Source organism: Gordonia sp. 852002-10350_SCH5691597 (assembly GCF_001665715.1).
In the GTDB taxonomy this organism is placed as follows: Bacteria; Actinomycetota; Actinomycetes; order Mycobacteriales; family Mycobacteriaceae; genus Gordonia; species Gordonia sputi.
The window spans coordinates 1-47,954 of record NZ_LZMO01000090.1 but is presented as its reverse complement, the minus strand read 5'-3'; the positions used below and the strand labels follow the sequence as shown (position 1 = coordinate 47,954).

The window sequence follows — 47,954 nt, the reverse complement described above, 5'->3', positions numbered from 1 at the left end:
CCTCGGCTGCTACCTGTTCATTGCCCTAGGAACTCTGTCAGGCGGATGGCGCATCGTCCGGACGATGGGCACCGGCAGTGACGATCCGGTCTGGGTGAGGTGGCCGGTCGAGACCAGGAGGCCCGCGACGATGCCCATCGTCTTCTGTGCGTCGTTGCCGCCGTGGGCAAGCGAGATGGCTCCCGACGATGCGAGCTGGAACCACCGGAAGAGTTTCTCCGTGCGCAGGACGGGTGCGCGGAAGAGCGCTGCGCGCAGGATGAGCATGAGCGCACCGCCGAGCAAAAGACCCGCGAGTGGCGAGATCACAATGAATGCCGCGGTCTTCTCGACACTCGACGCCTTGATCGCTTCGATGCCACCCTTGATCAGCGCGGCGCCGACGAGGCCGCCGATGAGGGCGTGCGACGACGACGTCGGGATTCCGAAGTGCCACGAGAGGAAGTTCCAGATGACCGCGGCGAGCAGTGCGGCGAAGACGACGGCAACGCTGTAGTACTGCGCCTTCACCGTCTCTCCGACGGTGTCCGCGACCGCGGTCCCGATCAGGAAGAAGGCGAGGAAGTTCCAGCCGGCCGCCCACACAACCGCGACCTTGGGCTTGAGGACGTGCGTCGCGACCACGGTGGCGATGGAGTTCGCCGAATCGTGGAATCCGTTCGTGAAGTCGAACAGCGCCGCAAGCGCGATGATGCCGACCACTGCAAGTGTTGTGAGGTCCACTCAATCCAGAGTGATAGCCGGTGGATGCCGGATGGGCTCTCCAGACGACTCGTGCGCAACTCTTCGGAGTGTGTTCATCCCACGGTCACCCCGTCGGGCGAAATGTCGGAGTCGCGTCAGACCAGCTTCCCGGGTTCGGGTCAGACGGCACGGGTTTGGACTGTTAGGCCAGTTCGCGTAGGATTGAACGTCGGTGCGCTTGTCGTGCCGGTATGCGCATGCCATCTACCCGGTGAGCGCGGCCGGAGACATCGCCGCCAGGCCCTCGCTCTCGGAGCGGGTGCCAACACACTAACGGATAAACACAGATTCAACCGGGCAGTGGGGTGAATCGTTCGTCCGGGCACTTGTTGCCCTGCGAGCGGATCGCGACGCCGCCGAGGATCGCGGAGGACATGGCGAAGAAAGACGGGGCCATCGAGGTCGAGGGACGGGTTATCGAACCCCTGCCCAATGCGATGTTTCGCATTGAGCTGGAGAACGGTCACAAGGTTCTCGCCCACATCAGCGGCAAGATGCGGCAGCACTACATCCGCATCCTGCCCGAGGATCGGGTCGTCGTGGAACTCTCGCCGTACGACCTCGGTCGCGGGCGCATCGTTTACCGCTACAAGTAAGACTTCCCGGCCGAGACCGGTCCGGGACAACCCTCGTGTGGTGCGGCCATTCGGTCGTGCCCACGGGCGACAACAGGAGAGATTGACGTGAAGGTTCAGCCGAGCGTCAAGCCGATCTGTGAAAAGTGCAAAGTGATCCGCCGTAACGGCCGGGTCATGGTGATCTGCGAGAACCTGCGCCACAAGCAGCGTCAGGGCTGATCACTCCCACGGTCGTACGACCGTGGAGCACCCCACCAGATCGCTTGGTGAAACACACAACTGAATACACACACCAGAGCTGAGCAGAACTTGTGAAGCCCTCCCAGCACCAGCGGCGACAGACGCGTCACCGCCTACCTCCGGACTGTGTCACGCGGACCACCGCTCGACACCGCGCAGCGAGTACGACTCGCTTCGTGCAGAGGCCGGAGCCCCTCAGAGCAAGCAGTACAGACGAGTAGGGGACGGACCGGGAGAAGACCTCTGAAAAGTAAAGGAAATCCGCCACATGGCACGTGTTGCTGGTGTCGATCTTCCCCGCGAGAAGCGGCTCGAGATCGCACTGACCTACATCTACGGAGTTGGGCGTACCACCTCCAAGGAGATCCTTGCGGGCACCGGGCTGAGCCCCGACCTGCGCGCCAAGGACCTCACCGACGCAGACGTCACAAAGCTGCGTGAGTACATCGAAGGCTCGGTGAAGGTCGAGGGTGACCTGCGCCGCGAGGTGCAGGCCGATATCCGTCGCAAGATCGAGATCGGCTGCTACCAGGGTCTGCGCCACCGTCGTGGCCTGCCCGTCCGTGGACAGCGCACCAAGACCAATGCCCGTACTCGTAAGGGCCCGAAGAAGACCATCGCCGGGAAGAAGAAGTAATGCCTCCGAAGTCACGTAGCGCAGGCCCCAAGAAGGGCGCACGCCGTCGCGATAAAAAGAACGTCCCGCACGGCAACGCACACATCAAGTCGACGTTCAACAACACCATCGTGTCGATCACCGACCCCAACGGCAATGTCATCAGCTGGGCATCGTCGGGTCACGTCGGCTTCAAGGGCTCGCGCAAGAGCACCCCGTTCGCGGCTCAGCTCGCGGCCGAGAACGCTGCGCGCAAGGCCCAGGAGCACGGCGTCAAGAAGGTCGACGTGTTCGTCAAGGGACCGGGTTCGGGTCGCGAGACCGCCATCCGGTCGCTGCAGGCAGCCGGCCTCGAAGTCGGCACCATTTCCGATGTCACCCCGCAGCCGCACAACGGTTGCCGTCCGCCCAAGCGGCGTCGGGTCTAGCGGGAAAGGGAGGAAGAGAAAACATGGCTCGTTATACCGGCCCCGCAACAAAGAAGTCCCGTCGTCTGCGCGTCGACCTCATCGGAGGCGACCAGGCGTTCGAGCGTCGCCCCTACCCGCCCGGCCAGCACGGCCGCTCGCGGATCAAGGAGAGCGAATACCTGCAGCAGCTGCAGGAGAAGCAGAAGGCACGCTTCACCTACGGAGTGATGGAAAAGCAGTTCCGTCGCTACTACGAGGAAGCCAATCGTCGTAACGGCAAGACCGGCGACGAGCTGCTGCGCATCCTCGAGACCCGTCTCGACAACGTTGTCTACCGCGCAGGTTTGGCACGTACCCGTCGTCAGGCACGTCAGCTGGTCACCCACGGTCACTTCACCGTCAACGGTGTGCGCGTGGATGTCCCCAGCTACCGCGTCAGCCAGTACGACATCATCGACGTGCGCCCGAAGTCGCTGGCAACCACCCCGTTCCAGATCGCCAAGGAGCTCGTCGGCGATCGTCCGGTTCCGGGCTGGCTGCAGGTGGTTCCTTCGACGCTGCGCATCCTCGTGCACAACGTGCCCGAGCGCGCTCAGATCGAGGTTCCGCTCACCGAGCAGCTCATCGTCGAGTTCTACTCGAAGTAGCAACGAGTTCACATCAAGTAAAACCAAGCAGCACAAGCTGTTTCGGTCCACTTCTAGGCCGTCATATAGCGGTCGGCCACAAGGAGAAATCAAGAAATGCTCATCTCACAGCGACCAACCCTCACCGAGGAGATCATCGCCGACGACCGGTCGAAGTTCGTTATCGAACCGCTCGAGCCGGGCTTTGGCTACACCCTCGGTAACTCGCTGCGTCGTACCCTGCTCAGCTCGATCCCGGGCGCTGCGATCACCAGCATCCGCATCGACGGAGTTCTGCACGAGTTCACCACCGTCCCCGGCGTGAAGGAAGATGTCACCGACATCATCCTGAACCTCAAGGGCCTCGTGGTGAGCTCCGAAGAGGACGAGCCGGTCACCATGTATGTGCGTAAGCAGGGTCCGGGCACCGTCACCGGTGCTGACATCGTGCCGCCCGCAGGCGTCACCGTGCACAACCCGGATCTGCACATCGCCACCCTGAACGACAAGGGCAAGCTCGAGATCGAGCTCGTCGTCGAGCGGGGCCGTGGTTACGTGCCTGCCGTGCAGAACAAGGCGTCGGGAGCCGAGATCGGCCGTATCCCGGTCGACTCGATCTACTCGCCGGTGCTGAAGGTCACCTACAAGGTGGAGGCCACCCGCGTCGAGCAGCGCACCGACTTCGACCGTTTGGTGCTCGACGTCGAGACCAAGAACTCGATCAGCGCTCGTGACGCCCTGGCGTCCGCGGGTAAGACCCTGGTCGAGCTGTTCGGTCTGGCTCGGGAGCTCAACGTCGAGGCTGAGGGAATCGAGATCGGGCCGTCGCCTGCGGAGGCTGACCACATCGCGTCGTTCAGCCTGCCGATCGAGGATCTGGATCTGACCGTCCGTTCGTACAACTGCCTCAAGCGCGAAGGTGTTCACACCGTCGGCGAGCTGGTTGCACGTACCGAGTCGGATCTGCTCGACATCCGCAACTTCGGTCAGAAGTCGATCGACGAGGTGAAGGTCAAGCTGCACACCCTGGGATTGTCGCTCAAGGACAGCCCGGCCAGCTTCGATCCGTCGCAGGTCGCCGGTTACGACCCGGCAACCGGAACGTGGTCGGACGACGCGTCATTCGACGCCGACTCCGGTGAGGATTTCGCGGAGACCGAGCAGCTCTAGTCGCTGCGACTGCCAAACCTGACTCGTCGAGCGATCGTCGGGTCCTCCTAGGAGAAGACAATGCCCAAGCCCACCAAGGGTGCCCGCCTCGGCGGGTCGGCCAGCCACCAGAAGGCGATGTTGGCGAATCTCGCCACGTCGCTCTTCGAGCACGGCCGCATCACCACCACCGAAGCAAAGGCCAAGCGCCTGCGCCCGTACGCGGAAAAGATCATCACCCACGCCAAGGCCGGCAAGCTGGCCAATCGTCGTGAGGTCATGAAGGACATCCGCGACAAGGACGTCGTCCACACGCTGTTCGCCGAGATCGGCCCGTTCTTCGCGGACCGTCCGGGCGGTTACACGCGCATCATCAAGACGCTCAACCGCAAGGGCGACAACGCCCCCATGGCAGTGATCGAGCTGGTGCGCGAGAACACCGCGTCGACCGAGGCCACCCGTGCCACCCGTGTCGCCGCGTCGAAGAAGGCCGCTGACGAGAAGGCCGCTGCTCCGGCAGCCGAGGCCGGCAACGTCGTCGAGGCCGTCGCCGACGAGGCAACCCCGGCACAGGTCGAGAACGCCGAGGCCGTTGCCGAGGCTGTCGACGATGAGTCGACGGCTGCCACCGCACCGGAGGCCGAAGCTGCCGACGCCGACGTCGACGGCGACAAGGCCGACGACAAGTAGGTCGGACGGCTGAACACGCCAGACATGAACGGACCCGCCACCACACCAGGTGGTGGGTCCGTTCGTTTGCGTTTCGACATCGGTTACGACGGAACCGATTTCGCGGGCTGGGCGCGACAGATCAGTCAGCGCACGGTATGTGAGGTCGTCGAGACGGCGTTGTCGACGGTGCTGCGGGTACCGGTCCGGCTGACCGTCGCAGGACGGACGGACGCGGGCGTTCACGCCACCGGGCAGGTTGCGCACGCCGACGTTCCCGTGTCCGCACTCGACACGCGCTCCATCGACGGCGACCCGGGGCGCCTCGTCGGACGACTCGCCAAGATGCTTCCCGACGATGTGCGCGTGAAGCAGGCCGCGTCGGTCAGTGACCACTTCGACGCACGGTTCTCGGCGCTGCGGCGTCACTACCGCTACCGACTCTCCGACGCGGTATTCGGCGCCGAACCGGTCCTCGCGCGCACCACCGCCGCATGGCGACGGCCGCTCGACGTGGAAGCGATGAACGCGGCGTCGTCGGCGTTGGTGGGCCTCAACGATTTTGCCGCCTTTTGTCGACGCCGCGAAGGCGCTACGACGATCCGCGATCTGCAACGGTTCTCGTGGTCACGTGACGCCGACGGCGTGCTGATCGGCGAGGTCAGCGCCGATGCGTTCTGCTGGTCGATGGTGCGTTCGCTTGTCGGTGCGGTGGCATCGGTGGGAGATGGTCGGCGCGATGTCGACTGGTGCCGAGCGCTTCTCGGCGAGCGCGAACGCAGCGCGAAGGTGCCCGTCGCCGAAGCGCGGGGCCTGTGTCTCGTCGGCGTCGATTATCCGGAGGCGCACGAGCTGGCCGCGCGCAATGCGATCACCCGCGACGTCCGGGTCGCGACAACCGAAGGCGCACAGGGATGTTGCGGCGACCAGTGATGAGAACGGCGGTATACGTCGATGGGTGAGCATCGTCCGGAGACGGTCGAGAAAGCAATCGCCGACTGCAGAGGGCTGCCGCCGCAGAGAAGATCGAGTGTGCCCGGTTGTCAGAGAACGAGGTGGCGTTGCGGGCAGACGGGGTGTCGAGCCTTGTGACGTTCGAGCCGGATGCCCACGCGTTTCGTCGCGAGGGACTCGGTGGAGTGCGCCGCCGATCGACTGGTGCCGGCGATCGATTTCCGGGCGCCGACAGGTTCCCGTTGAGCGACAGCGATTCCGCGGTGGGCTTCGGAATGAAGAGGTCGACGATCCTTGTCGGACGTGGACTCGAATTGTCGACCGCGCTGGTGAGAGAACCCGCGACCGGAAAATGGGAGTCGCAGCCCACGAACCGTGTGGGCTTTCTTGTCTACGACGAGTTGGTGTTGCACGGCTGGCATCAGCGGTGCAGCAAGCAGACGCTGGCACTGATTGCGTGTGTGGCTCTCGTGCTCACCGTGGTAATCGCCGTGCTTGCCGTGGCGTTTCTCGCCTGAGTCCGACCTGCTTGCTGCTCGTCTGATCGTCTGGCTGTCTGGGCCGTTACGCCGAATATGCGAGTGTCTGCGCGTAGTTGACGCGCGCGCCGAGGTCGGCAACGGCTGCCCGTGACATCACCGGGATCGCGGTGGTGTGGGCGACTGGTCCAGCAGACACGGTGATCTGCACGAACCCGATGGTGCGCTCCTCCTTCACCAGAAGAAACAGCAGGCCGAGTCCGCAGAACAGTACGGCCGTCACGATTCCCACGATGAGGGCCCACTGCGGGATCTCGTTGGTGGTGCGTGACATATCGACGAAGCTCCACCGCGACCCGGCCAGTGGTGCGTTGCCCGCGGGTGTGATGACCTGGCTGCGCGTGCAGTGGATGTCACCGATCGAGACGAGGATCGGATCGCTCGGCGGCGGTGCCGCAGCGTAGCTTCCCGGGGCAGGCGTCGGCGGCAACTCGACGTCTCTCCACGCGACCGGTTGATTCGGGCCCGCGAGGTTTCGACGGATCGGGGTTCGGCGCGTCCGGGTAGCTCACTGTGTCACCGTCCTCACGGGGGTCACCGTCCTCACGGGGGTCACCGTCCTCACGGGGGTCACCGTCCTCACGGGGGTCACCGTCGTCACTGGGTTCACCGTCGTCACTGGGTCGCGGTCCTCACTGGATCGCACTGGCTGCCATTGCACAGCAACGGCAGCCTCGTCAGGGCGTCAAGATCGGAGTTTGTAGCCGTTCGAGTCGCGGACGCTGCCGGTGAACATCATGATGGCGTCGACGAGGACCCAGATCCCGACCGCGGGCAGGATGAAGAAGCCGATGAAAAGGAACGTCGTGATCCACCCGACGATCGTCAGCACGAGCTGTGCGACGCCGATGCCGGTATATCCGAGGTAGAACCGTCCCGCGCCGAAACCGCCGAGGAACAGTTGGAGCAGGCCCGCCGTGACCTTGGATTTGCTCGAGAGGGGCTCACCGGTGAAGGGGTCGCGTCCGTACGGGGCCATCGGATCCGCGGCGCCGGGGTAACCGGCTTGCATCCCGTACCCGGGGGCCGCATATCCCTGAGCCCCGTATCCCTGGGCTCCGTATCCCTGGGCTCCATATCCCTGAGCGCCGTATCCCTGGGCTCCGTAGGTCGGCGAACCGGGGGTTCCGTTCTCGTACGGGAGCGGCATGAACTGGTCGCCGGCGGCGGGACCGAACGGTGATGGAGCGCCGTAGGGCGAAGAACCGTAGGGCTGCTCGTTGCCGCGGGCATCCTGGTTCGAATTGTCGGGATAGCTCATGGCGCCAATACTCGCATGGACCCCCGACAGGTGTCGCCCCCCGGGTCTCAACGAATGGCGTATGTCGTTCGGTCGGCTGACCTCAGGTTGCGCTCCGCTCGTCGTCGATGGCGTCGAACACTGCCTCGACGGTCTGCTCGTCGCCAACGATGTCGGAACTCTTGCGGCCCTCGGTCATCAGCCTGCGCCAGACCTGGGAGTCGAACTCCATGGGTTCGTTGCGTTCGAGGAACTCCATGACGACCTGCACGAAGCGTTCCGGGTCGTCGTGGAAGGGGAAGTGGCCCGAGCCGTGGAAAATCGACATCTCGCTGTGGCCGATCGCCGAATTCGCGAGCAGGGCGTGTTCGTAGGGGATGACGGTGTCGTCGTCGCCCCAGACAATCAAAACGGGCAGGTACTCGGTCAAGTAACATCGGTCGAGCATCGTGATCGATTGCCCTCGCCAGTCGACCACTGCCCGCAGGGTGCGGAGGAATGCCGCCGATGCGGTGGGTGCCGCGAGATCGCCGAGGACGCGAAGCAGATCCTCGTGGTCGTTGAGCATGCGTTTAGGTGACAGATCATGCGGGAGGTCGGGGATTCCCGGAGGCGTCGGCGTTGCGGCGATCACGCTGACGCCCAAACGGAGTGCAGGCAGCACTCCCGGAACCCGTAGTGCTGTGAGTGCGCTGTTGACCAGTGGCAACGTCACCAGCCTCAGGGCGGGGTTGACCTCCCGGCTGACGCCGCCCGCGGCGACCAGGACGAGCCGCTCGACGAACCTGGGGAACTGGTAGCAGAACTGCATTGCGACGCCGCCGCCGAGCGAGTGCCCGACGACGGTGACCTTGCTGATGCCGAGTACCACCAGCAGATCGCGCATGCCGTTTGCGAATGCTGGGACGGAGTAGTCGGCGCGCGGCTTGTCCGATCGTCCGTGCCCCAAGAGGTCGGGTGCGATGACGGTGTAGTGCTGGGCGAGCATGGGAATGACTTCGTTCCACGTCGACGAGTTGTCGCCGATGCCGTGGATGAGAAGCAGTGCCGGTCCGCTCCCCGCGATCCGATATGCCCGTCGGTAGCCGTGGATGACCTTGTATTCGATGCGCATTTCAGTGTCGGAGACCGGGCGTAGGTTGGCAGACGACGAGCCACCGGAACGTTTGATTCCGCCGACTCGGGTCGGGGCTTCTGACACGACTAACTCCTCGCGTGATCACAACGGCGTGATGTCTCGGCTGGCGGCATGTGACCACAACGCCTTACCTCCGAGTAAACACCTGATAGGCGTTGTCTGCCCACCATGTTGCAGCGAGTTAACGTGAGCGCAAACGAGTGGGTTCGACCACATCGCTGGCGCCCGGGTGTCGATAGGCTTGCGGGTAATGAATCCGTTCGACCTCGACGCGTTTCTGACCACGGGCGGGCTCGTCGGACTGTGCCTGCTGATCTTCATCGAAACGGGCCTGCTCATCGGTTTCGTATTCCCCGGCGACTCGATTCTGTTCACCGCGGGCGTCCTTGCGGCTCAGCCGGAACCTTTCGCCCCGCTCTGGCTGTTGTGTGTGCTGGTTCCGTTGGCCGCGATCCTCGGCGACCAGTGTGGATTCCTGATCGGTCGACGGCTCGGCCGCGGAGTGCTCGAGGGCCGTCTGATGCGCACAATCGGACCGACCTACATCGAGCGGACGCACCGCTTCTTCGACAGGTTCGGTCCGCTGACCGTGTTCTTCGGTCGGTTCATCGGGATCGTGCGCACATTGACCCCGCTTGTCGCGGGCTTCAGCGGGATGCGCCACTCGGTGTTCACGTTCTTCAGCGTTCTCGGCAGCATCGTCTGGGCGGCGGGCATCATCGTCCTCGGCTACTTCCTCGGGTCCGTGCCGATCATCCGCGATCACCTCGAACTGATCATCGTCGCGTCGGTGCTGACCGTGGTGGTGCCCACACTCATCGAGGGCGCCCGACGGTGGCGCGCAGTGCGTCGGCTGAAGGGGGTCGACGCAGTCGGGGCCGGTGGCGACGAGCGGGTCGGCGACGCTGAGGGTGGCGGTTCTGGGACCGGCAGTTGTGAGACCGGCAGTTCTGAGGGTGGCGGTTCTGAGGGTGACACCCCAGCCGGCGACGGCCATGAGGGTGGCGACTCGGACGTCGATGGACTGGGCGCGGGCTGCTCGGGAGAGTCGTAGAACTAGCATCGCGGGATCGCACACTCGATGCGCTCGCAGATGTTTACGCGTTTGTTCGTCGCGAAACGTAAAAATCCGACAGAATGACTTATCCACAAGCAAGCGTCGGGGTATCGCCGGGAGGCCCACCGGGTGGCAATATCTCAACGCACAACGCGCTTGACGAGTGAGGTCAGCAGCGCGGCCGGTGGGGTCATGCACGGTGGGGTCATATACGGAGGGGTCAGGGGGATGCGGGATCAGATGTCAGTCCAGCAGAACAATTTCGGGCAGCAGAACGATTTCGGGCAGCGCAACGACTTCGGGTCGACGAGCGACCACGAGTCGCAAGCGCAGGTTCCCGCAGCATTTCGAATGTCCTCTGCGCGATCACGATCCGGCGCGATCACGGTGGTGACCACACCGCAAGGTCTGCCGACGCGCGTCCGCATTGATCGATCGCAGCTCGAGAAGAGGCCTGACGTCCTCGCCGACGAGATCCTGCGGCTCTGCAGGCAATCGGCGATGGCCGCCGGTATCCGTTGGCGCGACGAGCTTCTCGAGGCCGGGGCGTCGCGCGACGTCGTCGATGCAATGGGCTTGCCGACCACCGACGACCTCTCCCGCGCCGAGCAACTCGACGACGAGCGCGACGACGTCCCGGCGTCGTGGCTGCGCCGGGTGTGAGGCGAAGACGATGACGGGTGCAATGGACGAACTCGAAGCGCGCGCACGGGCTCAACTGGGTCACCTTGCCGACTTCGGCGACCGGCTGGCCGCGTTGAGCGTGCGGGAGAGTTCGCCGGACGGACTGGTGACGGCGGAGGTCGACGGCAGTGGGGCGCTGACCGGTCTGTGGTTGGGAGAAGGCGCCAACGATCTCGGCGAGGTGCGGCTGGGCGAACAGATCGTCGCGACAGCACTTCTCGGTGCCCAACGTGCGTTCGCCGCACGTGCGGCGCTCACCGAAGAGTTCACCGCGGTCTTCGCCGAGCAGCTCGAGAGCCGATGACCGACACCGACGCAACGTCGGGAAATTCGATGGAACCTTTCGGGCGCAGGGCGCGTCAGATCCCCAAAGCTCGAAGAACCGCTCAAGCACAGATAGCCGCTCAAGCACAGAGAACCGTAAACCTGCAATCGCTCATCAACGAGGGGACCACATGGACAACGTGACGGTGACACCTGAAGTGCTGGAAGGCTTTGCGGCAACCAACGTGGCGATCGGCACCGCGGTAGGCGCGGCGGGCACGATCGACGCAGCGGCGAACACCGCTGCGATGATCGGGGTGTTCGGGCTCATCGGTCAAGAGTTCCTGGCGGCTTTCATCACCGCTCAGGCCAACCACTTGGTCGGGGTCGGGAGCCTCGCGGCCGTCCACGCATCGACTGCCGCGAGCACGGTGGCCGCACTCGCTGAATTCGACGCCAACGACGCGGCCGGTGCGGCAGCAATTCGGTCGGTGCTGTGAGCTCGCCGCAACCCGCCACGGGTGGGCCACATCTGCCCGACGCGATCGACACGTCGATGCCCGATGTTCCCGCGGTCAACAACATGTCGATCCAGGACATGATCGACGCCACGCCTCTCGGGCCGATCCTAGATAGGCCCGTTGGTGAGGTACTCGCCGGACTCGGCCTGCCGCAGATTCCACAAGTCCCGGCGCTACCGCCCATGCCGGGACTTCCGCCGCTGCCGACGATAGACATCGGCATGCTGCTCAAGCCGATCACCGATCTCCTGGGCGGATTCGGAACCGGCAACCTGGCCGGCGCACCGGTCGACCCGTCGATGCTCTTCGAGAGCTTGTCGACGGTGCTCGACACCGCGATGTCCACCGCCACACAGGCTCTCGGTGTGCTCGATACCTTGTGGGCGGGCCAGGCGTCGCTGGGTGCGACGACCAAAACGGCGCAGGCGAGCGCCGACAGTGCCGCGCTGTCGACCCAGGGCGGGGTGATGTCGATCGACATCCAAGCCGCAGCGGGGATCGTGGCGGCGGGCCTCGCGACCGTGCAGGGGATCATCGCGGCGACGATCGGCAAGATCGCGGTGCTCGGGCCGGGCCTTGTGACGCCGGTCGGGCAGGGCGCCGCGGTCGCATTCGCTACCGAGGGTCTTGCCGAGGCGACTGCCGCGGTCGCAGTGACTCGGGCCCAATTGCTCGGCCCGACAACGCAAATGGTCGTCAACGGGGCCCCTGTCAACGTGACCGCCCCGCCGACGGTCGCAACATCGGCAGCGCAGTCGCCGTTCGCGCTGGCCAGTTCGATCCTCGAGGCGGTCTCGCCCCTCGTCTCCACCGCGACACAACTGCCCTCTGCGTTGATGGCTCCTGTCAGCGAGATGCTCGGTATCGCCTCCGGCGACGGCGTCGACGCCGCACGTCTCGACCACGTCGCCGCCGGTGACGATCCCGATCTCGCAGGACCGCGCGGGGGATCGGGCGACGCCGCTGTCGGCGCGGCTGGGATGGGTGCCGGGGCTCTGGGTATGGGGGTTGGTGGTCTGGGTGCGGCGTCGGCGCCTCTCGGGGCCGCACGGGCGGGCATGTCTGCCGGGATCGGGAGCACCGAGCCTGCGTCGTTGACGCCGTCGCAGACAACTCGAACCGCCGGTACGACAACGACTCCCGTGCCGGCGTCAATGGCCCCGATGATGGCGGCGGGCGCGGCGCGCGGCGCAGCGGATGCCGCGGAGCACCACGAGATTCCTGACTACCTCGTCACCGAAGAACACGGTATGGAGGTGGTTGGCGAGTCGCACGAGGTGGCTCCCTCCGTGATCGGTGATCAACCTGCGCAACCCGAGTCATCGCCGACACCGGATATCCAACTTCGCCTCTTGTGGCACGACTCCGAACTGGAGACCGAGCCGCAGAGTTGATCCGTCCTCTCGCCAACGACCACTGTCCGAGACACCTGGAGGTGTGCCATGCCGGATCCGAAACTCAGCGTCGACCCCGACGAACTGATCACTGCCGCAAGAGATCTCGACCGATTGGCCGATCGAATTGAGGGCTCGGTGATCGGTACCGCCGATCGGCGGACGGTTGCCACGGCTGGTCGCGACGAGGTGTCAGTCGCGGTCGCGGGTTCCTTCGACGCCGTCGCGCGCGGGTTCGACGCCGACGCCGCGTCGGGAGTCCTCGAACTACGCAAAATCGCTGCCACATTGCGCGCCCAGGCGACACGGGTCGTCGACGCCGACGACGCGGTCGCACGCGGACTGCGTATCTGAGTCGGGCTGCGAAGCCGCACGTCAAGACATCGAGTACGACAAGAGCTGCCGGCGAATACCGCTGCAGTTGAATACCGCTGTAGCAGTCAAGCTCTCGACAGGAAGGAGGAGTGCAGTGACCGGTTTCACCGGCGTCATCTGGGACGCACGTACCACTGATCGGCTCGTGTCCGATCTCGCGTCCGGTGTCGGTCCTGCGCCCTTGATCGAGGCGGGAGGTGCATGGAGTGCTGTCGCGAGCGAGATGGGCGACGCCGCAGTCGAATACGGCACCATCCTGGCGCGGATGGGGGGATCGTGGGCATCCACCCACGCAAGCGAGGCGCTCGATCGACTGACCGCGTTGGGTGGCTGGTTTGCCGATGCCGCGGCGACCGCGGCGTCGAACGCTGTTCTCGCGCAGGAGCAGGGTGCGGCAGCAACAGTTGCGAGGCTGGCGATGCCCGCCGTCGGAGAGGTGGATCTGGTCGACGGACTGAGCGATCTCGCGAGGTCGGTGAGTGCGGTCGCGCCTGTCATCACGGGCGCTGCCGCCCACGCCGAGCGCGCCCGACACGACCAGCGCATGCGCGCGGCCCGCGTGATGGAGGCATACGAACAGGCTGCGACGCCCTCAGCGCAGCCGTGGCATGTCGAGGATCGCGCGCCGCTGCTGGTCTCCGACGCGGCACTGCTTGCCGAGCAGTCGGCGGCGAGCGCTGCTCGCAGCGCAGCGGACGCCGCGAACGTCGAGCCCCACACGGTGACAACAACAAACGCGACGACACGGCTGGCCGGGGGTGGATCGCCGTTCGGGCCAATGGTGCCGCCGCCGGTCACGGCCGGATACGCGGCGACGACCCTCGCGGCGGCCCCGCAGGCCACGGCGGCCGCTACGCCGACACCTACATCACGACCGATGCCATCGGAGTCGATGCCACCGCCCGTCGCCCCGTCGGTGGCTGCGACGACCGAGCAGCGTGTGACGCGAACAGTAGCGGTAGCCGCCGATCGCGGCGAACCGGTATGTGGCGCCGGGATCGCTCACGAGCCGCCTGCCACCTGGGCAGCCGCAGGCGTTGCGGTCTCCTCGCAGGTGACGATCGACTCCGGCGTTGAATCGGGCTCGCCGACAATAGATCCCGCCTATCTCGAGCAGACCCTTCGGCTCGGGGAGGTGTCGACGCGATGATCTGGACAGCGACGCGAGGTGGACGAGTGGATGTCGCGACTCTACGCCGGGTCGGTGCGCGGTTCGGTGTGACCACCTGGCCGGTCGTGCTCGACCTCCTCGCCATCGACGACGATGCCGAGCGTGCGCGCGCCGCACACTCCGCGGCCGACGCCCGCATCGCCGAGCTTCGACTCGTCGATGACGTGGGCGATCCCGTGCCATGGCTTGCGACCGCACTGCGGGTACTCGCGCTGCCCGACCGAGAGTTGGAGATCCGCACATTCACCGAATCCGACACCGTCCGTGCGTGTCTCGCGCGTCGCGACGATCACCACGTCTTCGCCGTGAGGAGCGGCGACACCATCGACATCACGGGCGTCGAGCTTCCTGACGTCGCCGCGGTCTCGGCGCTGGTACGTCGACACTGCACAGATCGCGGAGACGATGACAGGAGCGATCGGGGCATAGCGGACCAGAAACCCATAGCGCGCCCGGAACCCTTGGAGTTCGGTGCGCTCGCGTGTCCGTGCGACGAACTCGCAGATCGTCTCGGGCGTTGTCTGGCTACCGCTGAGGTCGCGCGAACACTGACGCGATTGGGTATGCCACCGGGCGATTCCGGCGCTGTGGCACGTGCTTTCGCGACGATTGAGCGTCGCATCGAAGTTGTCGCGGTCTCGCGCCGCGACGGAATGCTCACGCAATCCCCGGGAGCGCTCGGCGTCATCGACACAGCGCGAGGTCGAATTGTTGCCGGTCCCAGTAGATCTCCCGACGGCAGGGTGTGGACCACGCTGTCGCCGGGTTCGGGTCATCGCATCGGTCAGGCCGTGGGTCTGCTGATCGAGACCCTTCCCGACGGCTGGTGGCCCCGGTGACGTCCGGGCCACTCGTTCGGGAAGCGACGTCGGAACCGATTCCGAACGTCGTGCACACCAACGGTATCTGAGTCGCGGATACCGCGAGGCACCGTGATCGGTGCTCAACCACAGGAGGATCAGGATGCTCAATCTCGGTGACAACGGCGGGGGAGCGGTCAAGGTCGACGTCGAATCGGCAATGGCCACAACGAAATCGGTTGCGGGGGTGGTCGCCGACATGCAGGAGACCATCGGTCGCATCGCACGGGCATCGTCGAACGGCGCCGCGTCGTGGCAGGGCAAGGCGTCGGCGGCCTTCACCGATACCCACGCCGACTGGAACTCGTCGGCGCTGGCGTTGCACAACGCGCTCGACGACATTCGGAACAAGCTCAGCAGCGGCTTCACCGGATACGAGGACAACGATGCTCAGGTCGCGGGTGGTTTCCAGCCCGGAGGAGTGCGGATCTGAAGCAGGTTCTCACGATCAATCAGACTCGGGCACAACCACATTCACGCTCGACACATTCACGCTCGACACATTCACGCTCGGGAGCATTCGGTTCGAGCGATCAGAAGGGAATACAGACATGGGACAGATCGAATACAACTTTGCAGGTCTCGGCGATCTCAGCGGCAATCTCCAGTCGGAGTTCACGCGGCTGAGCGACCTCGCCGACGAACTCAAGCGGCAGGTCCACTCGCTCGACGCGATCTGGACGTCGGACATCGCCAAGGCGTCGTACGAGCAGGCGCAGGCGAATTGGGACCGCATCTTCCTTCAGTCGCGCGATCAACTGTTCGGCCTGCACCGCGGCGTGCAGAACGCGTCGAACACGATGTCGGAGCTCGACGGCGCGATCGGGCGCGGTTTCGGCTCCATCTGAATGTGACGTCCCGAATGGGGGCGGGGCGGGGTGGGGCCTGCGGTTGTGCCTGCGTGGTCCCATACCCGCCCGCGCGAAACGCCGGCATGTTCGTTCCGGGGTAGTCGGTTAGAGTCTCAGGCGACAAGAATGACCGGCGATGCCTGTGCGGCGGGCGGCAATGACGTCGATGGAAGGACAACACGGTGTCGGCAGAAGGTTCCAAGAAGGCAATTCTCGCGGCACTCGCGGCCAACGCCGGTATCGCCGTGGCCAAGTTCGTCGGATTCGCGATCACCGGGTCCTCGTCGATGCTCGCGGAGGGTGTGCACTCCGTCGCCGACACCAGCAATCAGGGGCTGTTGTTGCTCGGGCAGAAGCGCGCAAGCCAGGAGGCCGACCAGCTTCATCCGTTCGGTTATGGGCGCGCCCGGTACTTCTATTCGTTCGTTGTGGCGTTGGTGATCTTCACGCTCGGTTCTATGTTCGCGATCTATGAGGGCATCGAAAAGATCACCCACGCAAACGATCACGGACTCGAGTCGCCGATCGTCGCGATCGTGATCCTGCTTGTCGCCATCTGCCTCGAGGGCTACAGCTTCACGACGGCCATGCGTGAATCGCGCCCGCTCAAGGGCGGTGCGTCGTGGTGGCGATTCATCCGCAACTCGCGGAATCCGGAACTCCCGGTGGTTCTCCTCGAAGACACGGGCGCGTTGATCGGTCTTCTACTGGCGCTGCTCGGCGTCGGGTTGACCATGATCACCGGCAATGCGGTGTGGGACGGTATCGGAACGCTGGCGATCGGCGTTCTGCTCGGCGTGATCGCGATCGTGCTGATCGTCGAGATGAAGAGCCTTCTGATCGGAGAGGGTGCGACGGTGGAGGAAGAGGTCGCTCTCCGCGAAGCGCTCGAGTCCGATGGGGTCGATCGCGTCATTCACATGAAGACCCAGTACCTCGGGCCCGACGAGCTCCTCGTGGCCGCCAAGATCGCGATCCCGGCCGGGACAGATGTGGTGGCGGTCGCGCATATCATCGACGACGCCGAGGCGAGAATCCGTACGGCCGTGCCACAAGCGAGGATCATCTATCTCGAACCCGACATTGATCGGGGCTCGGCGCAGCCCGCCGCAGATCGGGCCGACATGTCTTCGCGTTAAAGCCCTCACACCACCCGCGCAGTCGGTAGCGTGTGAATCCGCGATAACCGGAACGCCGGTTGCGTGAGCACACTGTCGAGTCGGGGGATCACAAGTCACTCCGACCCTGCGTCGGTCGAGAAGACGGACGACGCGTCGACGATGCTGACCTGACACTGCTGACCAGAAATGCAGGGAGAAGCGCTGATGGCCAACGCGTTCACACGCACCAAGTCTGTCGAGCAGTCGATGGCCGACACCGACGAGCCCGAGCACAGACTTCGCAAGGATCTGACGTGGCGGGACCTCATCGTCTTCGGTGTCTCGGTCGTGATCGGTGCGGGTATCTTCACGATCACCGTGTCGACTGCCGGCGACAAAGCGGGGCCGGCGATCTCCCTGTCATTCGTCATGGCCGCCATCACCTGCGCGCTGGCGGCACTCTGTTATGCCGAGTTCGCCTCGACCGTTCCCGTCGCAGGGTCCGCATACACATTCGGCTACGCGACATTCGGTGAGTTCCTCGCCTGGATTCTCGGCTGGGATCTGATCCTGGAGTTCGCGGTCGGTGCGGCTGTGGTGTCGAAGGGATGGTCGAGCTACCTCGGCAGCGTGTTCGGTTTCTCCGGCGGGACCGTCGACATCGGGTCGCACACCATCGACTGGGGTGCGATCCTCATCGTCGCGGTTGTGACAACACTGCTCGCTCTGGGCACCAAGCTGTCGTCGCGTGTCAGCGCCGTGATCACCGCGATCAAGGTCGGCGTCGTGCTGCTCGTCATCGTCGTCGGCTTCTTCTACATCAAGACGGCGAACTACCACCCCTTCGTGCCGCCTGCGGAACACGCGGCAGGTGAAAAGGCTTCTGTCGATTCGACGCTCTTCTCGCTGATCACAGGAGGAGGCGACTCGTCCTACGGGTGGTACGGCGTGCTCGCCGCGGCGTCGATCGTGTTCTTCGCGTTCATCGGATTCGACGTCGTCGCCACCACCGCGGAGGAGACCCGCAATCCGCGCAAGGACGTTCCGAGGGGCATCCTCGGGTCGTTGCTGATCGTCACAGTGCTCTACGTGCTGGTCACGATCGTCGTCACCGGCATGGCGAACTACAAACAGCTCGCGAGCAGCGGCGGTGACTCGAAGAACCTCGCTGACGTCTTCGCGTTGAACGGGGTCACCTGGGCGGAGAAGGTGATCGCCATCGGCGCACTGGCGGGCTTGACGACGGTCGTCATGGTGCTGATGCTCGGCCAGTCACGCGTCGCCTTCGCGATGTGTCGCGACGGTCTGCTGCCGCGCGGGTTGGCCAAGACGAGTCCGCGGTTCGGAACCCCGGTGCGGTTGACCGTGCTGATCGGTGTTGTGGTCGCCGTGGTCGCGGGCTTCTTCCCGATCAACAAGCTCGAGGAGATGGTCAACGTCGGAACGCTCTTCGCGTTCATCGTCGTCGCCGCGGGTGTGCTGGTCTTGCGTCGAGCCCGGCCTGACCTCGAACGCGGGTTCACCGTTCCCGGTGGGCCGATCATTCCGGTGCTCGCGATCCTTGCGTGCCTGTGGCTGATGCTGAACCTGTCGGCGCTGACGTGGATTCGCTTCGTGATCTGGATGGTCATCGGCGTGCTGATCTACGTGCTCTACGGAATGCGCCATTCGATGGTTGGCCGTCGCGAGCGCGGCGAGGTCGAGGGCGTCGCCTCAGACAAGCATCTGTGAGCGTCGCCTCGCCGGGCTCGCACGGCACCGCGTTCGCGCCCGACGTGTGGCCAGCCATGGCCTTGTCTGCGGTATTAGATAGCCTCGTAGTGGAGTGACTTTCGGGTGCGCACTTCGCGTGCCCGTTCAATCGGCCGTCGGCGAACAGTCGGCGCGACACCCTCATACAGGCGCGTGCCCGGCGGCACACATCGGTGACATGCGATTTCACGGACAAGGGGAAGACATGACCATGGTGCAGAGCGAGGCACCTCAGGTGGACACCAAGAACGGCATCGACTACAAGGTCGCCGACCTGTCGCTTGCCGAGTTCGGTCGCAAGGAGATCGGACTCGCCGAGCACGAAATGCCAGGCCTGATGTCGCTGCGTCGCGAATACGCTGACGTCGCGCCGCTGAAGGGTGCGCGTATCTCCGGTTCGCTGCACATGACCGTGCAGACCGCGGTACTGATCGAGACTCTCGTCGCACTCGGCGCGCAGGTGCGGTGGGCGTCGTGCAACATCTTCTCCACCCAGGACCATGCCGCGGCCGCGATCGTCGTCGGCCCGCACGGCACCGTCGACGAGCCGAAGGGTGTTCCGGTCTTCGCGTGGAAGGGCGAGACTCTCGAGGAGTACTGGTGGGCGGCCGAGCAGATGCTCACCTGGCCCAATCCCGACGAGCCCGCGAACATGATTCTCGACGACGGCGGCGACGCCACCATGCTTGTGCTGCGCGGTGCGCAGTTCGAGCAGGCGGGTGTCGTCCCTCCTGCGGACGACGACGATTCTGCCGAGTACAAGGTGTTCCTCGAGCTGCTGCGCACCACGTTTGCCGAGGACAAGACCAAGTGGACGAAGATTGCCGAGTCGGTCAAGGGCGTCACCGAGGAGACAACCACGGGCGTGCTGCGGCTCTACCAGTTCGCTGCTGCCGGTGAACTCTCGTTCCCCGCGATCAACGTCAACGACTCGGTCACCAAGAGCAAGTTCGACAACAAGTACGGCACGCGCCACTCGCTGATCGACGGCATCAACCGCGGCACCGACGTGCTCATCGGCGGCAAGAAGGTGCTGATCTGCGGCTACGGAGACGTCGGCAAGGGTTGCGCAGAGTCGCTCGCAGGCCAGGGCGCTCGCGTGCAGGTCACCGAGATCGATCCGATCAACGCGCTGCAGGCGCTCATGGACGGATTCGACGTCGTCACCGTCGAGCAGGCGATCGGCGACGCCGACATCGTCGTCACCTCGACGGGCAACAAGGACATCATCCTGCTCGAGCACATGAAGCAGATGAAGAATCAGGCCATTCTCGGCAACATCGGTCACTTCGACAACGAGATCGACATGGCGGGTCTGGAGAACTCCGGTGCGACCCGTATCAACATCAAGCCGCAGGTCGATCAGTGGGTCTTCGGCGACGGCAAGTCGATTCTCGTCCTCAGTGAGGGGCGTCTGCTCAACCTCGGCAACGCGACCGGACACCCGTCGTTCGTGATGAGCAACAGCTTCTCCAACCAGGTCATCGCGCAGATCGAGCTGTGGACCAAGAACGACGAGTACGACAACGAGGTCTACCGGTTGCCCAAGCACCTCGACGAGAAGGTCGCGAAGATCCACGTCGAAGCACTCGGTGGCACTCTGACCAAGCTCACCAAGGAGCAGGCGGAGTACATCAACGTCGACGTCGAGGGGCCGTACAAGCCCGAGCACTACCGCTACTGATCTACCCGCTGCTGATCCTCGCGCTGTCCGATGGATCAGAGCGGAGGCAGACGATAACGAGCCGGGGGCGTCGACGACAACTGTCGTGGACGCCCCCGACTCGTTCGGTGAGCGATTACTCTCGCGCTCTACGTGCTGTAGGAGGGCTGAGCGTTGGGGCAGAAGTACCAGGTGCCCTGCTCGTTGCTGAAGGTCGCCTTGTCGGTCTTGGTCTGGGTGGCCCGATCGCCGTCGGTCACGTGGGTCTCGACGAGCGACTGCGCGACGTCGCCGGTGACCTGTACTTCAGACATGCCGTCGAGAATCACCATGCCCCGGCCCTGCGGTGCTCGAATCCGGTCGCGTAGTCCGGTGCAGGTGGCGGACTTGATCTGATCCACGTTCCCGGTGTTGTAGGCGTCGATGTAGCGCTGCATCGCTGCACGAACCTCTACGGCCTGGGTGCCATCTGCGGGGGCGTCGGCAGAGTCGCCGTCCTGGCTGCCATCTGCGGGGGCGTCGGCAGAGTCGCCGTCCTGGCTGCCCTGAGTACCTTCACCACCCTGATCGGAGTCGTCGGGCGCAGCCTGGCTGGGCGACGCCGCCGCAACCGTCGGTGTCGCACTGTCGCCGCCCGAGGTGAGAGCCACAACGAGCACCACACCGAGTGCAAGGATCACGACGACGCCCGCTGCGATTCCTGCGATCAGGCCACGGTGCGGCGTCGACTTGGCGGTTTGCATATGCGCGAACGGTGAATCCCAGCCGGACGGCGGAACGGGCTGCTGCGCCAGCGGCCCCTGTGGTCCCCCCGGATACGGCTGGGCTCCCAGGTACCGCGCGGCTCCCGGGTACTGCGCGGCTCCCGGGTACTGGGGAGCCCCTGAGTAGGGCTGGACGCCTGGGTACGGTTGCAGCCCCGGCGCCGGAGCGGCTCCCGGTGGCGTCGTCTGAGGGAACGGCGCAGGCGCGGAGGGCGGTGCCGCCCACGGATTGCCGTCGACGTAGGCGGGTGAAGGCTGATCCGGTGACTGCTGGCCCGATGAATGCTGCGTGGTCGGGTACTGCCCCTGCGGCGGTGTGCCGCGTCCCGGTGTGGGCGGGTAGGTCATGAAGCTCCTTGGCAGATGGTGTCATCGTCGACGTTATCGAAGAGGCGAGCGGCTGCCCCAGTTCCGTCATTCATAACGCCGTCGTTCACGCGCGCAGGAATTCGTGGGCGAGGATCGCGGGTGCAGTCATTCGTGCATCAGACGCGCAACAAGGCCCGCGGGTTCCACCGATTCGGGAGATTCTGTGCCGACCTCGATCCACGGCGACGCCCAGCTCTCCGCGGCGAGCTGTCGGTAGACGGAGTCGACGCGCATCTGCAGGTCGTCGTCGCGTTCGTATGCGTCACGTGGCCGTGACGGATCGGTTGCCGCGCGAGAGCGTGCGCGCTCCATCGCGACGGTTGCGGGCACTCCGAGCAGTAGGTGCTGGTCGGGGACGGGAACGTCGAATCTGCCGAACTCGAGGTCGGCGACCCAGCGCACGATGCCTCCGGATGCGTCCTGCCGTAGCCGTCCTGCGCTGTAGGCCGCATTCGACGCGACGTATCTGTCGAGGATCACAACGTCGGATTCGATGAGTGACGCGCGAATCTGTGCTGCGGCGTCGGCGCGGTCGAGTGCGAAGAGCAGCGCCATGGCGTTGACGCTCTCACGCAGATCGCCGTGCTCACCGTGTAATGCCTCCGACGCGACGTCGGCGAAAATAGATGAGCCATATCGCGGGAACGTGAAAGTCGACACCGACGCGCCGCGTCGGGTCAACTCGTCAACCACGCCGGTGACCAGCGTGTTCTTTCCGGCGCCGTCCAACCCCTCCACTGCGATGAGCACTCCCACGATCGAATGGTAGGCGCCGAGGCGATGAGAAGGCGCCAGCCCGCCTCGGCGCGTCAATCACGACGGTTCGATCACGGAAGTGTCACCATTGGAGTCATGAAGCCTCGCATCCTCGTTGTGGACGACGACGCCGCGCTCGCCGAAATGCTGACGATTGTGTTGCGTGGTGAAGGTTTCGAACCCTTCGTCGTCTCCGACGGAACACAGGCGTTGACTGCGGTTCGAGAGGTTCGTCCTGACCTCGTCCTCCTCGACCTCATGCTCCCCGGGATGAACGGGATCGACGTGTGTCGGGTGTTGCGGGCCGATTCCGGTGTACCCATCGTGATGCTGACAGCGAAGTCCGACACCGTCGACGTCGTGCTCGGGCTCGAGTCGGGTGCCGACGATTACATGGTCAAGCCGTTCAAGCCGAAAGAACTCGTGGCGCGGGTGCGTGCGCGGCTGCGTCGCAATGACGAAGAGCCTGCCGAGTTGCTGTCGATCGGGCCGGTGGAGATCGATGTGCCCGCACACAAGGTCACCCGTGACGGCGTGCCCATCTCGCTGACACCGCTCGAGTTCGATCTCCTCGTTGCGCTCGCCCGCAAACCGCGGCAGGTCTTCACGCGCGACGTGCTTCTCGAGCAGGTGTGGGGATACCGGCATCCGGCGGACACTAGACTCGTCAACGTGCATGTCCAGCGTCTACGCGCCAAGGTCGAGACCGACCCGGAGAATCCCGAGGTCGTCCTGACGGTGAGGGGGGTCGGCTACAAGGCCGGCCCGCCGTGATCGGTCGTTCCCGACGTCGCGTCAACAGCACTCTCGGTCGGTTCACCCGCGCGGCAGGCGGCGTCGGCCGGACATTCGGCCGCATGTGGCGGCGTTCGCTCCAGTTGCGTGTCGTCGTGTCGACGCTCGCGTTGTCGTTCGTCGTGCTCCTCATCCTCGGGTTCGTGCTGATGAGTCAGATCACCGATCGGCTTCTCGAGGTCAAGTTGGGTGCCGCGACCGAAGAGGTCGAGCGTGCGCGCGTCGCCGTCGAACGTGACCTTGCGAGCGGCGACGGCAACACGTCCGTGCAGAACCGGCTGCGGCAGACGAGGTCGTTGCTGACCGACCGCGACGTCGACACCAGCCAGACGTCAGGATCTGTCGGCACCTTCGACAGCGTGCTCATCGTGCCGCGATCAGGCAGTGATGGTTCACAGTTCGGCGTCGGCCCGATCTCGGAGATACCGCGCAACCTGCGTGACATGGTGCAGGGCGGACAGGTTGCCTATCAGTACACGCGCGTGGCCGATGGTTCAGGCGGATCGATTCCCGCGCTGGTCATCGGCACACCGACCAACTCGTCGGTTCCCGGACTCGAGCTCTATCTGGTGTTTCCGCTGACCACCGAACAGAACACGGTCGACCTGGTGCGTGGCACCCTGCTCGCCGGAGGCGTTGTGCTACTCGGCTTGCTCGCGGCCATCGCATGGTTGGTATCCCGGCAGGCCGTCATGCCTGTGCGGTCGGCGTCGAGAATTGCCGTGCGCTTCGCCGATGGGCGCCTCAAGGAACGAATGCCTGTGCGCGGCGAGGATGACATGGCCCGCTTGGCGATGTCGTTCAACGACATGGCCGAGAGCCTGTCCAAGCAGATCACCCACCTCGAGGAGTTCGGTGGTCTGCAGCGACAGTTCACCTCCGATGTCAGCCATGAACTCCGTACACCGCTCACGACGGTCCGCATGGCCAGCGATGTCCTCTACGAGGGCCGCGACGACCTCGACCCCGTGCGTAAACGATCCGTCGAGCTGCTCGACAAAGAACTCGATCGCTTCGAGACGTTGCTCAACGAGCTCCTCGAGATCTCCCGACACGACGCCGGAATGGCTGAACTCGCCGCCGAACGGATGGACATGGCCATACCGATCGACGGAGCGCTCGCGACGGTCTCGCACCTCGCCTCCGACACGGGAACCGAGATCATCCTCGATCTACCGGCCGAACCCGTCATCGCCGAGATCGACCCGCGTCGTGTGGAACGTATTCTGCGCAATCTGCTCGCGAACGCCATCGACCATGGCGAACGCAAACCCATCACGCTCACCATGCGCTCCGACGGCGACGCCGTTGCGATCACGGTGCGCGACCAGGGCATCGGGCTGCGCCCCGGTGAAGAAAAGCTGGTGTTCAACCGCTTCTGGCGGTCGGATCCGTCGAGGTTCCGTCGGTCGGGTGGCACCGGGCTCGGTCTTGCGATCAGCATCGAGGACGCCCGGCTGCACCAGGGGCGTCTCGACGCATGGGGCGAGCCCGGCAAGGGAGCGTGCTTCCGACTGACCATTCCGCTGATTCGCGGTCACAAGGTTCTCGGTAGCCCGTTGCCACTCAAACCGGTTGGTCAGCCGGTCCGCAGTTTGCCCGCGAAGTCGTCGACGAAGACGGTTGTTACGCGACTCGACGACCCCGGCACCTCTGACGCCGTTGGCGGGGACGACACTGCCGACAGGGCCGACGCGAGCGACGGGGAGCAACGGTGATCGCGCGCGTGGGCGGCCGGACGTCACGACGATTCGTCGCGCTGATCGGGCTGCTCGTGACGGCGATCGTGCTCGCCGCATGCGGCGGCGTACCCGAGAGTTCGTCGCCTCAGCCAATCGAATCCTTCAAGCGCGAGGGACCGACGAACGCGGTTCCGGTTCCGCAGTCCGACATGGACCCCGAAGCGCTGGTGCGTGCATTTCTTGAAGCCACGGCGTCGCCGACGGATGGGCATGCGGCCGCCCGGCGATTTCTGACGGCACCGTCGTCGCAGCAGTGGGACGAGCGTGGCGACGCCATCATCCTCGACGAGATCAACACGTTCGTCGATCAGCGCAGCCAGAACTCGGTGCGCATGCGTCTCGTCGGCGACAACGTCGGAGTACTCAAGTCCAACGGACAACTGCTGCCCGCCAGCGGGCGGGTCGAGACCACGATCAGCCTTGTCCGCGTGGGGGAGCAGTGGCTGATCGACGGCCCGCTGCCCAACGGCGCGATGATCGACAGGAGTCGGTTCGTCGCGACATACCGTTCGGTGTCGTTGTACTTCACCGATCGCACCCATCAGCACCTGGTTTCGGACCCGCGGTGGTTGTACGGCAACCAGGACGCAGACCCGACGGTCCTGCTCACCAGGCTGATCGCGGGCCCGGCAGAAGACCTCGAAGCCGGCGTCGACAACGGCTTCCCGACCGGATCGTCGCTGCGCGGACAGGCTGCGCAGATCTCCGGCGGCGGCGTCCGCATCGAACTGACCGGTCTCGGAACCCTCGGGGTGCGTGACCGGACATCGCTTGCCGCGCAGATCATCTGGACGCTCAACGCCGCGGACATCGGCGGACCGTATGTGATCAACGCAGACGGCGCGCCGCTGGTCCCGGAGCGCAGCGCCGGGTGGCAGCCCGCCGACGTCAAGGCGTTCGACCCGCTCGCAACGCCCACCACCGATGTCGGGCTCAACATCGTGCGCGACGGCGCGCTGCTCAAGGTCACCGACACGGGGACGACGCCGTCGGGTGGATCGCTGGGTACCAGCCGCGACGTTCGCTCCGCGTCGATTTCGGCGGACGGCGACGAGGTGACGGCGGTCGTCGCAGCCCGCGGCGAACCCGGCCTGCAACTGGTGTCGGGGGCTTATGGCGGTGAGGTCTCGCCGCTCACCTCGGGGACCTCGATCACGCGACCGTCGTTTTCGGGAAGCCATGGGAACGACACCGTGTGGGCGGTCGTCGACGGCAAGCCAGTTCGCGTTGTGCGTGATTCCCAGAACTCCAGCCAGATCGTTTCGACGGTCGACGCGGGGTCGATCGCGCCGATTGCGCGCGGCCCGATCACCGAATTGCAGGTGTCGCCCGACGGTGTCCGTGTCGCACTCATCGTCGGCGGACAGGTGTTGCTCGCCGTCATCGCCACCAACGAGGACGGCCAGGTGACCCTGTCCAACCCACGAATCGCCGCGTACAACGTCGGCAATCAAGCCGTGTCGCTGGCGTGGGCGACGTCGACGACTCTCATGGTCGCCCGCGACGCCTCCGATTCGCCGGTGGTCCAGTTGCCGATCAACGGCGCTCCCGCATCCGGTCTGATCAGCGGAAACGTGGCACCACCGGTTCGCGCGGTCACCGCGGATGCCAGCAACGTCTACATCGGCGACCAACGCGGGATACTCCGACTCGGCAGCACCAACGGGCAGCCCGACCAGTATTGGACTGAGGTCGAGCCCGCGATGTCGCCGACGGCGATCCCCGTGCTTCCCTGACCCACGTACGTCTGCCCCGAGCCTCGGACGTCTGTCATGCGCCGGCGATGACGGCGACGAGGTCGACGCGTACGCCGTGTTCAGCGAGCACGCGGACCGATTCTGCTGCTGTCGCGCCGGTGGTCATCACGTCGTCGACCAGCACCGTCGCCGTGTGGGGTGAACAGTCGGCCCGCGTCGGCGGTGACCGGATGCCGACGCGCTGCGCGAGGTTTCGACGCCGCGCCCTGGCGTCGAGTCCTGCGGAGTCGAGTCCTCCGGGGCGGATGGTCAGCAACGGACGCACCGACGTGCGTTGCCCGAGTTCATCGGCTGCGCAGGCGGCGATGGCTGTGACGGTGTCGCCGCCGCGTCGCCGTGCCGCGAGTGCCCGCGTCGGAGCGGGAACGAGGGCCAGCCGCGATGCGGGTGGGATCTCGCCCCAGCGGCTCAGCGTGCGCAGTGCGTCGCCCAAGGCGTGCCCCAAAGGGGCGGCGAGATCGCGTCGGCCGTGTTCCTTGAGCTCGATCACCGCCTTGCGATGTGGACCGCGATAGCGCCCGAGCGCCCACACCCCGACACCGACCGGGACCCTGGGTGAGAGCATCACGGGAGCGTCGGCGAGATACGCTGCGCAGCGTGCACACCAGCGCGGTCCCGGAGCATCGCACCCGCCACAGGTCACCGGGATCATGAGGTCGACGCCGGCGCGTGCGATCGCGCGGACGTGCCGTCGGGCGATTCCTGACATGGCCCCGAGCCTGCACGCTCGGGCAAAGGATACCCGTGATGCGCCTGCGATCCGACGCACAACTGTGGATTCATGTGAGCCTGTGGATACCTGCCGAGCGGGCACCGTTGGGTCGTTGGTCCCGTATTCGAATCAACGTGGCGACGAGCCGTCATATCGATGGCTAACAGGCAAACTTCCGACTACGGTCGAGGGTGCAGAAGGTAGCCGAGTCCCGGTACGGGAGGTGAAGCCCCTGACAGTGGTTGTCAACCGCCGGTTGGCATGAATGAGTCGCCATTTCCTGACCTCAGTTGCCGCGAATCGTCTGGTGCTTCACGTAAGTCACAGCGGGTTCTCCTTGCGCACAACGGCTTTCGGGTTCTAAGAACCTCGATGGGTTCTGTAGATCTTTCGACGAGGTCGGGTGGTGGTAGCACACCCAGGAGGTAGTCGAATGTCGCAAGTCGTCCATCGCAAGGGTCGGCGTGAACCAAAGGTCGGTGTCACCACCGACGAGTACGACGCAGAATTCGCTTTTGTGCGGCCCCCCGGAACAGTCGAGTCCGACGAGCCGGCCGAACCGAACGCCACGGTCGTCTTCGCCGGGCGAAATGTCGAGATACCCGAGCACTACCAGATCTACGTCCGCGACAAGCTCGCGCGACTCGAGAGGTTCGACCTCAACGTCTATCGATTCGACGTCGAACTCAATCACGAACGCAATCCGCGGCAGTCCAAGGCGTGCCAGCAGGTGGAGATCACGGCCACCGGCAAGGGGCCTGTCGTCCGCGCGCAGGCATGCGCGGAAAACTTCTACGCCGCGCTCGAGGCCACTCTCGACAAGCTCGAGTCCCGATTGCGTCGGGTGAAAGACCGCAGACGCGTGCACTACGGCAACCGTCGGCCGCTCTCGGTGGCCGAGGCGACCGAGGTGGGGGCGCCGCCACTGCGAGTCGACCAACTCACCGTCGACGAGCTTTCCGGCGACCCCAGATCCGTCGACGGTGCACAAACCTGGGACGACGGCGTCGATGACCACACACCAGGACAGATCGTCCGCGTGAAGGAACACCCAGCCGTCCCGATGACCGTCGACGACGCCCTCTACGAAATGGAACTGGTCGGACACGATTTCTTCCTGTTCCACGACAAGGAAACCGATCAGGCTTCGGTGGTCTACCGCCGCCACGCCTTCGATTACGGACTGATCCGGCTCGTCTGATCGGCAGCCACGGGGCACCGATCAGGCTCCCTTCAGGCGACGTCGGTACCATGGAATACGGCCTGCGTTCATGCACTCGCATGCACAGGCCGTATTTCGTGAGTAGTCGACATGAGTAAGGGACTCGATCCACGGTGCTGAACAAGCTACTGCGCGTCGGCGAAGGCCGCATGGTCAAGCGACTCGATGCGATCGCATCGCACGTCGAGGCGTTGGAAGACGAGATCGCATCGCTGTCCGACGACGAACTGCGGGCCAAGACCGGCGAGTTCAAGGATCGGATCGCCAAGGGCGAGACACTCGACGAAGTGCTGCCCGAGGCCTTCGCGGTCGCTCGCGAGGCCGCATGGCGTGTTCTCGACCAGAAGCACTTCCACGTGCAGATCATGGGTGGCGCAGCCCTGCACTACGGCAACATCGCCGAGATGAAGACCGGAGAGGGCAAGACCCTTACCTGTGTGTTGCCCGCCTACCTCAATGCGCTGTCCGGCGACGGCGTGCATGTCGTCACTGTCAACGACTACCTGGCAAAGCGCGACTCCGAGTGGATGGGACGCGTCCACCGCTTCCTCGGTCTCGAGACCGCGGTGATCTTGACCGGGATGACTCCCGAGCAGCGCAAGGTCGCCTACGCCGCCGACATCACCTACGGCACCAACAACGAGTTCGGCTTCGACTACCTGCGCGACAACATGGCGCACGCACTCGAGGATCTCGTGCAGCGTGGCCACAACTTCGCCGTCGTCGACGAGGTCGACTCGATCCTGGTCGACGAAGCCAGGACACCGCTGATCATCTCGGGTCCCGCCGAGGGATCGAGCAAGTGGTACACCGAGTTCGCACGCATCGCGCCGCTGCTCGAGCGTGACGTCCACTACGAGGTCGACATCAAGAAGAAGACGATTGGCGTGCACGAGGCGGGCGTCGAATTCGTCGAGGATCAGCTCGGCATCGACAACCTCTACGAGGCCGCCAACTCGCCGCTGGTCAGCTATCTGAACAACGCGATCAAGGTCAAGGAACTCTTCCACCGCGACAAGGACTACATCGTCCGCAACGGTGAGGTGCTGATCGTCGACGAGTTCACCGGTCGCGTGCTCGACGGCCGTCGCTTCAACGAGGGTCTGCACCAGGCCATCGAGGCCAAAGAGGGCGTTGAGATCAAGGCCGAGAACCAGACACTCGCCACGATCACGCTCCAGAACTACTTCCGCTTGTACGACAAGCTCTCCGGAATGACGGGTACCGCAGAGACCGAGGCCGCGGAGTTCGACCAGATCTACAAGCTCGGCGTACTGCCGATCCCGACCAACAAGCCGATGATCCGCAAGGATCAGGGCGATCTGATCTACAAGACCGAAGAGGCGAAGTTCGCCGCCGTCGTCGACGACATCACCGAACGTCACCAGGCCGGTCAGCCCGTCCTGATCGGTACGACCAGCGTCGAACGGTCGGAGTATCTGTCGCGTCAGCTCGCCAAGCGCGACATTCCGCACACCGTGCTCAACGCCAAGTTCCACGAGCAGGAAGCGCAGATCGTCGCGGAGGCCGGCCGGCCCGGGGCGGTCACGGTCGCCACCAACATGGCCGGTCGTGGTACGGACGTCGTGCTCGGCGGCAACCCGGACATCATCGCCGACACCCGCCTACGGAAAGCCGGACTCGATCCGGTCAACACCCCCGACGAGTACGAGGCCGCGTGGGAAGAAGCGATCACCCTCGCGCGTCGGGAAGCCGCGGAGGAAGCCGAAGCGGTGCGTGATGCGGGCGGTCTGTACGTACTCGGTACCGAGCGCCACGAATCCCGTCGCATCGACAACCAGCTGCGCGGACGTTCGGGGCGTCAGGGTGATCCGGGCGAGTCGCGGTTCTACCTCTCGCTCGGCGATGAGCTCATGCGACGCTTCAACGGCGCGGCGCTGGAGACCATCATGAACCGCGTCAACCTGCCAGACGACGTCCCGATCGAGGCGAAGATGGTCACGAAGGCCATCCGCAGCGCACAGACCCAGGTTGAGCAGCAGAACTTCGAGGTCCGCAAGAACGTCCTCAAGTACGACGAGGTGATGAACGAGCAGCGCAAGGTCATCTACGCCGAGCGTCGCACCATTCTCGAGGGAACCGAGCATCGCGAGCAGATCATGCAGATGATCGCCGAGGTCGTCGGAGCGTATGTCGACGGCGCAACCGCGGAGGGCTACGCCGAGGACTGGGACATCGACGAGCTGTGGACCGCCCTGCGCGCGCTCTATCCGATCGAGCTGGACCCACGAGAAGTGGTGGGCGAGAACGAGTTCGGTGAGCGTGACGACATCTCGGCCGACGAGCTGAAAGAGATCCTCGTCGATGACGCGCAGAAGGCGTACGAGAAGCGCGAGGAGGAGATCACCGCGATCGGCGGCGAGGACGCCATGCGGCAGCTCGAACGCACGATCCTGCTCAGTGTTCTCGACCGCAAGTGGCGCGATCACCTCTACGAGATGGACTACCTCCGCGAGGGCATCCACCTGCGCTCCATGGCGCAGCGTGACCCGGTGGTCGAGTACCAGCGCGAGGGCTACGACATGTTCGTCGGGATGCTCGAAGGCCTCAAGGAGGAGACCCTCCAGTATCTGTACAACGTGCAGGTGCAGGCCGAGCCCGCTCCCACTGTCACACCGGCTTCCGCTGCGGCGACTGCCGCCGCGGCCGCCGCACGCCAGCCCGCGATGGCGGGTGCGGCGTCGTCGGGCAACGGGGCATCGCAGAATGGCGCGTCTGGCAACAGCGAGGCCCCGGCCGCATTGCGTGCTGTCGGCGTCGACGCCGAGTCCGACGTCCCGATGACGTACTCCGGGCCCGATGAGGACGGTGGCACGTCCGTGCACTCGGAGGAAGAGGAACTCGACGATCCGGCACTCGTGGCCGCGTCGCGTCGGGAGCGTCGGGCCGCCGCGCGTGCCAGCGGAAAACGTGACGGCGCGAAGCCGCCGAAGTCCAAGCGACGTCGACGCTGAAAATTCTCTGACGTTCATGGAACCGGACGTACCTCGCGTGCGTCCGAGTTTCCATGACCAACACCTGCACTGATCAGCCGTCGCATATCGAAGCGAGTCCGGCGTCGAGTCGTATCCGGATAGTGCCCGCGCCCGACTACGAGACGCGCGGGTCCCTGACCGGCTCGACGCGTGACGAGAGGTCCGCTGCCGCCCCCGCTCGCCGCGCGCCGGAGATGCCGGGCGCCAGTACCCGCACCGCGGCTCGTGCGACTTCCCGCACTGGTTCCGGCGCAACCGCCATTGCGGCGCGGGACTTCTCGGTCGGCACGCTCACGATGATCTTCGAGGTCATCGCGCGCCGCAGGCCCGCATCGCATCTGCAGCATCGGGTCGGAATCCAGGTCGACGACCAGATCGACGCCCTCGCGCGGGCCGGGGCGGCGGGCCACGACATGTGCATCCCCACCGTTCGACGCGTCCACGTCCAGATGTGCGACGCGGGATCGGCAGAGATCTTCGGGACGTACTCGCGGCAGGGCAGGTCGCGGGCGTTCGCGGGGCGTATCGAACGCGTGCCGTGCCGGGTTCGCGTAGCTGGGCAGGCGGCTCGTGGTCGCTACAGTCCGGTGGCGACCCGCGTCGAGTATCGCTGGCAGCTGGTCGTCCTGACACTCGGATGACTACGTTCGCGGGGCGCGCCCATGCGATGCGGCGGGTATCGCCATCGCGATGTCGGCGACGGTGTCCGCGGCGCTAGGATCATCGCGTGGCGAACCGGCTGTCTCCGCGCGAGGCGATCTCCTACTTCCTCGACGGCGCAGGTGTCACCAATCACCTCGGTGCCGTCATCGTCTTTCCCGGAACCAACGGCAAGAAGCGTTCCGCGGCAAAGGATCTCGCGACCAGTCGGACACGCGGAAAGAAGTCGGAACCACCCGTCCTCGACTATCCGGCGCTGGTGCGGCTCGTCGAGAACCGACTGCAACTCGTGCCGCGGTATCGGAAGGTGGTCCTGGAGGTCACCCTCGGGCTGGCCCGTCCGGTCTGGGCCGACGACCCCGACTTTGACATCAATTTCCACATCCGCCGATCGGGCCTGCCGTCGCCGGGAACGATGGCCGATCTCGAAGATCTCGTCTCCCGCGTGATGTCGCGGCCCCTCGACCGCAGCCGACCGCTGTGGGAGATGTATCTGATCGAGGGACTCGAGGACGGCGGGTTCGCGATCCTGACGAAGTCGCATCGCTGTCTGATCGACGGCGGTGGCGCCGAGATGAGCGAGCTGATCTGCGACGACGAACCCGACGTCGCCGCACTGCCCGTGGATGTCTGGATGCCCGGGCCCCCACCCGGTTCGGCGTCGTTGGCGGTCAGTGCGCTGGCCGAGGCGTTGGCGCGCCCGGGAGAGCTGATTGATTCGGTCATCGGTGGCAACGGATTGCTCGGTGAGGCGAAGTCCGTGGTGGTGGGTACGGTCCGCCGCGCAGGACGCCTGGTGCAGCAGCTCACGGATTCGGCACCGTCGAGCCTGTTGAACGCGCCCGGGTCGTCGACCCGCACGTTTGTCTCGGCATCGGTCCCACGGCGCGATGTCGCGAAGATCGCCGAACGCAACGAATGCACTGTCAACGACGTCGAGCTCGCGATCATCACGGGTGCGATGCGCCATTGGCTGCCGTCCATCGACGCGGAGGGTCGGTTCGGCGACACCGTGCGGGCGGTGCTTCCGCTCGGCGCGCGACAGTCCGGGGTACTTGCGCACGAGGAGTCACCCGAGACGTGGATCGTCACCGACGAGCCGCGGTTCGTCACCGACCTCCCGGTTGGGGAGTCCAATCCGCTGGTCCGACTCGCTCAGGTCGCGGGGCTGGCCAATCGCTACGCGCAGTCGTCACGACGCGTCTCACCGTCGACGCAGCCGTTGCTGAGCGAGCTGGGTGTCATACCGTTCGCGGAACTCAGTTCGCGCGCGTTCCGGTCACTCGACCGCCGCGGGTACAACGTGCCGGTCGCGATGAACACCGTGCCGATTCCGCCCCAGTACGTCTCGGGCCACAAGGTGTCCAACCTGTTCGTCGTACCCGGCCTGGTCGCCGGACGCGCGTTGTCTGTCGGCGTGTGCGAGTATGCGGGGTCGATCGAGTTCGGGTTCACCGCCGACCGTGGTGTGATCGACGACCCCTCGCTCATCGGCGACTACGTCCGCGAGTCGTACGAGGAACTCGCCGACGCCCACTAGTGTTGGCAGCGGAATCCAGGTAAATGGGTGGAATCCATTAAAGGCGCGGAATCCAGGTAACACGCTGAGGATGTCGTAGGAGGAAACACGCGGTGAGGGTCTACTTTCCGGCGACGCTGACCATGCTGCTCGAACTCGACGAGACAGGGGAGTTCCGCCCGGTCGGCGGGACGGGTTTCGCACTCACTCCGGCGTTGCGCGAGTCGTACTTCTCCGGCGACGACGAGGAGTTGGCGGAGGCGGCGATCCGCGAGGCCGCGCGTGCGTCGCTGCGCCTGCTGGCCGGTGAAGCCCCCGAGCCGGGCGACCCCGACGCGGAGGCCGACCTCGAAGCCGACGAGGCGACTGCCAAGCCCGGCGACACACCCCGCCTACCGCCTCGTCGTGCCGTGGTTGCCGCCGACGTCGACGGAGCCACACTGCGTCCCGACCTCGACGACGCCGTCGTGAAGGTCTCCGGTCCGATCGCGAAGTCGGCGATCGCGTCTGTGCTGGTCGACGGCGCCGATGCCGAAAGTGCTGTCCGTAACGCCGTCGTGGTCATCGACGCCGCGGACATGGGCGACCTGGACGCCGAACTCGCCGTCGGCGACGTCGAAGACCACGACCTGGGGTGGTACGCGACCCAGGAGCTACCGTTCCTCCTCGAACTGCTCTGAGGCTTTTGGACTGCTCTGAGGCTTTTGAACTGCTCTGGGGCTTTTGAACTGCTCTGGGGCTTTTGAACTGCTCTGGGGCTCTGAACTGCTCTGGGGCTGTCCCGGAGTCCACTCATTCCCTAACCTACGGTTCCGTAGGTTAAAGTTGTCGCGTGAGGTCTTCGGGGGCCCGATTGCGGGCTCCGTCCAACATGCGGTCGCACGACGAGGAGTGGGAACGGTGAACCTGCGGGAGCTGCGGGAACGGTTTGAAGAGCCGGTGTCGGGGGTGGCAGCGCGTAGTCGTGGGGCTCGGTGGGCACGCGCTGCGGTCGCGCGGATCACCACGCCGCTGTTGCCCGACGACTATCTCCACCTGGCCAATCCGCTCTGGTCGGCGCGTGAACTGCGCGGCCAGGTGGTGTCGGTGACTCCGGAAACCGACGACTCCGCCACCATCCGTATCAAGCCGGGGTGGGGATTCACGCTCGACTACGCGCCCGGGCAGTACATCGGAATCGGAGTGCTCGTCGAGGGGCGTTGGACGTGGCGGTCGTACTCGTTGACCTCGGTGCCGGATCTGACGCGCACCGAGGGCACCATCGCGATCACGGTCAAGGCCATGCCCGAGGGTTTCCTGTCGACGCACCTGGTCAAGGGACTTGAGCCGGGTACAGTCGTGCGATTGGCCGCGCCCAAGGGTGAGTTCGTTCTGCCCGAGCCACTGCCGGGCAAAGTGCTTTTCCTGACCGCTGGCAGCGGACTGACCCCGATCATCTCGATGCTGCGCATGATGCGCCATCGCGGACAGTCGACAGACGTGCGCGTGGTGCACTCGGTGCCGACGCCCGACGATCTGCTGTTTGCCGACGAACTCGTCGAGATGGAGAAGAGCGGACTCATCGACCTGCACGTGCAGTACACGAGGGCCGACGGCAAGGTCACCGCACATTCGCTCGACGAGCTCAGCCCCGACTGGCGGACACGCGAAACGTGGGCGTGTGGGCCGGGCGGTTTCTTGGAAATGGTCGAAGCGGCGTTCATCGATGCAGATGCCTCCGATCGCCTGCACATCGAGCGATTCGCTCTCGAGCGTGGCGCGGTCGGCGCGCAGGGCGGGACCGTCACCTTCGGACGCACGGGGCAGACCGCGGAGGTGGACGGCGCGACAACCCTGCTCGAAGCGGGGGAGCAGGCCGGTGTGTTGATGCCGTTCGGATGCCGCATGGGCATCTGTCAGAGCTGCGTGGTCATGCTCGACAAGGGGTGCGTGCGCGATCTTCGATCCGGCGACGAGCATGTCGCGGGCGAACGAATACAGACCTGCGTGAGCGCTGCCGCGGGTGACTGCACACTCGATGTATGACGAATCGCCGAAATCCTCGGCGAATGCGCAGCTCACGAGCGTTTCGGGCGCCTCGGCGCCTGTGTTCCCCGTCGCCGGGTTGGTCGACGCGTTAGGCTCTGTGGGCGAGGCTGTCGACCACGGAGGTGGATCCGCGTGCGAGCTGAACTGATTGAACTGACCGCGACGAGTGATGTCCCGGTGCTGACCGATGGCACCATCACTCTGCGGGCACATCAGACCGACGACGTCGATCGCATCGTCGGATATGCCACCGATCCCCTGACGATGCGATGGGCCAAGATGCCATCGCCGTACGGTCGATCCGACGCCGAGCGGTTCATCATCAATGCACTGCAGGGATGGCGTAACGGGACGTCGATGATCTGGGCCATCGAGCACGACGGCCGGTTCGCCGGAAGTATCGATCTCCGTGGGCCCGGCCGGATCGTCGACATCGGTTTCGGGTTGCATCCCGATGCTCGCGGTGAAGGCCTCGTGCGGCGCGCGATGGTGTTGGCGATGCAGTACGCCGTCGACAACCGCGACGTCGAGGTCGTGCGCTGGGAGGCCGCCGAGGGCAACCTCACCAGTCTGCGCGCTGCGCACGCCGCGGGATTCACTCTGGTCGGTCGGCTTCCCGACTGGCTCGAGATGAACAGCGGCGTCGTCGACGCCTGGTGCGGCAAGTGGCACGCCGGCGAGAGTTTCGAACCCAAGACCGTCTGGCACGCAACGACTTTCGAAACCGAGCGGTTCCGCCTGCGGCCCCTGGAGGCCAAGGACGACGAGCGCATTCGAGAGACGCTCGACGACCCGATCTCGCGCAAGTACCTGTTCGGCAGGCCCGACCCGCTGACCGTCGAACATGCCGCGGCCGAGCGCACCAGGAAGTGGTGGACCGCTGCGCGAGGGGAGACCTGCACCTGGGCCGTCGCCGACAAGGAAACGGACCACTATCTCGCAGACATCTCGCTGTTCAAGATCGATCCGGTGGTCGGCGCCGAGATCGGCTTCTACACGCATCCCGAGGCGCGTGGTGCCGGCGTGCTCGGCGAGGCGTTCCCCGCGTCGGTGCGGCACAGCTTCGACGTCCTCGGTCTGCGCAGGCTGACGATGTTCGCGGCCGACTCCAACGAGGGCAGCAAACGCCTTGCGCTGCGCGCGGGCTTCAACGAGTTCGGCACCCAGCCGCTTGCCGCGAGCTCGGCGGGCAAGATCGAGGATCTACTCGGGTACGAACTGCTCGCCGACGCAGGCGATCACTAGCGCCTCTGTCCCCGAAAGCTGGGGCTTTTTGGTGGGTGGCCAAACCGGGACAATGGGATAAACGCAGCGGACCTGCCGCCACGCTCCGAATTCGGGAGAACCAATGGCATCCCAGAACAGTGCAGGTGCCGTAGCGGTGGCGAACGTCGACCTCTGCATCGTCGGCGCGGGAGTAGCGGGCTTGAATGCTCTCGCCGTGGCAACCGAATACCTCGACGCGGGCGCTCGGGCGGCTCTCGTCGATCGTCGTCCGGATGCGGGTGGTATGTGGAACGACACGTATTCCTATGTCCGGCTTCATCAGCCATATGAGTTCTTCACCGCCGGCGACATCGCCTGGAGGCTGCGTCGTGCGCCCGACTACCTTGCGACCAAGCCAGAGGTCCTCGATCACCTGCGGTACTGCCGCGACGTTCTCGCGGAACGAGTCGCGCTCGACGAGTACTACGGATGGACGATGGACCGATTCGATGAACACGCAGACGGCGTGCGCGTCCATCTCAGCGACCCCGCGGGTGGGAAACTCGTCCTCGACACGCCGATCCTGATCAACGCGTACGGATTCAACGTGACTCCCAATCAGCCTCTCGCGCTGAGCAGTTCGCAGGTGAAGTCGGTCTCGCCCGACTTCTTCGACTTCTCCGAGAATGACTTCACCGACACCAATACGCCGGTCTGGATCATTGGCGGCGGCAAGACCGCCATGGACACCGCCTATCTGATCACCACCAGAAATCCCGGACGTGAAGTGCATCTGGTGGCCGGTGCCGGGACGTTCTTCAACAATCGCGAGGCTGCTTTCCCAATCGGAATGCGCAGATGGTGGGCAGCCAAACCCGCCAGCCAGGTCTTCAGCTCGTTTGCCGACATGTACGACGGGACAAATGATCAGCAGGTGACCGCCGCCTACCGCGCGCGGTATGGAATCAGCCCGATGCCCGAGTCGCGTCGGTTCTTGAACGGCAACCTCTCACCATCTGAATGCGACGCCATCTCGGCTGCGCTCAGCGGCATTGTCACTGATTACCTTGTCGACGTCGTCGATCGAGATGGCATGCCGCAGCTGGTGTTCCGTAGTCATGAGGAGATTCCCGTCGTCCCGGGGAGTTGGGTCGTCAATTGCACCGGTTACATCCTGCGTGAGCGTTCAACCGACGATCCCTACGTTTCGGAGGGTGGTCGGGTGCTCACCATCAACTCCGGATCGGCGATCGTCCAGTTCTCCACCTACGCCGCCTATTTCCTCACCCACCTCGCCTTCCTGGGCAAGCTCGATTCGGTGCCGCTCTACCAAACCGATATCGGCGTGGTGGCGCGCCAACATTCACAGGCCGCGGTCGGTATCAGTTGCTGCCTTGCGATGTACAACATCGGGCTGATCGCCGACGAGGTCCCGCTCAAGGTCTTCACCAACTGCGGTGTCGACTTCGACAAGTGGGCTCCGATGCCGCTGCGGCTCGCGGCGTCGACCCGATTCATGCTCACCCATCGCCGCAAGCGTGAACAGTATCGCCGCGCGCTCGACATCGCGTCGCAACGGCTGGGATTCGCATGCGGGCCACTCGTCGGGGCGACTGCGTCCTGACCGTTGCGATCAACCTCACTGCCGTTCGCCACAGAACACCCCCCATTTGGTCTGGACAGCCCGATGCCCGTAACCTACGCTTACGTAAGTTACGGGAACGTAGGCGTAGCCGACTCTCCCGTCGCCCCTGACCATCCGCGACCAGTGAGGACGCCCATGGCGATCACCGACATCCCGGAGTACGCACATCTGAGCAAGGCTGACATCGAAGAACTCGGCCGTGAACTCGACAAGATCCGTGCCGAAATCGAGGCAGACCGAGGGGAGCGGGACGCGCGGTACCTGCGCAACACCATCCGCTTTCAACGCGGCCTCGAGTTGGTCGGCCGCGGACTGATCTTCGGTTCGACGCGTCGCTCGTGCTGGTGGGCGGGCGCGACGGCGCTCGGCGTCGCGAAGATCGTCGAGAACATGGAACTCGGCCACAACGTGATGCACGGGCAGTGGGATTGGATGAACGATCCCGAGGTGCATTCGACCACGTGGGAGTGGGACAACACCGACCCCTCGGCCCACTGGAAGCACACGCACAACTACATCCATCACAAGTACACCAACGTGCTCGGCATGGACGACGACGTGGGCTACGGACTGCTCCGCGTGACGCGCGACCAGCGGTGGCGTCCGTTCAACTACGGCAACCTCGTCTACAACACGCTGCTCGCGCTCTTCTTCCAGTGGGGAGTTGCCGCGCAGCACCTGGAGATCGGCAAGAAGCGTCGTACACCGGAGGCCAAAGCGCAGTTCCGCCGCGACCTAGCCGACGTCGGCAACAAGATCGGTCGCCAGGTCGGCAAGGATTACGTGATCTACCCCGGTCTTGCGGCTGCGGCAACCGCCGCGGTGACCAAGGGAGACGCCCGGGCGTCGGCTCGCGCGTTCGGCAAGGCAGCCACTGCGAACGCGCTGGGCAACGTCATCCGCAATGTGTGGAGTAACGCCGTGATCTTCTGCGGGCATTTTCCCGACGGTGCGGAGAAATTCACCAAGCAGGACGTCGACAGCGAGACGCAGGCCGAGTGGTATCTGCGACAGATGTTGGGATCGGCCAACTTTCGCTGCGGATTCCTGCTCGCTTTCATGAGCGGAAATCTCTCGTACCAGATCGAGCACCACATCTACCCCGACCTCCCAAGCAACCGGCTCGCCGAGATTGCCGTTCGCGTCCAGGCGCTCTGCGACAAGTACGACCTGCCCTACACGACGGGGTCGTTCCCGCTGCAGTACGCGAAGTCGTGGCGAACGATCGCCAAGCTGTCGTTGCCCGACAAGTACCTCAAGGCGACTGCCGACGACGCTCCCGAGACGGCGTCGGAGCGTCGATTCAAGACCGGACTCGACGAGGGGGTGCGCCTCGAGTCGGTGGTCGATCCGGTGAGTGGACGTCGACGCGGGCTGCGTAGTGCGATTCGGTCGCTGCGTGATCGGCGTCGAGGACGTGCGGCAGCGCCGACGGTGGTTACAGCACGTTCAACGCGCGCTGCCTGATCGTGAATACGGCGACCTCACGCTGCCTGCGGTTACTCGCGGGTAGGGTGGGTGTCGCACACACGCCGCGTGCGACATAATGGAGTGCAATGGCTATCACCGACATCAATGAATACGCACATCTGACTGACGCGGATGTCGAGGCCCTCGGCGCCGAGCTCGATGCTCTGCGACGAAAGATCGAGTCCGAACGCGGCGAGCGGGATGTGCGTTACCTGCGCAGGACCATCCTCGCGCAGCGCGCCCTCGAAGTTGCCGGTCGACTCGCGTTGTTCGGTTCGCATCGTCGTTCACTGTGGTTGCTCGGCACCGGTTCGCTGGCGTTGGCCAAGATCATCGAGAACATGGAGCTCGGCCACAATGTGATGCACGGGCAGTGGGACTGGATGAACGATCCCGAGGTGCACTCCACGACGTGGGAATGGGACATGGTGTGCGCGTCCCCGCACTGGAAGCACTCGCACAACTACGTCCATCACAAGTACACCAACGTGCTCGGCATGGACCACGACGTCGGTTACAAGGTCCTTCGGGTCACGCGGGACGAGCCGTGGGAACCGCGGCGCCTCCTCCAACCCTTCATGAACCTGTTTCTCGCGCTGACGTTCGAGTGGGGGATCGGGCTGCACGATCTCGATCTCAGCGAGTACCGCGCGGGCGAGCGTCCGCGTGAGGTCACGATTCCGAAACTCAAGCTGTTCGCGCGGAAGATCGGCAAGCAGGTGGGCAAGGACTTCGTTCTGTTCCCGGCACTGACCGGCCCCAACTTCGTGCATACGCTCACGGCCAACCTCACCGCCAACGTGATCCGCAATCTGTGGGCCTACGTCGTGATCTTCTGTGGTCACTTCCCCGACGGCGCAGAGAAATTCACGGTCGACACCCTCGACGACGAGACGCCTGGCCAGTGGTACCTGCGGCAGATGCTCGGCTCCGCGAACTTCAACGCCGGCCCGGCGATGGCCTTCATGTCGGGCAATCTCTGCTACCAGATCGAGCATCACCTCTACCCGGATCTGCCGAGCAACCGCCTCGCCGACATCTCGGTGCGCGTGCGCGAACTCTGCGACAAGTACGACCTCCCCTATACGACGGGATCATTGTGGGTCCAGTACTTGAAGACGCTACGGACCATCAACAAACTCGCACTGCCCGACCGCTTCCTGCGTGATTCGGCCGACGACGCACCCGAGACCGCGTCGGAGCGACGCTTCGCCGGTCTCGACCAGGCGATGGGTCTCAAGACGGCTATCGAAGAGGTTCGCCGCAGGCGTCGGATGCGTCGCCGGGCGCGCCGCTAGTCACACGCTCGTCGGTGGTCACACGCTCGTCGGGTGGTCACACGAGAGCGTGGCTCATCGGCCGGCGGTGACCCAGTCGCTCGTCGATCGCGCGAGTCGTCGCGACACGAATGCCAGGCTGACGACGCAGACGGCCGCAACGGTCACTGCCCATGGTGCGAGGTCGTGGATCACGAGCACGCCGCCGACGACGGCTCCCGCGAACATGGTGGCGATCGACATCCCCCTGCGGCCGGCTCTGCTGCCGCTGCCGGTACCCACGCGGCTGTCCCCGAACACCCCTGTGATCGTCAGCGTGAGAACTGTCGTCGTGAGGTCGGGAACGGCGAGGCCGCGCGCGAGGGCGTTCTGCAGTCCCATCGCGGCGGAAACGAGTGCGATGAGCGTCGCCACGATTCCCGTGTGATAGGGATGCGGGAACGTCCACGCGACCACGCCCGCGACGATCATGAGTACGGCCTGGGTCGCGAGCGCGGTTCGCAACTGCTTGCCGCGATGCCCGTCGTGGATGCGTAGGATTCGTCCGCCAAGCGCGGCTCCACAGGCGAACGTCAGCAGCGACGTGATCGAAGCCCATGCTGCGAAGCCCGCGGCACCTGCCAAACCGAAAGCGAGGAAGACGACGTTTCCGGTCATGTTCGCCACGAACACTCTGCCGAGCGCGAGATAGCTGAAAGCGTCAACGACACCGGTCACGAAGGTCATGGCCAGCAACATCGCGGGCAGGGGGCCGTGCTTGCCCTGCGCCGGTGGAGCTATCGTTTGCCAAGCTTCGCGCGCGTGATTGCTGATGGTTGTCGCCATGTTGCCTCGCTCCTACCCGGCTTGTGTGTCTTGGCGTAGCCGTGCGTGTGCGGTCACTCCCTGTAGCGGATGGTTGCGCTCGCTGATTGCGAAGACGGCCCACAGTGCCATGCCGGCAATCGCCGTGCCTGCTCCGGCCGCGCACACCAGTACCCATCCACCGGCCTGGTATGCCCACGCGCCGAAGGCCGATCCGAGCACCCCGCCTGCGAAATAGGCGACCATGTAGGCGGTCGTCAAGCGGGATCGTGCTTCGTCGTCGAGCGAGTACACGGCGGCCTGGTTCGCGATCTGGACGCCTTGGACGCCGAAATCGAACACCAGCAGGGCGATGACCAGCACGATGACCTGGTGTGCTCCCCAATAGAGCAGAGCCCACCCCAGGAGTTCGATCGCCCACACGCCGTATTGGGTGTGGCGTAGATACCCGCGGTCGGCGAGTTTGCCGACGCGCGGCGCCGCCAACGCCCCGGCCACCCCGGCGAGTCCGAAGAGTCCGATCGCGGCGTCGGAGAAGTGGTACTGCGAGCCGTGTGCCCCTGCGAGCAGGAATGCGATGGCCGTCCACATGCCGCTGAAGGCGGCCATGTTCAGTCCGCCGAGAAGCATGCGGTGACGTAGGACCCCTTCGCTGCGAACCAGGGTGACGATGGACCACAGCACGCGGGGATAGCTCGTCGACGTGGCGCTGATCGCCGTGCGCGGGGCATACCACCACACCGCGGCCGCCATCGCCAGCTGGACCACTGCTGCGACGACCAGCACCGTGCGCCACCCGCCGACCTGCGCAACCAACCCGGCGAATACACGGGAGAACAGGATTCCGACAAGTAGTCCGCTCATCACCGTGCCGACGATTGCACCGCGCTCGCCCGGCGCGGCGACCGCTGCTGCCCACGGCACGACGACCTGCGCTGCTGACGCGGAGACACCCACCGCGAAGACCATCACCATCAGCACCGCGTAGGCCGGAGAGAAGGCCGCGATGGCCAGGCCGATGCAGGAGACGACGAGCAGTCCGCCGACCAGGATGCGTCGGCTGACGAAGTCTCCGAGCGGCACGACGAGTGCCAGACCGATGAGGTAGCCGACCTGAGTGGCCGAGACGACGAGACCTGCGGCAGCGGTCGAGATGTGGAAATCGTCGCCGACCTCATGCAGTAGTGGCTGCAGGTAGTACAGGCAGCCTGCGGATGATCCCGCCGTGATCGCAAAGAGCAGCACTACCAGTCGACTCAACCGCGGCGTGACCGTCGACGGTGTCGCGGACGTTCCGGACGGGTTCGTCTCCGATGAGCTGGGTGAGGTGCGCTGTGGCGAAGTCATGAGTCCATGGTGAGCCGGATAGGCCATGCTGAAAAGCGATAGATTTCGATACGGACATCACCATCGTTGATGATTGATACGTTGCTGCGACCACCCTGCTGGAGATGCGAATGGAATTGCGTCAGCTCGAGTACTTTCTCGCGTGCTGTGACCAGGGAACTTTCACCGCGGCGGCGCGATCTCTGCACGTCGTGCAGTCCGCGGTGTCGACAGGAGTGGCGAAGCTCGAGCACGAACTCGGTGCAAAGCTCTTCGACCGGACGCGCACCGTGCTGGTGTTGACCGACGCCGGGCGGGCGGCGATGGCCCCGGCGCGGGAAGCGTTGCGCGCACGGGACGAGGTGCGTGACGCGATCGCCGGGATGCGAGGCGAGGTCCGTGGCGAGGTAGTGCTCGGAGCCCTCGTCAACGTCGCCACGATCAACCTCGCCGGGGCGTTCGAGGTGGTCCATCGCCGTCATCCGGGCATCTCAATCGCCATGCGGCAGAGTCCGCAGGGCAGCGCGGGCAACGTCCGGCATCTGCGCAATGGCTCCCTCGACCTGACGCTGCTGGGTGGTCGCGTACGCGATCTGTCGGGGATCACCTCGTACGCGTTGGCCGCCGAGCCGCTGGTACTGGTTACTCATCCCGACCACCGGCTTGCGCGCGCGGGACGTTTCGCCGCCGACGACCTCGCAGACGAGCGCGTCATCGACTACCCACCTGGTTGGGGAACCCGAACGATCATCGACGCCGAGATCCCGACGCGGCATTCGGTCATCGAGGTTGCCGATCAGGTCTTTGGAATTCAGTTGGCACGCAGTGGTTTTGGTGTGACAGCGGTTCCCGCCAGCGTTGCGGCCGATCAGTCCGGAGCCGGTATCGTCCCCTGTGTCGACCGGGATCTCACCTGGGTGATCTACGTAGCCCACTCGGCTACCAGAAGCCTGACAACGGCGGCGGGCGCCGTGCTGGATATCGTTCGAGAGGTATGCGGGCCGCCTGGGGATATGACAGCGTGACAGGTCGAAATGCGAAGGGCCGGTGCGACATTGCGCGCCGGAAACCTGACCGCGATGTTCAGTTCTCCCCGCTCTGCTTCGTCCCGGTCTCCTTTGTGTCGCTGACCGCCCGTAACAGGTGCCGCACCGCCATGGCGCGCCGGTGGGAGTGTCCGGTCAGCGAGTCCAGTGCGCACTCGGGGTCGGCGGGCGGTCCGAGGTGGGTGCACCCGCGCGGGCAGTTCTCGATCGCTTCGTGGAGATCGTCGAAGGCGTTCACGATGTCGTCGGCGCTGACGTGCGCCAGGCCGAACGAGCGGATACCCGGTGTGTCGATCACCCAGCCGCGCGGCTTGTCGTGGTCGCCCGGCAGTGGCAGTGCAACCGACTGCGTCGACGTATGGCGTCCCTTGCCGACGCCGCTGACGACCCCGGTTGCTCGTTCCGCTTCTGGGACAAGGCGATTCACCAACGTCGACTTTCCGACCCCCGAGTGTCCGATGAGCGCCGTGCGGTGATTGGTGAGTAATGCCAGCACGTCGTCGAGTGGATCGTCGCGCCCCGCACGCACAACCGGCAGGTCGAGGTCGGCGAATGCGGCAGCGAATTCGTCCGAGGAGGCGAGGTCGGTCTTGGTCAGACACAGGATCGGTGACAGCCCGCCGACATACGCTGCCGCGAGCGCTCTTTCGACGAATCCGGTGCGTGGGGGAGGGTCGGCCATTGCTGTCACGATGAGGAGTTGATCGGCGTTCGCGACGACGATGCGCTCGTAGGGGTCGGTGTCATCGGCGGTGCGCCGCAATACAGTTCGACGCTCCGCCACCTTCACGATGCGTGCAAGGCTTCCGGAATCGCCGGAGAGATCGCCGACGAGCGATACGTCGTCGCCGACCACCACAGGTGTGCGGCCGAGTTCGCGGGCGCGCATCGCGACCACGCGTCGGTCGGGGTCTCCGTCGATCACGCAGCCCCAGCGGCCCCGGTCGACCGAGACGACCATCGCATGTTGCGCGTCGTCGTGTGTCGGTCTGGTCTTGGTGCGCGGTCGGCTGCCCTTGCCCGGACGAATCCGTACATCGGATTCGTCGTAGCTGCTCGCGCGGCGGCTCACCGGCGTCCTCCGTCAGGACACACTGTGAAAGCCTTTGCCGCGCGGTAGATCACGGATGTCCGACCATCTGCTGCCACATTCCGGGGAAGTCGGGCAACGTCTTCGACGTGGTCTCGATGTCGTCGACGGTGACGCTGGGGACCACAAGGCCGATGATCGCGCCTGCCGTGGCCATGCGGTGATCTGCATACGAATCCCATTGTCCGCCATGTAGCGGAGCCGGTCGGATGATGAGCCCGTCGTCGGTCTCGGACACATCACCGCCGAGCTTGTTGATCTCGGTGACGAGCGCGGCAAGCCTGTCGGTCTCGTGGCCGCGCAGGTGGGCGATCCCACTCAACAGGGATTCCCCATCGGCGAGCGCGCACACCGCGGCGATCGTCGGAGTCAGCTCGCCGATGTCGCGGAGGTTCCGGCTGATCCCGGTGAGTCGTTCTGGCCCGCGCACCGTCAGCACGCCGTCGAAAAGTTCTGCGGTGCAACCCATCTCGGCGAGAATGTCGACGATCTGTGCACCCGGCTGCGTTGTTGTCGCGGGCCAACGCGGGATGCTGACCTCACCGCCGGTGACCGCGGCTGCCGCGAGAAACGCTGCGGCATTGGACAAGTCGGGTTCGACAGCGACGTCGACGGCTTTGATCACACTCGGGGGTACGCGCCAGGTATCGGGTTGTGACGTGTCGACGACGACCCCCGCGGTGGCGAGCATCTCGACGGTCATGTCGATGTGCGGCGTCGACGGCACCGGCGCTCCGACGTGTCGCACCGTGATCCCGTTGTCGAATCGCGCTGCGGCAAGCAGGAGTCCCGACACGAACTGCGACGACCCGGACGCATCGATCGTGACCGTGCCACCGTCGGCCGAGCCCGTGCCGTGCACCACGAACGGCAGGCTGTCGCCGTCGACCCCCACCCCGAGGTCGCGCAGAGCAGCGAGGATGGTGGTGAGTGGGCGCTGTCGGGCTTGTGGGTCGCCGTCGAATGCGACGTCGCCGGAGGCGAGCGCGGCCACCGGCGGCAGGAATCGCATGACTGTTCCGGCCAGGCCGCAGAACACCTCGCCCGCATGCAGCGGCCGAGGTTCGATGGAGACGGTCGTGGGATCGGCGGGGTCGACGCGGACTCCGACGCCGAGTTCGGTGAGCGCGGACAGCATGAGGTTGGTATCGCGACTGCGCAGGGTTCCGGTGATTGTCGACGGTCCGTCGGCCAGCGCGGCGAGTACCAGCGCGCGATTGGTGATGGACTTCGACCCGGGCAGGTCGACGGTGGCCTGAATATGGCGGTCGGCGAGGGGCGCAGTCCAGATGCTCATGCGTTCAGTCTCGCATGTCGTGCTTGCAGCGCCGGATGCCGAACTCAGCGGTTGTCCAACCGCAGCGGATGATCGGCAGGTACCTCGACGAGGATGAGGGTGCGTCCGTCCGGGTCGACGACGTGCATTTCGATGAGGCCCCACGGTTCGGTCAGCGTCTCCCTGCGGATGTCGACTCCCATTGCGCTCAGTTCGCGCTGGGTCGCGGCGACGTCGCGCACCTGAATCCACAGCGCGGCCCCGTTCGCGTGGCCGTCGGGCAGGTCGGTACTCATGTGGCCGGGTACTTCGATCAAGCCGTTGCCCGCGTGGAAGACCAGGCCGCCCGGGTACTCACGCGCGATCGCGAGATGAAGTTTGTGGCGGTAGAAGTGCTGAAGAGCCTCGGGATCACGCGACCGCAACAGGATGCGACTACTCAGGATCTCCATGTCTTCAGTATCTACACGGTTACCGACGAGTCGGACACCAGCCATCGCGGCGCGTCAGGACTTGCTGACGTGACCCGTTGTCATGGCACCGCCGGGCTGACGGCGTCACTGCCCCTCGGTGGTCCCGTCGCTGCCGCCGAGCGCGTGACCGCGATTGACGTCATTGCCGTGGCGGGCGGCCTCGTAGATGGCCTTCTCGCGGGCGATACGATCGGTGTCGCCGATCGGGGTGGCGTCGCCGAAAGCGAACGCCGACTCGTGAGGCTGCTCGTGTGGGATGTCGGGATCGTCGGGGTCGGGGCTGTCGGGATCGGGGCTGTCTGACATGCACCAACGATAGGACTCATCCGCTGGTGGCGCGGGGAGACGGCCCGGCGACCCGTTACCGTCGAGGAATGCGCCGCATCTTCACTACGAGCTTCGCCGACGTCTACCCGCTCTACGTCG

Annotated in this window: 48 protein-coding genes and 1 pseudogene; 36 read left to right on the top strand and 13 right to left on the bottom strand. The window is 65.1% G+C overall.

Features of this window, described 5'->3' with window-relative positions:
• Positions 1-9: 9 nt before the first annotated feature.
• Positions 10-723 carry an inorganic phosphate transporter gene (locus A5777_RS06655; protein ID WP_231894968.1) on the bottom strand — a complete coding sequence of 238 codons (714 nt, stop codon included), beginning with the start codon at positions 721-723 and terminating at the stop codon, positions 10-12.
• A 395-nt stretch (positions 724-1,118) separates the two neighbouring features.
• Here A5777_RS06655 and infA point away from each other — a divergent pair, with 395 nt between their 5' ends.
• From infA to A5777_RS06615, 9 genes are all read left to right on the top strand, one after another.
• Positions 1,119-1,340 (top strand): translation initiation factor IF-1, encoded by a 222-nt coding sequence (gene infA / locus A5777_RS06650; RefSeq protein ID WP_005170487.1) that lies wholly within the window; start codon positions 1,119-1,121, stop codon positions 1,338-1,340.
• A gap of 87 nt (positions 1,341-1,427) precedes the next feature.
• Complete coding sequence (rpmJ, locus tag A5777_RS24060; RefSeq protein ID WP_005207978.1) at positions 1,428-1,541, top strand: 50S ribosomal protein L36; 114 nt, start codon at positions 1,428-1,430, stop codon at positions 1,539-1,541.
• A 289-nt stretch (positions 1,542-1,830) separates the two neighbouring features.
• Positions 1,831-2,199: a 30S ribosomal protein S13 gene (gene rpsM / locus A5777_RS06645; RefSeq protein ID WP_005207979.1), complete on the top strand. Its 369-nt coding sequence runs from the start codon at positions 1,831-1,833 to the stop codon at positions 2,197-2,199.
• Complete coding sequence (gene rpsK / locus A5777_RS06640) at positions 2,199-2,606, top strand: 30S ribosomal protein S11 (RefSeq protein WP_005207980.1); 408 nt, start codon at positions 2,199-2,201, stop codon at positions 2,604-2,606. Before rpsM ends, rpsK begins: the two co-directional genes overlap by 1 nt.
• Positions 2,607-2,629: 23 nt before the next feature.
• A complete protein-coding gene (rpsD, locus tag A5777_RS06635) occupies positions 2,630-3,235 on the top strand; it encodes a 30S ribosomal protein S4 (RefSeq protein ID WP_064862061.1) in 606 nt (201 codons plus the stop codon).
• A gap of 96 nt (positions 3,236-3,331) precedes the next feature.
• Positions 3,332-4,384 (top strand): DNA-directed RNA polymerase subunit alpha, encoded by a 1,053-nt coding sequence (locus tag A5777_RS06630; RefSeq protein ID WP_005207982.1) that lies wholly within the window; start codon positions 3,332-3,334, stop codon positions 4,382-4,384.
• 60 nt (positions 4,385-4,444) lie between these two features.
• On the top strand, positions 4,445-5,053 hold the full coding sequence (gene rplQ / locus A5777_RS06625) for a 50S ribosomal protein L17 (RefSeq protein ID WP_064862060.1): 609 nt from the start codon (positions 4,445-4,447) through the stop codon (positions 5,051-5,053).
• Positions 5,054-5,077: 24 nt separating this feature from the next.
• The gene (gene truA, locus A5777_RS06620) at positions 5,078-5,965 is read left to right on the top strand and encodes a tRNA pseudouridine(38-40) synthase TruA (RefSeq protein WP_064862059.1); all 888 of its coding nucleotides are present in this window, start codon (positions 5,078-5,080) and stop codon (positions 5,963-5,965) included.
• Positions 5,966-6,072: 107 nt separating this feature from the next.
• Positions 6,073-6,504 carry a hypothetical protein gene (locus A5777_RS06615; RefSeq protein WP_156529295.1) on the top strand — a complete coding sequence of 144 codons (432 nt, stop codon included), beginning with the start codon at positions 6,073-6,075 and terminating at the stop codon, positions 6,502-6,504.
• A 46-nt stretch (positions 6,505-6,550) separates the two neighbouring features.
• Here the strand turns inward: A5777_RS06615 and A5777_RS06610 are convergent, their stop codons facing one another.
• From A5777_RS06610 to A5777_RS06600, 3 genes are all read right to left on the bottom strand, one after another.
• Entirely contained in the window at positions 6,551-6,955 is a 405-nt protein-coding gene (locus tag A5777_RS06610; protein ID WP_064862057.1) for a hypothetical protein, read from the bottom strand.
• 255 nt (positions 6,956-7,210) lie between these two features.
• On the bottom strand, positions 7,211-7,786 hold the full coding sequence (locus A5777_RS06605) for a TM2 domain-containing protein (RefSeq protein ID WP_064862056.1): 576 nt from the start codon (positions 7,784-7,786) through the stop codon (positions 7,211-7,213).
• Positions 7,787-7,868: 82 nt separating this feature from the next.
• On the bottom strand, positions 7,869-8,879 hold the full coding sequence (locus A5777_RS06600; protein ID WP_231894971.1) for an alpha/beta fold hydrolase: 1,011 nt from the start codon (positions 8,877-8,879) through the stop codon (positions 7,869-7,871).
• Between the two features lie 274 nt (positions 8,880-9,153).
• On the opposite strand from A5777_RS06600, the pseudogene A5777_RS06595 reads away from it, so the two are divergent.
• The 13 genes and pseudogenes from A5777_RS06595 to ahcY form a co-directional block, all read left to right on the top strand.
• Positions 9,154-9,756: pseudogene (locus tag A5777_RS06595) on the top strand (DedA family protein); the annotation flags it as partial.
• A 555-nt stretch (positions 9,757-10,311) separates the two neighbouring features.
• Positions 10,312-10,623: a hypothetical protein gene (locus tag A5777_RS06590; RefSeq protein WP_051994049.1), complete on the top strand. Its 312-nt coding sequence runs from the start codon at positions 10,312-10,314 to the stop codon at positions 10,621-10,623.
• 10 nt (positions 10,624-10,633) lie between these two features.
• Complete coding sequence (locus tag A5777_RS06585) at positions 10,634-10,948, top strand: YbaB/EbfC family nucleoid-associated protein (protein ID WP_082933568.1); 315 nt, start codon at positions 10,634-10,636, stop codon at positions 10,946-10,948.
• Between the two features lie 151 nt (positions 10,949-11,099).
• Positions 11,100-11,408, top strand: a complete 309-nt coding sequence (locus A5777_RS06580; RefSeq protein WP_005207992.1) for a type VII secretion target — start codon at positions 11,100-11,102, stop codon at positions 11,406-11,408.
• The gene (locus A5777_RS06575; RefSeq protein ID WP_387316751.1) at positions 11,405-12,823 is read left to right on the top strand and encodes a hypothetical protein; all 1,419 of its coding nucleotides are present in this window, start codon (positions 11,405-11,407) and stop codon (positions 12,821-12,823) included. The genes A5777_RS06580 and A5777_RS06575 overlap by 4 nt, the downstream gene beginning before the upstream one ends.
• A gap of 48 nt (positions 12,824-12,871) precedes the next feature.
• Entirely contained in the window at positions 12,872-13,177 is a 306-nt protein-coding gene (locus A5777_RS06570) for a PE family protein (protein ID WP_064862053.1), read from the top strand.
• A 115-nt stretch (positions 13,178-13,292) separates the two neighbouring features.
• A complete protein-coding gene (locus A5777_RS06565) occupies positions 13,293-14,348 on the top strand; it encodes a PPE domain-containing protein (protein WP_064862052.1) in 1,056 nt (351 codons plus the stop codon).
• Positions 14,345-15,208 carry an ESX secretion-associated protein EspG gene (locus A5777_RS06560; protein ID WP_064862051.1) on the top strand — a complete coding sequence of 288 codons (864 nt, stop codon included), beginning with the start codon at positions 14,345-14,347 and terminating at the stop codon, positions 15,206-15,208. Before A5777_RS06565 ends, A5777_RS06560 begins: the two co-directional genes overlap by 4 nt.
• A 124-nt stretch (positions 15,209-15,332) precedes the next feature.
• The gene (locus A5777_RS06555) at positions 15,333-15,662 is read left to right on the top strand and encodes a WXG100 family type VII secretion target (RefSeq protein WP_005207997.1); all 330 of its coding nucleotides are present in this window, start codon (positions 15,333-15,335) and stop codon (positions 15,660-15,662) included.
• A 118-nt stretch (positions 15,663-15,780) separates the two neighbouring features.
• Positions 15,781-16,077 carry a WXG100 family type VII secretion target gene (locus tag A5777_RS06550; protein ID WP_005207998.1) on the top strand — a complete coding sequence of 99 codons (297 nt, stop codon included), beginning with the start codon at positions 15,781-15,783 and terminating at the stop codon, positions 16,075-16,077.
• 185 nt (positions 16,078-16,262) lie between these two features.
• On the top strand, positions 16,263-17,219 hold the full coding sequence (locus A5777_RS06545) for a cation diffusion facilitator family transporter (RefSeq protein WP_005207999.1): 957 nt from the start codon (positions 16,263-16,265) through the stop codon (positions 17,217-17,219).
• 186 nt (positions 17,220-17,405) lie between these two features.
• On the top strand, positions 17,406-18,911 hold the full coding sequence (locus tag A5777_RS06540) for an APC family permease (protein ID WP_064862063.1): 1,506 nt from the start codon (positions 17,406-17,408) through the stop codon (positions 18,909-18,911).
• A 226-nt stretch (positions 18,912-19,137) separates the two neighbouring features.
• Complete coding sequence (gene ahcY / locus A5777_RS06535; RefSeq protein ID WP_064862050.1) at positions 19,138-20,616, top strand: adenosylhomocysteinase; 1,479 nt, start codon at positions 19,138-19,140, stop codon at positions 20,614-20,616.
• Positions 20,617-20,744: 128 nt separating this feature from the next.
• On the opposite strand, the gene A5777_RS06530 is transcribed toward ahcY, so the two are convergent.
• Both A5777_RS06530 and A5777_RS06525 read right to left on the bottom strand, forming a co-directional pair.
• Positions 20,745-21,707 carry a hypothetical protein gene (locus A5777_RS06530; protein WP_064862049.1) on the bottom strand — a complete coding sequence of 321 codons (963 nt, stop codon included), beginning with the start codon at positions 21,705-21,707 and terminating at the stop codon, positions 20,745-20,747.
• A gap of 126 nt (positions 21,708-21,833) precedes the next feature.
• Complete coding sequence (locus A5777_RS06525; RefSeq protein ID WP_064862048.1) at positions 21,834-22,484, bottom strand: dTMP kinase; 651 nt, start codon at positions 22,482-22,484, stop codon at positions 21,834-21,836.
• 96 nt (positions 22,485-22,580) lie between these two features.
• On the opposite strand from A5777_RS06525, the gene mtrA reads away from it, so the two are divergent.
• From mtrA to lpqB, 3 genes are read left to right on the top strand one after another with little or no spacing between them, the layout of a single operon-like run.
• Positions 22,581-23,258, top strand: a complete 678-nt coding sequence (mtrA, locus tag A5777_RS06520; protein WP_005170551.1) for an MtrAB system response regulator MtrA — start codon at positions 22,581-22,583, stop codon at positions 23,256-23,258.
• On the top strand, positions 23,255-24,997 hold the full coding sequence (gene mtrB / locus A5777_RS06515) for an MtrAB system histidine kinase MtrB (RefSeq protein WP_064862047.1): 1,743 nt from the start codon (positions 23,255-23,257) through the stop codon (positions 24,995-24,997). The genes mtrA and mtrB overlap by 4 nt, the downstream gene beginning before the upstream one ends.
• Positions 24,994-26,757: an MtrAB system accessory lipoprotein LpqB gene (gene lpqB, locus A5777_RS06510; RefSeq protein ID WP_064862046.1), complete on the top strand. Its 1,764-nt coding sequence runs from the start codon at positions 24,994-24,996 to the stop codon at positions 26,755-26,757. Before mtrB ends, lpqB begins: the two co-directional genes overlap by 4 nt.
• A gap of 34 nt (positions 26,758-26,791) precedes the next feature.
• Here the strand turns inward: lpqB and A5777_RS06505 are convergent, their stop codons facing one another.
• Positions 26,792-27,487, bottom strand: a complete 696-nt coding sequence (locus A5777_RS06505; protein WP_064862045.1) for a ComF family protein — start codon at positions 27,485-27,487, stop codon at positions 26,792-26,794.
• A gap of 436 nt (positions 27,488-27,923) precedes the next feature.
• Here A5777_RS06505 and hpf point away from each other — a divergent pair, with 436 nt between their 5' ends.
• The 10 genes from hpf (at position 27,924) to A5777_RS06455 (ending at position 41,534) form a co-directional block, all read left to right on the top strand.
• A complete protein-coding gene (gene hpf, locus A5777_RS06500) occupies positions 27,924-28,691 on the top strand; it encodes a ribosome hibernation-promoting factor, HPF/YfiA family (RefSeq protein ID WP_064862044.1) in 768 nt (255 codons plus the stop codon).
• 134 nt (positions 28,692-28,825) lie between these two features.
• Complete coding sequence (secA, locus tag A5777_RS06495) at positions 28,826-31,687, top strand: preprotein translocase subunit SecA (protein ID WP_064862043.1); 2,862 nt, start codon at positions 28,826-28,828, stop codon at positions 31,685-31,687.
• A 53-nt stretch (positions 31,688-31,740) separates the two neighbouring features.
• A complete protein-coding gene (locus A5777_RS06490) occupies positions 31,741-32,349 on the top strand; it encodes an Rv3235 family protein (RefSeq protein WP_064862042.1) in 609 nt (202 codons plus the stop codon).
• Positions 32,350-32,435: 86 nt separating this feature from the next.
• Positions 32,436-33,908, top strand: coding sequence for a wax ester/triacylglycerol synthase domain-containing protein (locus A5777_RS06485; RefSeq protein ID WP_064862041.1), 1,473 nt, complete (start codon positions 32,436-32,438; stop codon positions 33,906-33,908).
• A gap of 92 nt (positions 33,909-34,000) precedes the next feature.
• On the top strand, positions 34,001-34,567 hold the full coding sequence (locus tag A5777_RS06480) for a DUF6912 family protein (protein WP_005208011.1): 567 nt from the start codon (positions 34,001-34,003) through the stop codon (positions 34,565-34,567).
• A gap of 220 nt (positions 34,568-34,787) precedes the next feature.
• Positions 34,788-35,912: a ferredoxin reductase gene (locus A5777_RS06475; RefSeq protein WP_005208012.1), complete on the top strand. Its 1,125-nt coding sequence runs from the start codon at positions 34,788-34,790 to the stop codon at positions 35,910-35,912.
• A gap of 135 nt (positions 35,913-36,047) precedes the next feature.
• On the top strand, positions 36,048-37,160 hold the full coding sequence (locus A5777_RS06470) for a GNAT family N-acetyltransferase (RefSeq protein WP_064862040.1): 1,113 nt from the start codon (positions 36,048-36,050) through the stop codon (positions 37,158-37,160).
• Positions 37,161-37,263: 103 nt separating this feature from the next.
• The gene (locus A5777_RS06465; protein WP_064862039.1) at positions 37,264-38,745 is read left to right on the top strand and encodes a hypothetical protein; all 1,482 of its coding nucleotides are present in this window, start codon (positions 37,264-37,266) and stop codon (positions 38,743-38,745) included.
• Between the two features lie 156 nt (positions 38,746-38,901).
• Complete coding sequence (locus A5777_RS06460) at positions 38,902-40,233, top strand: fatty acid desaturase family protein (protein WP_064862038.1); 1,332 nt, start codon at positions 38,902-38,904, stop codon at positions 40,231-40,233.
• An 89-nt stretch (positions 40,234-40,322) separates the two neighbouring features.
• On the top strand, positions 40,323-41,534 hold the full coding sequence (locus A5777_RS06455) for a fatty acid desaturase family protein (RefSeq protein WP_064862037.1): 1,212 nt from the start codon (positions 40,323-40,325) through the stop codon (positions 41,532-41,534).
• Positions 41,535-41,588: 54 nt separating this feature from the next.
• On the opposite strand, the gene A5777_RS06450 is transcribed toward A5777_RS06455, so the two are convergent.
• Together A5777_RS06450 and A5777_RS06445 are read right to left on the bottom strand one after the other, a co-directional pair.
• A complete protein-coding gene (locus A5777_RS06450) occupies positions 41,589-42,338 on the bottom strand; it encodes a YoaK family protein (protein WP_064862036.1) in 750 nt (249 codons plus the stop codon).
• A 12-nt stretch (positions 42,339-42,350) separates the two neighbouring features.
• The gene (locus tag A5777_RS06445) at positions 42,351-43,664 is read right to left on the bottom strand and encodes an MFS transporter (protein WP_064862062.1); all 1,314 of its coding nucleotides are present in this window, start codon (positions 43,662-43,664) and stop codon (positions 42,351-42,353) included.
• Positions 43,665-43,768: 104 nt separating this feature from the next.
• Here A5777_RS06445 and A5777_RS06440 point away from each other — a divergent pair, with 104 nt between their 5' ends.
• Positions 43,769-44,668: a LysR family transcriptional regulator gene (locus A5777_RS06440; RefSeq protein ID WP_231894966.1), complete on the top strand. Its 900-nt coding sequence runs from the start codon at positions 43,769-43,771 to the stop codon at positions 44,666-44,668.
• A gap of 58 nt (positions 44,669-44,726) precedes the next feature.
• On the opposite strand, the gene rsgA is transcribed toward A5777_RS06440, so the two are convergent.
• From rsgA to A5777_RS06420, 4 genes are all read right to left on the bottom strand, one after another.
• The gene (rsgA, locus tag A5777_RS06435; RefSeq protein WP_064862034.1) at positions 44,727-45,761 is read right to left on the bottom strand and encodes a ribosome small subunit-dependent GTPase A; all 1,035 of its coding nucleotides are present in this window, start codon (positions 45,759-45,761) and stop codon (positions 44,727-44,729) included.
• A 49-nt stretch (positions 45,762-45,810) separates the two neighbouring features.
• The gene (aroA, locus tag A5777_RS06430) at positions 45,811-47,076 is read right to left on the bottom strand and encodes a 3-phosphoshikimate 1-carboxyvinyltransferase (RefSeq protein WP_064862033.1); all 1,266 of its coding nucleotides are present in this window, start codon (positions 47,074-47,076) and stop codon (positions 45,811-45,813) included.
• 44 nt (positions 47,077-47,120) lie between these two features.
• On the bottom strand, positions 47,121-47,507 hold the full coding sequence (locus A5777_RS06425) for a VOC family protein (RefSeq protein ID WP_064862032.1): 387 nt from the start codon (positions 47,505-47,507) through the stop codon (positions 47,121-47,123).
• Positions 47,508-47,612: 105 nt separating this feature from the next.
• On the bottom strand, positions 47,613-47,834 hold the full coding sequence (locus A5777_RS06420; RefSeq protein WP_064862031.1) for a hypothetical protein: 222 nt from the start codon (positions 47,832-47,834) through the stop codon (positions 47,613-47,615).
• Positions 47,835-47,954 lie beyond the last annotated feature (120 nt).

Coding starts and splice junctions, on each gene's coding strand:
- A5777_RS06460 (WP_064862038.1), top strand. CDS start 38,902: ATGGCGATCACCGACATCCCGGAGTACGCACATCTGAGCAAGGCTGAC.
- A5777_RS06455 (WP_064862037.1), top strand. CDS start 40,323: ATGGCTATCACCGACATCAATGAATACGCACATCTGACTGACGCGGAT.
- A5777_RS06445 (WP_064862062.1), bottom strand. CDS start 43,664: ATGACTTCGCCACAGCGCACCTCACCCAGCTCATCGGAGACGAACCCG.
- A5777_RS06465 (WP_064862039.1), top strand. CDS start 37,264: ATGGCATCCCAGAACAGTGCAGGTGCCGTAGCGGTGGCGAACGTCGAC.
- rplQ (WP_064862060.1), top strand. CDS start 4,445: ATGCCCAAGCCCACCAAGGGTGCCCGCCTCGGCGGGTCGGCCAGCCAC.
- mtrA (WP_005170551.1), top strand. CDS start 22,581: ATGAAGCCTCGCATCCTCGTTGTGGACGACGACGCCGCGCTCGCCGAA.
- A5777_RS06450 (WP_064862036.1), bottom strand. CDS start 42,338: ATGGCGACAACCATCAGCAATCACGCGCGCGAAGCTTGGCAAACGATA.
- A5777_RS06590 (WP_051994049.1), top strand. CDS start 10,312: ATGTCCTCTGCGCGATCACGATCCGGCGCGATCACGGTGGTGACCACA.
- A5777_RS06555 (WP_005207997.1), top strand. CDS start 15,333: ATGCTCAATCTCGGTGACAACGGCGGGGGAGCGGTCAAGGTCGACGTC.
- ahcY (WP_064862050.1), top strand. CDS start 19,138: ATGACCATGGTGCAGAGCGAGGCACCTCAGGTGGACACCAAGAACGGC.
- truA (WP_064862059.1), top strand. CDS start 5,078: ATGAACGGACCCGCCACCACACCAGGTGGTGGGTCCGTTCGTTTGCGT.
- A5777_RS06585 (WP_082933568.1), top strand. CDS start 10,634: ATGACGGGTGCAATGGACGAACTCGAAGCGCGCGCACGGGCTCAACTG.
- A5777_RS06580 (WP_005207992.1), top strand. CDS start 11,100: ATGGACAACGTGACGGTGACACCTGAAGTGCTGGAAGGCTTTGCGGCA.
- A5777_RS06605 (WP_064862056.1), bottom strand. CDS start 7,786: ATGAGCTATCCCGACAATTCGAACCAGGATGCCCGCGGCAACGAGCAG.
- A5777_RS06440 (WP_231894966.1), top strand. CDS start 43,769: ATGCGAATGGAATTGCGTCAGCTCGAGTACTTTCTCGCGTGCTGTGAC.
- infA (WP_005170487.1), top strand. CDS start 1,119: ATGGCGAAGAAAGACGGGGCCATCGAGGTCGAGGGACGGGTTATCGAA.
- A5777_RS06560 (WP_064862051.1), top strand. CDS start 14,345: ATGATCTGGACAGCGACGCGAGGTGGACGAGTGGATGTCGCGACTCTA.
- aroA (WP_064862033.1), bottom strand. CDS start 47,076: ATGAGCATCTGGACTGCGCCCCTCGCCGACCGCCATATTCAGGCCACC.
- A5777_RS06570 (WP_064862053.1), top strand. CDS start 12,872: ATGCCGGATCCGAAACTCAGCGTCGACCCCGACGAACTGATCACTGCC.
- rpsM (WP_005207979.1), top strand. CDS start 1,831: ATGGCACGTGTTGCTGGTGTCGATCTTCCCCGCGAGAAGCGGCTCGAG.
- A5777_RS06490 (WP_064862042.1), top strand. CDS start 31,741: ATGACCAACACCTGCACTGATCAGCCGTCGCATATCGAAGCGAGTCCG.
- A5777_RS06420 (WP_064862031.1), bottom strand. CDS start 47,834: ATGTCAGACAGCCCCGATCCCGACAGCCCCGACCCCGACGATCCCGAC.
- rpsK (WP_005207980.1), top strand. CDS start 2,199: ATGCCTCCGAAGTCACGTAGCGCAGGCCCCAAGAAGGGCGCACGCCGT.
- A5777_RS06540 (WP_064862063.1), top strand. CDS start 17,406: ATGGCCAACGCGTTCACACGCACCAAGTCTGTCGAGCAGTCGATGGCC.
- A5777_RS06425 (WP_064862032.1), bottom strand. CDS start 47,507: ATGGAGATCCTGAGTAGTCGCATCCTGTTGCGGTCGCGTGATCCCGAG.
- A5777_RS06505 (WP_064862045.1), bottom strand. CDS start 27,487: ATGTCAGGAATCGCCCGACGGCACGTCCGCGCGATCGCACGCGCCGGC.
- rpsD (WP_064862061.1), top strand. CDS start 2,630: ATGGCTCGTTATACCGGCCCCGCAACAAAGAAGTCCCGTCGTCTGCGC.
- A5777_RS06530 (WP_064862049.1), bottom strand. CDS start 21,707: ATGACCTACCCGCCCACACCGGGACGCGGCACACCGCCGCAGGGGCAG.
- A5777_RS06600 (WP_231894971.1), bottom strand. CDS start 8,879: ATGCGCATCGAATACAAGGTCATCCACGGCTACCGACGGGCATATCGG.
- hpf (WP_064862044.1), top strand. CDS start 27,924: ATGTCGCAAGTCGTCCATCGCAAGGGTCGGCGTGAACCAAAGGTCGGT.
- A5777_RS06630 (WP_005207982.1), top strand. CDS start 3,332: ATGCTCATCTCACAGCGACCAACCCTCACCGAGGAGATCATCGCCGAC.
- A5777_RS06550 (WP_005207998.1), top strand. CDS start 15,781: ATGGGACAGATCGAATACAACTTTGCAGGTCTCGGCGATCTCAGCGGC.